Source organism: Rathayibacter tritici (assembly GCF_002932875.1).
GTDB classification, from domain to species: Bacteria; Actinomycetota; Actinomycetes; order Actinomycetales; family Microbacteriaceae; genus Rathayibacter; species Rathayibacter tritici.
The window spans coordinates 227,200-284,870 of the sequence record NZ_PSWS01000058.1 but is presented as its reverse complement, the minus strand read 5'-3'; the positions used below and the strand labels follow the sequence as shown (position 1 = coordinate 284,870).

Here is a 57,671-nt window from a genome sequence, read left to right as displayed (position 1 = left end):
CGGCAGGACGTGGCGAACTCGGCGAGCCAGCCGCGGACGGATGCGAGCGCGCCCCGCAGCTCCACGTTCGCGGTCCTCGACGAATCGGCGAACGAGCGGAGGTCCTCCGGACGGGCCGAGGTGGTGCCTCCGCCCCCTCCTCCTCCGCCGCCGGGGAGGGGGTTCTGCCGGCTCTTGATCGGGGACGGATCGACGCTGACGCACAGCGGTGTCGCCGGCGGACCCACGGGCGGCTCCTCCTCGCCGAACAGGCCGTCGTGCAGATGCTCGAGGAGGTTCCGCGCGTCCTGCTGGCGTTTCCACTCCCGCGCGACGAGGCGCCGCTTCTGCTCGGCGAGCGCCTCGCGGGCGAGCTGCTGCACCGCGTCCCCCACCTCGCGCAGGCGGCCGACGAGCTCGCCCGCATCCGCGGACGCCACCCGCGCATTCTCTGCGAAGAGCTCGGCGAACCAGCCGCGGAACTCGGCGCTCGCCGCGGTGACGAGGGCGGCCCGCGAGCCCGCCTGGCCCTCGATCGTGGCAGCGGCGGAGCGGACCGCGCCGGTCAGCTGTTCTGCCGTCGCATGACTGAAGACAACGTTCTCCTCGATCGCGCCCAGATCCGCCACAGTGACTCCTCTCGCCCCGGCGATGAACCCGGCGCTCGTCGCACCGGCGCCCGCTCCTGCCGCCCGCACATCGCGGTCCCGGTCGGCCGAGAAGCGCACCGAGGAAGGCTCGCGTATGGTAATCACGTGGGGTCGGACAGCGGCGGCGGCTGGCGCGTCCTCTGGCGTGGATCGTCGGTCGGAGGCGGTGCCGTCCGTTCTTCTCGCGGGAAAGGGCTCGTCGACTACACTCGACGGGTCAGCCGGACCGGCCGATATCGCCGCGCCCGCGCATCCGGGCTCGCCGGCGCAGACTTCCACCGAAACGGATTCCCCTTCGCATGGCCTCTACCACCGACATCAAGAACGGCACCGTCCTCAGCATCGACGGCCAGCTCTGGAACGTCATCGACTTCCAGCACGTCAAGCCGGGCAAGGGCGGCGCCTTCGTCCGCACCAAGATGAAGAATGTCCTCACCGGCAAGGTCGTCGACAAGACGTTCAACGCAGGCGCGAAGATCGACACGGCCAATGTCGACCGCCGCGACTTCCAGTACCTCTACCGCGACGGCGCGGACTTCGTCTTCATGGACACCAGCGACTACGACCAGATCACCGTCCCCGAGGCGGTCGTGGGCGACGCGGCGAATTTCATGCTCGAGAACCAGAACGTGACCCTCGCCCTGCACGATGGCGACCCGCTGTACATCGACCTCCCCGCCTCCGTCGTGCTCGAGATCACCTACACCGAGCCGGGCCTGCAGGGCGACCGCTCGACCGGCGGCACCAAGCCCGCGACGGTGGAGACCGGCTACCAGATCCAGGTCCCGCTCTTCCTGGAGCAGGGCACGAAGGTCAAGGTTGACACCCGCACGGGTGACTACCTCGGCCGCGTCAGCTGAGCCGGGTCTGCCGTGAGTGCTCGCACGAAGGCGCGGAAACGCGCTCTCGACATCCTCTACAACGCCGACGTCCGGCAGATCAGCTTCGCCCAGTCGCTGCGCGCCGAGGCAGAGCGGGCGGCGAACGAGCCGGCTCGCGAGGCGTCGTGGCTCTACGCCCGCGAAATCGTCGACGGGGTCATCGACCATGCGGACGAGATCGACGCGCTGATCGCGCAGCTCGCGCAAGGCTGGACGCTGTCGCGGATGCCGCTGGTCGACCGGGCCATCCTGCGGATCGGCGTGTGGGAGATCCTGCACAACGACGAGGTGCCCGACGGTGTCGCCATCGCGGAGGCGGTCGAGGCGGCGACGTTGCTGTCGACGGACGACTCCGCCGGCTTCATCAACGGCCTGCTCGCCTCGGTCGCGGAGTCGCGCGCGACCGCGTGAGGGCTGCTCGCCCGCTCCGGTTCGGATCACCTCCGGCTCGCAGAACCGGCTTCGGCTCGTCGAATCCCTTCGATTCTGCGAGCCGAACGTGTTTTCGCGAGCCGGAGGTGGGACAGGCGGGCGGGTCGGTGGCCCCTATACTCGTCACGGCTTTTCCTTTAACAGCCGTCCTGTGAGGCGGGGAAGGAGGTCGGTGTGACGGCACGAACTGTGCTGAACGGCGCTGACATCACGCGTGCGCTCACGCGCATCGCTCACGAGATTCTCGAGTCGAACCGCGGCCCCGAGTCGCTGGTCATCCTGGGGATCCCCACCCGCGGCGTCGCCCTCGCGCAGCGTATCGCCGAGACGATCGGCCGGATCGAGCCGCACGCGGTCCCCGTGTTCGCCGGATCCCTCGACGTGACGATGTACCGCGACGATCTCGCCCGGCACCCGGTGCGCACCCCGGCGCGGACCGCGGTCCCCGCGCGCATAGACGGCCGCACTGTGGTCCTCGTGGACGACGTCCTCTTCTCGGGCCGCACCATCCGCGCCGCACTCGACGCCCTCAGCGACATTGGCCGCCCGCGCGCCGTTCGGCTGGCCGCGCTGGTCGACCGCGGGCACCGCGAGCTTCCGATCCGGGCCGACTTCGTAGGAAAGAACCTGCCGAGCAGCCTGAGCGAGCGGATCAACGTGCGCCTCGTCGAGACGGACGGCGAGGACCTGGTCGCGATCGAGTCGAACGACGACGAGGAGGTCATGCGATGAAGCACCTGCTCTCGACCCGAGACCTCGACCGCGCGAGTGCGATCGCCCTCCTCGACATCGCCGAGGACATGGCGGACGTGCAGAACCGCGAGGTCAAGAAGCTGCCGACCCTGCGCGGGAAGACCGTGGTCAACCTCTTCTTCGAGGACTCCACCCGCACGCGGATCTCGTTCGAGGCGGCGGCGAAGCGGCTCTCCGCCGACGTGATCAATTTCAGCGCGAAGGGCTCCAGCGTCTCGAAGGGCGAGAGCCTGAAGGACACCGCGCAGACCCTCGCGGCGATGGGCGCGGACGGTGTCGTCATCCGCCACAGCGCCTCCGGTGCGCCTGCGGTGCTGGCGGCGAGCGGCTGGATCGACGCGTCGATCCTGAACGCCGGCGACGGCACGCACGAGCACCCGACCCAGGCGCTCCTGGACGCGTTCACCATCCGCCGGCGCCTGCACGGAGCGGCCGCGTCGCGCGGCAAGAGCCTCGACGGCGTCGCGGTCACGATCGTCGGCGACATCCTGCACTCACGGGTGGCGCGCTCGAACGTCTGGCTGCTGACGGCCCTGGGCGCTGAGGTGACGCTGATCGCGCCGCCGACCCTGGTGCCGGTCGACACCCGCGACTGGCCCGCGACAATCCGTTTCGACCTCGACGAGGCGATCGATGCGGGCCTACCCGACGTGGTGATGCTCCTGCGCATCCAGCTGGAGCGGATGTCGAGCGGGTTCTTCCCCAACGGGCGGGAGTACGCGCGGATCTGGGGGCTCGACGATGAACGACTCGCTCGCCTGGGTCCCGATACCATCGTGATGCACCCCGGCCCCATGAACAGGGGCGTCGAGATCTCCTCGGCCGCCGCCGATTCGAGCCGCTCCACGGTGCTCGAACAGGTCACGAACGGCGTGTCCGTCAGGATGGCCGCGCTCTACCTGCTGCTGTCCGGCGAACGGGAGGTCCACCGATGAGCACTGCGCCGCCACCGAGGAGCACTGCGCCGCTCCCCACGAGCACTGCGCCGACCGAGCGGATCCTGATCTCCGGGGCGACGTTCGCCGACGAGTCGACCGCCGACCTCCTGATCGACGGGGGCGTGATCGTCGAGATCGGCGCCGCTCTCGATTCGAGTGGCGCGCGCGTGATCGACGCCGACGGCCTGCTGGCGCTGCCCGGCCTGGTCGACCTGCACACCCACCTTCGTGAGCCCGGCTTCGAGCAGAGCGAGACCATCCTGACCGGTACCCGTGCCGCGGCCGCCGGCGGCTTCACCGCTGTCTTCGCGATGGCGAACACCTCGCCGGTGCAGGACACCGCGGGCGTGGTCGAGCAGGTACAGAGTCTGGGCGAGGACGCCGGCTACGCGACGGTCCGCCCGATCGGCGCGGTCACCGTGGGCCTGGCGGGGGAGTCGCTCGCCGAGCTCGGCGCGATGGCCCGTAGCCGCGCCGCCGTGCGCGTCTTCTCGGACGACGGCAGGTGCGTGTCGGACGCCTTGCTGATGCGCCGAGCGCTCGAGTACGTCAAGGCGTTCGACGGGGTCGTCGCCCAGCACGCGCAGGAGCCGCGCCTGACGGTCGGCGCGCAGATGAATGAGGGAGCCGTGTCTAGCGCTCTCGGGCTCCAGGGCTGGCCGGCCGTCGCGGAGGAGGCGATCATCGCCCGCGATGTGCTCCTCGCCGAGCACGTCGGCTCGCGCCTGCACGTCTGCCACGTCTCGACCGCGGGCTCAGTGGACGTCCTCCGCTGGGCGAAGGCGCGCGGGATCGACGTGACGGCGGAGGTCACGCCGCACCACCTCCTCCTCACCGAGCAGGCCGTCGCGGGTCAGGACGGCCCGAGCTACGACGCTCGCTTCAAGGTGAACCCGCCGCTGCGCCGCGACGAGGACGTGCTCGCGCTCCGCGAGGCCCTCGCCGACGGCACGATCGATATCGTCGCTACCGATCACGCCCCGCATCCGGTCGAGGCGAAGGACTGCGAGTGGGACGCCGCCGCGTTCGGCATGGTGGGTCTCGAGAGCGCACTGAGCGTCGTGCACGCCGCTGTCGTCGAGGACGGCCGGATGAGCTGGAGGGATGTTGCGCGGGTCCTCTCCTCCGCGCCCGCTCGCATCGGCAGGCTGAGCGGCTACGACCGCGGTCTGGTCATCGGTGCTGCCGCGAACGTGGTGCTCTACGACCCGGAGGCGCGCCGCCGGTTCTCGGCGGGAGATCTGCGCGGCCGCAGCCGCAACTCCCCGTACCTCGGCCGCGAGTTGCCGGGCCGGGTCGTCGCGACGCTGCACCGGGGCTTCCCGACCGTGCTCGACGGCGAGCTCGTCGACGCGGCCGTCGTCGCCGCCTCCGCGAAGGTCTCCCGTGGATAGGGCCGCGATCACGATCGTCATCGCCGCGGTCGTCGTCCTCGTCTTCGTCGGGATGCTGCTCTCGTGGCGCGCGCGCCGTCGCCGATCGGCCGATCTCGCGCCGGAGCCGGTTCCCCCCTCGTCGCTGGGCGCCGAGGTCGAGCGCGTCGAGCTGCCCTACGTCGCCACGACCCGGTTCGAGCAGCCGCTCGAGCGGGTCGTGCTGCCCGGGTTGGGCTTCCGGGGCAATGCCGTGCTGCGTCTGCACGAGCGCGGGGTCGTGATCGCCCCCGTCGGCGAGCGCGAGACCGTGATCCCGGCGGCGCTGCTGCGCGGAGCCGGTCAGGGCAGCTACGTGATCGACCGCGCCGTCGAGGAGGGCGGGCTTCTCGTGCTCTCGTGGTCGCCACGCGGCGAGGAGAGCGTCGACAGCTACCTCCGCGTCGCCGAGCCGGCCCTCCGCGAGCACCTGGTCGCCGAGTTGCAGCGCCTCGCCGGCCCCCGTTCCTCCCCCTCCCACCCCGGAGCCGCCGACGGCGGCCCCGACACGACCCAGAAGGGCTCCTAGTCCGTGCCAACGACACGCCTCAGCACCGAACCCACCGCCGTCCTCGTCCTCGAGGACGGACGACGATTCACGGGTCAGGCCTACGGCGCCCGAGGCCGCACCCTGGGTGAGATCGTCTTCGCGACCGGCATGACCGGCTACCAGGAGACGCTGACCGACCCGAGCTACGCCGGCCAGATCGTCGTGCAGACCGCCCCGCATATCGGCAACACCGGGACCAACGATGAGGACAGGGAGTCGCGCCGCATCTGGGTCGCGGGCTATGTCGTCCGCGATCCCTCCCGGGTCGTCTCCAACTTCCGCGCGCAGCGCTCGCTCGGCGACGACCTCGACTCCGACGGCATCGTGGGCATCTCGGCTGTCGACACCCGGGCGATCACTCGCCATATCCGCTCGGCAGGGTCGATGCGCGCCGGCGTGTTCTCGGGCGAGGACCTCGCTCTCCCGCAGGAGGAGCAGCTCGCGCTGGTCCTCGGCGGCCGTCAGATGCAGGGGCTGAACCTCTCCTCCGCTGTGTCGACCGACGAGCAGTACGTGGTGCCCGCCCGCGGCGAGCGCGTCGGCTCGGTCGCGGTGATCGACTTGGGCGTGAAGACCTCGACGGTGCACTACCTCGCGGAGCGCGGCTTCGACGTGCACGTGCTGCCCGAGTCGGCGTCGGCGGAGCAGGTGCTCGCGCTGGACCCGTCCGCGCTGTTCTTCTCGAACGGCCCCGGTGACCCCGAGGCCTCGGACCGCCACGTCGAGCTGCTGCGCACGACCCTGCGCGCCGACCTGCCGTTCTTCGGCATCTGCTTCGGCAACCAGTTGCTCGGCCGCGCACTCGGCTTCGGCACCTACAAGCTCCCGTTCGGCCACCGCGGGATCAATCAGCCCGTGCTCGACAAGCTCACCGGCCGCGTGGAGATCACCTCGCAGAACCACGGTTTCGCGGTGGACGCGCCGATCGAGGGCGAGCTCGACTCGCCGGAGGGCTTCGGTCGCGTCGAGGTGAGCCACTACTCCCTCAATGACTCGGTCGTGGAGGGGCTGCGCTGCCTCGACATCCCCGCCTTCTCGGTGCAGTACCACCCGGAGGCGGCGGCCGGCCCGCACGATGCCAATCACCTCTTCGATCGCTTCCGCGACATGGTCGTTGAGCGTTCGGTCGGGCGAGAGCGCTCCGCCGGGCGGCACGCCTCGGAGCCCACGGGCAGCCCCACGACCAGCAGCAGCCCCACGACCAGCAGCATCCCCACGAATAGCAGCATCGGAGAGCAGAAGTAATGCCGCGCAGGGAAGACATCCAGAGCGTTCTCGTCATCGGCTCCGGCCCGATCGTCATCGGGCAGGCTGTCGAGTTCGACTACTCCGGTACTCAGGCCTGCCGCGTGCTGCGCGCCGAGGGGGTGCGCGTGATCCTGGTCAACTCCAACCCGGCGACGATCATGACTGACCCCGACTTCGCCGACGCCACTTACGTCGAGCCGATCACCCCGAAAGCGATCGAGGCGATCATCGCCAAGGAGAAGCCGGACGCGATTCTGCCGACCCTCGGCGGCCAGACGGCACTGAACGCGGCGATTCAGCTGCACGACCTCGGAATCCTCGAGAAGTACGGCGTCGAGTTGATCGGAGCGAGCTTCGAGGCAATCAACCGCGGCGAGGACCGCCAGATCTTCAAGCAGCTGGTGCTCGACGCGGGCGCGGACGTTGCCAAGTCGTATATCGCGCACACCGTGGAGGAGGCGATCGACTACGCCGAGGACCTCGGTTACCCGCTCGTCATCCGCCCGTCGTTCACGATGGGTGGCCTCGGTTCCGGATTCGCGTACACCCGCGAGGAGCTGGTGCGGATGGTCGGCGACGGCCTGCACCAGAGCCCGACCACCGAGGTGCTCCTGGAGGAGTCGATCCTCGGCTGGAAGGAGTACGAGCTCGAGCTGATGCGCGACACGGCCGACAACACGGTCGTCGTCTGCTCGATCGAGAACGTCGACCCCGTCGGCGTGCACACCGGCGATTCGATCACCGTCGCTCCGGCGCTGACCCTGACCGACCGCGAGTACCAGAAGCTGCGCGATATCGGTATCCGGATCATCCGGGACGTGGGAGTGGACACCGGCGGCTGCAACATCCAGTTCGCGATCGATCCCGCCGACGGCCGGATCATCGTGATCGAGATGAACCCGCGCGTCTCCCGTTCCTCCGCCTTAGCGTCGAAGGCGACCGGCTTCCCGATCGCCAAGATCGCCGCGAAGCTCGCGATCGGGTACCGCCTCGATGAGATCCCGAACGACATCACGAAGGTCACACCGGCGAGTTTCGAGCCGACGCTGGACTATGTCGTCGTCAAGGTGCCGCGGTTCGCGTTCGAGAAGTTCCCGGCCGCGGACAAGACGCTGACCACCACCATGAAGTCGGTGGGTGAGGCGATGGCGATCGGCCGCAACTATGCGCAGGCGCTGCAGAAGGCCCTCCGCTCGCTCGAGAAGCGCGGCTCGTCGTTCCACTGGGGCAGCGAGGAGCGCTCGGTGGACGAATTGCTCGAGATCGCGAAGACCCCCACCGACGGTCGCATCGTCACCGTGCAGCAGGCGCTGCGCCGGGGAGCGAGCATCGAGCAGGCGTTCGAGGCCACGAAGATCGACCCCTGGTTCCTCGACCAGATCGTGATGATCAACGAGATCGCGGAGCTGGTGCGCGAGCACGACGGGCTCGACGCGGGGCTGCTCCGCCTGGCCAAGGACCACGGCTTCTCGGACGCGCAGATCGCCGAGCTCCGCGGACTCGATGAGGCGGAGGTGCGGCGCACCCGCCACGCGCTCGACGTGCGCCCGGTCTACAAGACCGTCGACACCTGCGCGGGCGAGTTCCCGGCGCTCACGCCCTACCACTACTCCTCCTACGACGAGGAGACGGAGGTCGTGGCCGCCGACCGCCGCAAGGTCGTCATCCTCGGCTCCGGCCCCAACCGCATCGGGCAGGGGGTCGAGTTCGACTACTCCTGCGTGCACGCCTCGTTCGCCCTCTCGGCCGCGGGCTTCGAGACGATCATGATCAACTGCAACCCCGAGACCGTCTCGACCGACTACGACACCTCCGACCGCCTCTACTTCGAGCCGCTGACGCTGGAGGACGTGCTGGAGGTGATCCACGCGGAGTCGCAGTCGGGCGAGCTCGTCGGCGTGGTCGTGCAGCTGGGCGGCCAGACCGCTCTGGGACTCGCGGCGGGCCTTGAGGCGGCCGGCGTGCCCATCCTCGGCACCACCCCCGCGAACATCGACCTGGCGGAGGAGCGCGGCGCCTTCTCGCGCATCCTCGACGAGGCGGGCCTGCTCGCTCCGCGCAACGGCACGGCGACCGACCTCGACGGCGCCCGTGAGGTCGCAGTCGAGATCGGCTACCCGGTCCTCGTCCGGCCCTCGTTCGTGCTCGGCGGGCGCGGCATGGAGATCGTGTACGGCACCCCGCAGCTCGAGGACTACTTCGAGCGGATGGCTGGCGAGGGGATCATCGACGAGGCGCATCCGCTCCTGGTCGACCGTTTCCTCGACGACGCGATCGAGATCGACGTCGACGCCCTCTTCGACGGCGAGCAGCTGTACATCGGTGGCGTCATGGAGCACATCGAGGAGGCCGGTATCCACTCCGGCGACTCGGCCTGCACCCTGCCGCCGGTGACGCTGGGCCGCCGCCAAATCGACCAGGTGCGGGAGGCGACCCTCGCCATCGCCCGCGGCGTCGGCGTCCGCGGCCTGCTCAATGTGCAGTTCGCCATCGGCCAGGGCGTGCTCTACGTGCTGGAGGCGAACCCGCGCGCCTCCCGCACGGTGCCGTTCGTCTCGAAGGCGCTCGGCATCCCGCTCGCCAAGGCCGCCTCGCGCCTGATGGTCGGCGAGACGATCGCGGCGCTGAAGGCCGAGGGGCTCCTCCCCAAGCGCGACGGGTCCGACGTGCCGATGGACTCGCCCATCGCCGTGAAGGAGGCGGTCCTGCCGTTCAAGCGCTTCCGCACCAAGGAGGGCCAGATCGTCGACTCGCTGCTCGGCCCCGAGATGCGCTCCACGGGTGAGGTGATGGGGATCGATCGCGACTTCCCGCGCGCGTTCGCCAAGAGTCAGGACGCGGCGTACGGCGGTATGCCCGCCAGCGGCACGGTCTTCATCTCGGTCGCCGACCGCGACAAGCGCTCGATCGTGCTGCCGGCGCTGCGGCTGCGCCAGCTCGGCTTCGAGCTTCTCGCGACCGAGGGCACGGCCGAGGTGCTGAACCGCAACGGCATCCAGGCCCGCGTGGTGCGCAAGTACAGCGAGAGCGCCGAGGGCGATGCGCCCTCGATCGTCGAGCTGATCAGCCGGGACGAGGTCGATGTGGTGATCAACACGCCCAGCGGAGGAGCGACCCGCGCCGACGGCTACGAGATTCGCGCCGCCGCGGTTGCCGCCGACAAGCCGCTGTTCACGACCATCGCCCAGCTCGCGGCCGCGGTCGCCTCGCTGGACGCGGCGAACGAGCCGTTCGAGGTGACCAGCCTGCAGGACTACGCGCGGCGCCGCGCGGAGCGGACGGCGTGAGCACCCGCGCGGTGGGCGCCGCCTCCTTCGGCTCACGCCTCGAGGCGGCGTTCGCCGCGCACGGACAGCTGTGCGTGGGGATCGATCCGCACTCCTTCCTCCTCGACGCCTGGGGGCTGGCCGATGACGCGGGCGGGCTCGAGCGCTTCGGCCGCACCGTCGTCGACGCCGCGGCCGGGCGGGCCGGCATCGTGAAGCCGCAGGTCGCCTTCTTCGAGCGGCACGGCTCCGCGGGGTACGCCGCCCTCGAGCGCGTGCTCGCCGACGCCCGAGCGGCCGGGCTACTGGTGATCGCCGACGTCAAGCGCGGCGACATCGGCACCAGTGCGACCGCCTACGCCGAGGCCTGGCTCCGGCCCGGCTCGCCGCTGGAGGCGGACGCGATGACCGCGGCCGCCTACCAGGGCCTCGGCTCGCTCGGGGGGATGCTGACGCTGGCGGAGGAGGCGGGCAAGGGCGTGTTCGTGCTCGCCGCCACGTCCAACCCGGAGGCACGGCTCGTGCAGCGCGCGCTCGTGCAGGACGGCGACCGGGCGGGAACGACGGTGGCACACGCGGTCGTGGCGGACGTGGCATCCTGGAACGACGCTCATGCTCGCGCGCCGATCGGCTCGGTCGGCGTGGTGCTCGGCGCCACCGTCGCCCTGAGCGACTTCGGCATCGGCACCGACGAGCCGCTGCACCCCGCACTCCCGGTGCTCGCGCCCGGCTTCGGCCACCAGGGCGCCGCTGTCGCGGACGCGCAGCGGTTGTTCGGCGCGTGGAGCGCCGCCACCATCGTCAGCGAGTCGCGCAGCGTGCTCGGCGCCGGCCCCTCCGGGATCGCTGCCGAGATCGCCCGACGCGCGACCGACATCCAGGAGACCCTTGTCCGCTGAAACCGTCAGCCCCGACCCCGGCGCCCCGTCGCGCCCGGAGGCCGTGCACCGTCCCTCTCCGCCCGAGGTCGACCGCCGCGCCGCTTCCGAGGCCGCCATCGCGGCGCGCCGTGCCCGCGCCGTCGTGAAGAAGGCGGTCGCCTCCGGTCGCCGCCCCGCGACCGCCGTGCTCGCCGCTGCGCAGGCCGAACCGCTCGGGGTCGAGGGGCGGATGCGGGTCAGTGAGCTGCTGCGCTCCGTCCCGGCTCTCGGCGTGGTCAAGACGCCACGGGTGATGGACCAGCTGCGGATCGCTGAGTCGAAGCGCCTCGGTGGCCTCGGGCGTCGTCAGGTCGAGGGCCTGGCGTCGTTCCTGGAGGAGCGGGAGGCGCGCCGGCGCCGCCCCTCCCGCAACCGGCTGCTCGTGCTCGCCGGTCCCACCGCGGTCGGCAAGGGCACCGTTTCGACCTACATCCGCGAGAACTACCCCGAGGTGCTGCTCTCGGTTTCGGCCACCACTCGGGCCCCGCGCCCCGGCGAGGTGGACGGCGTGAGCTACTACTTCGTCGACGACGCCGAGTTCGACCGGATGATCGCGGCAGGGGAGTTCCTCGAGTACGCGGTCGTGCACAACGCGCACCGTTACGGGACGCCGCGCGGGCCGATCGACGCCGCACTGGAGCAGGGTCGGCAGGTGATGCTCGAGATCGATATCCAGGGTGCGCGCCAGGTGCGCGAGCGGATGCCGGATGCCCGCCTGGTCTTCCTCCTGCCGCCCAGCTGGGACGAGCTGGTGCGCCGCCTGGTCGGCCGCGGCACCGAGAGTGCCGAGGAGCAGGAGCGCCGCCTGGCCACCGCGAAGGTGGAGCTGGCCGCGCAGGATGAGTTCGATGTCGCCGTCGTGAACAGCACCGTGCCCGAAGCGGCCCGCGAGGTCGTAGCATTGATGGCGCCTCGTGCCGACGACGCCCCCGCTGATCCGGGTCGCTGACACCGGGCCACCGACCACCTCCGGGCCGACGCCCGGGTTCCTTCGGGCTCGCGCCTCCGGGAGCCCGCGTCGTGCCGCTCCGGAGCCGCAGATCGGCGCTGATGCGCCCGCAAGGAGACACTCATGGCCAACAATCTCGGCATCATCGACCCGCCCATCGACGAGCTCCTCTCGAAGGTGGACTCGAAGTACGCGCTGGTGATTTTCGCCTCCAAGCGCGCCCGCCAGATCAACGACTACTACGCCGACCTCCACGAGGGCAGCCTGTTCGACAACGTCGGCCCGCTGGTCGACTCGACCATCGACGACAAGCCGCTCTCGGTCGCGCTGCACGAGATCAACGAGGACAAGCTGGTCGCCCAGCCCCTCGCCGAGTAGTCCTCGCCGGGTGGGCTCCTCTCACGAGACCGGTCGACGGCTCACGGTCGTCGTCGGCATCACCGGCGGCATCGCCGCGTACAAGGCAGTGGGAGTCGTGCGCGCGCTGGTCCTCTCGGGGCACGACGTCCACGTCATCGCGACCGAGGCGGCGTTGCGCTTCGTCGGCAAGCCCACCCTCGAGGCCATCTCGCGTAACCCCGTACACACCGAGTTGTATGAGGGCGTCGCGGAAGTGCGGCACGTGGCGATCGGTCAGACCGCGGACCTCATCGTCATCGCTCCGGCCACGGCGCACACGCTCGCCAAGCTCGCCGCCGGCCTGGCCGATGACCTGCTGGGCACCACCGTCCTCGCGAGTACTGCCCCGCTGGTCGTCGCCCCGGCGATGCACACCGAGATGTGGGCGAACGCCGCGACCGTCGCCAATACGGCGACCCTCCGCTCGCGCGGCGTGCACGTGATCGGCCCCGCCGTCGGGCGTCTTACCGGCGCCGACTCCGGACCCGGCCGCATGGAGGAGCCCGAGACGATCGTTGCCGAGGCTCTGGCCGTGCACGCCCGGGCCGTCGGCGCCCGCCGCGATCTGGAGGGGCTCCGCGTCCTGGTGACTGCGGGGGGCACCCGCGAGCCCCTCGATCCGGTGCGCTTTGTCGGCAACCGCTCCAGCGGTCGGCAGGGGGTCGCGCTCGCGCTGGCCGCTGCGGCCCGCGGCGCCGAGGTGACCCTCCTCGCCGCCAACCTCGACGTGTCGGTCCCGCAGGGCGTCACGGTGCGCCAGGTGGGCACCGCTCTCGAGTTGCGCGCGGCCGCCCTGGCCGCCGCTCCCGGAGCGGACGTCGTGATCATGGCCGCGGCCGTCGCCGACTATCGGCCGGCCGAGGTCGCCGACGCGAAGATCAAGAAGGAGCAGCAGGGCGAGCGGCTGGTCCTCGAGCTGATCAAGACCCCGGACGTTCTGGCCGAGATCGCTTCCGCGCGACACGAGGGGCAGATCGTTGTCGGGTTCGCCGCCGAGACCGAGCCGGACCGGGACGCGATGCTCGCGCTCGGGCGCGCCAAGATCGCCCGCAAGGGGTGCGATCTGCTTGTTGTCAACAGGGTCGGCTGGGCCGAGGGTTTCCAGAGCGAGCGCAACGCCGTCGTGGTCCTGGATCGAGCCGGCGATATAGTGGGCGAGGCCTCGGGAAGCAAGGCGGAGGTGGCCGACCGCGTCCTCGACGCGATCGCGCGCTAGCCCCACCGGTCTGCCCGCGGAGGCGCCGACCGCCTGCCCGCGCGGCCACTGTGCCCGCCCGGCCACGTCCGGTACGAACGACCCCGGTCCGCACGACACCGGGACGAGAAGAGAAGCATGACCTCCGGTCCCCTCCGCCTGTTCACCTCCGAGTCCGTCACCGAGGGCCACCCGGACAAGATCTGCGATCAGATCTCGGACCATATCCTCGACGCGCTGCTCCGCGAGGACCCGCACAGCCGCGTCGCCGTCGAAACGCTGGTCACGACGGGCCTCGTGCACGTCGCGGGCGAGGTGTCCACGAGCGGTTACGTCGAGATCCCCAAGATCGTCCGCGACACGATCGTCGAGATCGGGTACGACTCCTCCGAGAAGGGCTTCGACGGTCGCTCCTGCGGCGTCTCGGTGTCGATCGGCCAGCAGTCGCCCGAGATCGCGGCCGGCGTCGACACGGCCCTCGAGGTCCGCACTCTCACGGCGGGGGAGGACGCCTTCGACCGCCAGGGCGCGGGCGACCAGGGTCTGATGTTCGGCTTCGCGACCGACGAGACTCCCGAGTACATGCCGCTGCCCAGCTGGCTCTCGCACCGCCTCGCCGAGCGCCTGGCGGCCGTACGGAAGTCGGGCGAGCTCGACTACCTCCGTCCCGACGGCAAGACCCAGGTCACGATCGGCTACGACGGCACCACTCCGTCGACCATCGACACCGTCGTGCTCTCCACGCAGCACGCCGAGCACGTCAGCACCGAGACGATCCACGCGGACATCGAGGCGCACGTGATCCGCCCGGTGCTCGAGACGGTCGACCTCGACTCCTCGGCCGTCCGCCTGCTGATCAACCCGACCGGCCGTTTCGAGATCGGCGGCCCGCAGGGCGACGCCGGGCTCACCGGCCGCAAGATCATCGTCGACACCTACGGCGGAGCATCGCGCCACGGCGGCGGAGCGTTCTCGGGCAAGGACCCGTCCAAGGTGGACCGCTCGGCCGCGTACGCGATGCGCTGGGTCGCCAAGAATGCGGTCGCCGCGGGCCTCGCCTCACGGATGGAGGTGCAGGTCGCCTACGCGATCGGTAAGGCCGCTCCGGTCGGCCTCTACGTCGAGACCTTCGGCACCGGGACCGTCTCGGACGAGACGATCACCGAGGCGATCCGCTCCGTCTTCGACCTCCGCCCGGCCGCGATCATCCACGCCCTCGACCTGCTGCGCCCGATCTACGCGCAGACCGCGGCCTACGGTCACTTCGGCCGCGAACTTCCCGACTTCACCTGGGAGCGCCTCGACCGGGTCGAGGACCTGCGCTCCGCCGCGGGCCTCTCGTAGCGGGCCCCGCGGCGATGGCGACGAGCGGAGCCGTCGCGCGCGTGCTCCTGGACTCGCCACTCCCGCAGCTCGACCGGCTCCTGGACTATGCGGTGCCGGAGGCGCTGCGCGGGCAGGTGGTGCCCGGCGTCCGCGTGCGGGTGCCGCTGCGCACCGGCGGGCGGATCGCCGACGCCCTCGTCGTGGAGACGGGGGAGGGATCCGAGCACGTCGGCGCGCTGAGCGAGGTCGAGGAGCTGGTCTCGCCGCTCGTGGTGCTGACGCCCGAGGTCTGGGCCCTTGCACGCCGTGTCGCCGACCGCGCCTGCGGAGGAGCGAGCGACGTGCTGCGCCTTGCCGTACCGCGGCGCCACGTGCGGGTCGAGAAGGCGCGTCTCGCGGCGGGTCCGGCTCCGGCTGCTCCCTTGGTCGAGGCGGGCGGAGTGACGGGGTATCCCGTCGACTCCTTCGCCGGACTCGCCGAGGGTGCGCGTCTGGCAGTCGGTGCCGTGCCGACTCCCGTGCAGCTCGACTCCGGTGGGTGGGTCGGTGGCTGGGCCGTCACGCTGGCCGAGCTCGCCCGCGATACGCTCGCCGCGGGGCGCGACGCGATCCTGGCGGTGCCCGACTACCGCGATCAGGAGCAGCTGGAGCTCGCTCTCGCGGCCCACGTCCCGGCGGAGTCGCTTGTGCGGCTCGACGCGCGCCAGAAGGGCGCCGAGCGCTACGCCGCCTTCGTCCGCTGCCTCGATCCCGGGCCGCGGGTCGTCGTGGGCAACCGCTCCGTGCTCTACGCCCCCTCCTCCGCCCTCGGCCTGATCGCGCTCTGGGACGACGGGGACCCGCTCTTCGCCGAGCCCCTGGCGCCCTACGCGCATGCCCGTGACGTCGCCCTGATCCGTCAGGAGCAGAGTGGCGCGGGCCTCGTGCTGCTGGGCAACACCCGCACCGTCGAGGTCGAGCGTCTGGTCGAGATCGGCTTCGCGGCCGAGGTGGAACCGCGCCCGAGCCGCCGCCCGCACGTGGTGCCGACCGCGCAGCAGTGGGCGGCCGACGAGCATGACGCTGCCGCGCGCATCCCCTCCTCCGCCTGGCGAGAGGCACGGAAGGCCCTCGACTCCGGCCCCGTGCTGGTGCAGGTCGCGCGGCCCGGCTATGCGCCGGTGGTCGCCTGCGCCCGCTGCCGCACCGTCGCGCGCTGCAACCGCTGCCAGGGACCGCTCGGCGTGCACTCTGCGGGCGGGCGTCCGAGCTGTGGCTGGTGCGGCCTGATCGCGGCGGACTGGACCTGCTCGGTCTGCGAGGCCACGGCCCTCCGCCTGGTCACCCTCGGGGCCGGGCGCACCGCGGAGGAGTTGGGGCGCGCCTTCCCCGGCGCCAAGGTGATCGTCGCCGACGGCCAGCGGCCCGTGCTCACCCTCCCCGCCGAGCCCGCGCTCGTCGTGGCCACGCGAGGCGCAGAGCCGCGGGTCGACGGCGGTTACCACGCCGTCCTGCTCCTGGACGGCGAGCGGATGCTGGCGCGCGAGAGCCTGCGCGTCGCCGACGACGCACTTCGCACCTGGTCGAACGCCGCTGCCCTGGCCCGCCCGGGCGCTCCGGTACTGCTGGTCGGGGTCGGCGGTCGGCTCGCGACCGCCCTCGCGACCTGGCGTCAGGCCGAGTACCTCCGCGCCGAGCTGCTGGAGCGGCGCGCACTGCGGTTCCCGCCCGCGGTGCGGCTCGCAACGGTCAGCGGTGACGCGCACGCGGTGGCGGAGGCGCTGGACGCGCTCGACGAGGAGGACCGGCAGGAGGTGCTCGGCCCGGTCGGGCTCGAGGACGGCTCCGTCCGGGCCATCGTGCGCTTCGACTACGCTCGCGGTGCGGAGGTGGCCGCCCGCCTCCGCTCCGCCGTGATCCGCAATGCCACGCGCCGCCGTCGGCCGCCGACCACGCCCGGTCGCTTCCGGCCGGCCCCCAAGCTCCGGGTTCGCCTCGACGACCCCGACATCCTCTGACACCCCGGGAGAGCCCTGTGCGCCTCGTCTTCGCCGGTACGCCCGCCGCGGCCGTCCCGACCCTCCAGGGCCTCGCCGCCTCCGCGCATGAGGTCGTCGCCGTGGTCACCCGGGCGGATGCTCCGGTGGGCCGCAAGCGCGTGCTCACTCCGTCGCCGGTCGCCGTCGCGGCGGAGGAGCTGGGGCTCCCCGTGATCCGCACGAATCGGCTCGACGAGGAGGTGACCGACCACCTCGCCGAGCTCACCCCGGATCTGGGCGTGATCGTCGCCTACGGCGGGCTCGTGCGCGAGCGGCTGCTGGCGGTGCCGAGGCTCGGCTGGATCAACCTGCACTTCTCGCTGCTGCCGCGCTGGCGGGGAGCGGCTCCCCTCCAGCGCGCGCTGATGGCGGGGGAGACGCGGATCGGCGCGAGCGTCTTCCAGCTCGTCGCCGAACTCGATGCGGGCGACGTCTACGCCGAACTCCCCGTCGACGCGGGGGAGCGCACCGCGGGCGCGCTGCTGGCGGAGCTGGCCGAAAGCGGCGCGAACCTCACCCTCGACGTGGTCGACGCACTCGAACGGGGGACCGCCGTCGCCACCCCGCAGGTCGGCGAGGTGACCCTCGCGCCCAAGCTCGACGCGACCGACGGCCGGATCGACTGGACGCTGCCGACCGCGCGGATCCTGGCGCTGGTGCGCGGAACGACCCCCGAGCCCGGCGCTTCCACCGCGGTGGGCTGCGCGCGCCTGAAGGTGCTGGCCGTGCGCGCCGCGGAGGGGGATCTCGCTCCGGGCAGCGTGCGCCTTCACTCCGGACGCGCGCTCGTCGGCACCGGGGACGGAGCGATCGAGCTGGTCACCGTCCAGCCCGCCGGCAAGACTCCGATGCCGGGCGCCGCCTGGGCGCGGGGCCTGCGCGACAGCACGGTGCTCGGATGAGCGCCCGTCGCGGCGCCGCCCCCGCCCGCCGGGTCGCCTACGAGGTCCTGCTCGCGGTGAGCGGATCGGACGCCTACGCGAACCTCGTCCTGCCGGCGCGGATCAGCGCGGCCGGTCTCTCGCCCGCCGACGCGGGGCTGGCCACCGAGCTGTGCTACGGCACCCTGCGGATGTCCGGCTACTACGACAGGGTGATCGCCCTGGCCGCGCGCCGACCTGCGGACAGCCTCGACCCGCCGGTCCTGGACGCGCTGCGCCTGGGTGCGCACCAGCTGCTCGCGACCCGCGTGGCTCCGCACGCCGCGGTGAATGAGAGCGTCGCGCTCGTTGCCGCCGGCTCCTCGCGCGGGGCGGTCGCCTTCGCCAACGCGGTGCTGCGCACGGTCTCGCGCTCGAGCGCGGACGAGTGGCGCGAACGGGTGTCCGCCGCCGCCGTCTCCGCAGACGACCGGATCGCCGCACTGAACTCCCACCCCGTCTGGATCGTCCGCGCCCTGCGGCGGGCGCTGGCGGCGGAGGGCGCGGCCGACGAGCTGGACGCGCTACTCGCCTCCGACAACGCGGCACCGCGCGTCAACCTGGTCGCCCTGCCCGGGTCAGCGGCTCCCGGCGAGATTGCCGACGCCGAGCCCGACCGGTTCTCGCCGGTCGGCATGACCAGCACCGGCGGCGACCCGGAGGCGTTCCCCGCCGTGCGCGAGGGCCGGGTGCGTGTCCAGGACGAGGGCTCGCAGTTGGCCGCGCTGGCCCTCTCCCGAGCGCGCCCGGTCCGTTCGGGTGAGCGCTGGCTCGATCTCTGCGCCGGCCCCGGCGGCAAGGCGGCTCTGCTCGCAGCGGAGGCGCGGGCCGGCGGGGCGACACTGCTCGCGAACGAGGTGGTGCCCGGCCGCGCGGGACTCGTGCGGCAGGCGCTGGCGGCTGTCGATCCCACGGTCGAGGTGCGCACCGGGGACGGGCGCGAGCTCGGTGACGAGCGGCCGGGAGCGTTCGACCGGATCCTGCTCGACGCGCCCTGCACCGGCCTGGGGGCGTTGCGACGCCGGCCGGAGGCGCGCTGGCGCAAGTCGGCGGCCGACGTCGAGCCGCTAGCCGCTCTGCAGGGCGAGCTGCTCGACTCCGCCGTGAAAGCTCTCGCGCCGGAGGGACTGCTCGCGTACGTGACCTGCTCGCCGCACCTCGGCGAGACGCGGCGCGTACTCGCTCTCGCCCAGGAGCGGCACGCGCTCGAGCTCGTGGACACCCCCGCCGTGCTCCGCGGAGTGAGCGCCGCACCGCTTGCGCTTCCCGACGGAGCGACCCATGTGCAGCTGTGGCCCCACCGGCACGGCACCGACGCCATGTTCATTCAGCTCCTGCGCCGCCGGTCGTGACGCCTGCCGCGGGAGCGGGCCCGCTCTAGGCTGGAGGCATGTCCGCACGGATCAACCCCAGCATCCTCTCCGCCGACTTCGTGAACTTCGAGGCCGAGCTGCAGCGGATCGCCGGAGCCGACTTCGTGCACGTCGACGTGATGGACAACCATTTCGTGCCAAATCTGACCTTCGGCCTGACGATGGTCCAGCGCCTGCAGGACGTGTCGCCCCGTCCGCTCGACCTGCACCTGATGATCGAAGACCCGGACCGCTGGGCGCCCGACTACGCCGAGACCGGCGCCTATTCGGTCACCTTCCACGCCGAGGCCGCACGCGACGCCGTGGCTCTCGCGCGGCGCCTGCGCGAGATCGGCTCGCGCGCCGGCATCGCGCTCAAACCGGGGACGATGGTGGATGAGTACCTCGACCTGCTGCCGGAGTTCGACCAGGTCCTCGTGATGACGGTCGAGCCCGGATTCGGCGGCCAGTCGTTCCTGGCGGAGACGATGCCCAAGCTGCGCACCCTGCGGAACGTCGTGGACCGCACCGGACTTGACGTCTGGCTTCAGGTCGACGGCGGCATCGCGCCGGGCACGATCGAGATCGCGGCGGAGGCGGGGGCCGACACGTTCGTCGCCGGCTCCGCGGTTTTCGGCGCCGACGACCCGGAGCAGGCCATCGCGGCCCTGCGCGCTACGGCTACCGCGCACCTGCACCGGCACTGAGGCGGCGGACGCCGTCCGATCTGCAGGATCCCGTGCGGTGTGCAGGCCTTCGTGCGGTGTGCAGGCTTCCGTGCGGTGTGCAGGCTTCCGTGCGGTGTGCAGGAGATCCGTGCGAGATGCCCGGTTCTGCCGCATGACGAACGCGTGACGGCGACCTTCTCCTGCGAATCGGACGGTCTCCTGCGAATCGGACGGGCTCCTGCGAATCGGACGGGCTCCTGCGAATCGGACGGGCTCCTGCGAATCGGACGGGCTCCTGCACATCGCACGCCTCGCACGCCGCTCACAGCGCCCACGCGGCCCCGTCCCGCCCGCCGTATAGACTTCCCCGGTGAAAACTTTCGACGACCTCTTCGCGGAGCTGGGCGAGAAGGCCGCCATCCGGCCCGAGGGATCGGGTACCGTCCGTGAGCTCGACGCCGGCGTGCACTTCATCGGCAAGAAGATCGTCGAGGAGGCCGCCGAGGTGTGGATGGCCGCCGAGTACGAGGGCGACGAGCGCACCGCCGAGGAGATCTCGCAGCTGCTCTACCACCTCCAGGTGCTGATGCTCGCGAAGGGTCTGACGACGGCCGACGTCTACCGGCATCTGTGAGCACCGCCCCGCTCGCCGGGGTGCGCCGTCGATCCGCGCCGTCGCGTCCGCACGCTCCCCGAGGAACCGTGCCGCCCATCGAACAGCCGTCGAGTCATGAAGGACCTCCCGTGACCACCACCCCCGCCCCGGCGCTGCTGCGCGTCGCCGTTCCCAACAAGGGCTCCCTGTCGGAGACCGCCGGCCAGATGCTCGCGGAGGCGGGCTACACCGGTCGCCGCGACCCGAAGGAGTTGCACGTCGTCGATGAGCGCAACGGTGTCGAGTTCTTCTACCTCCGTCCACGCGACATCGCGACCTACGTCGGCTCCGGCGCCCTCGATGTCGGAGTGACGGGGCGCGATCTCCTGATCGACTCCGGCTCCCAGGCGCGCGAGATCGCAAGCCTCGGCTTCGCGAACTCCACCTTCCGTTTCGCCGGACCGGCCGGCCGCTACGACGACCTCGCGCAGATCGACGGCCTCCGGGTCGCGACCAGCTACCCGGGTCTGGTCGGTCGCTTCCTCCGCGAGCACGGCGTCGACGTGGCTCTGATCCGTCTCGACGGCGCCGTCGAGTCCGCGATCCAGCTGGGTGTCGCCGATGTGATCGCCGATGTCGTTGAAACCGGCACCACGCTCCGCAAGGCGGGGCTCGAGATTTTCGGCCCGGTCATCCTCGACTCGACCGCTGTGCTCGTCTCGGCCGAGGGGGAGCCGGAGGGCATTCCCGTGCTGCTGCGGCGCCTGCAGGGCGTTCTGGTCGCTCGCGAGTACGTGCTGCTCGACTACGACTGCCCCGTGTCCCTGCTCGAGAGCGCCACTGCAATCGCACCGGGTTTCGAGTCGCCGACCGTCTCGCCGCTGCACGACGCCGAGTGGGTCGCCGTTCGCGTGATGGTGCCCCGGGCGGACATGAACCAGGTGATGGACCGCCTGTACGACCTGGGCGCTCGCGCGATCCTGGTCACCTCGATCCACGCCGCGCGCCTGTAGAAGGGGGAGCCGATGAGTCTCGCCGTCCGCGTCATCCCCTGCCTCGACGTTGCCGCCGGCCGCGTCGTCAAGGGCGTCAACTTCCAGAACCTGCGCGATGCGGGCGACCCCGTCGAGCTCGCACGCCTCTACTTCGAGCAGGGTGCCGACGAGCTGACCTTCCTCGACGTCACCGCCACGGTCGATGACCGCTCGACCACCTACGACGTGGTGCGGGCGACGGCCGAGCAGGTCTTCATCCCGCTCACCGTCGGTGGGGGCGTGCGCAGCGCCGATGACGTGTCGCGCCTGCTCGCGCACGGCGCGGACAAGGTCGGCGTCAACTCCGCCGCAATCGCCCGGCCGGAGCTCCTGGGCGAGATCGCCGACGTCTTCGGCGCGCAGGTGCTCGTGCTCTCGCTCGATGTCAAGCGGAGTGACGCCACGGCGTCCGGCTTCGTCGTCACCACCCACGGCGGTCGCCACGAGACCGACCTGGACGCCCTGGCGTGGGCGGCCGAGGCCGTCGAGCGCGGCGCCGGGGAGCTGCTGGTCAACTCCATCGACGCCGACGGCACCAAGCAGGGTTTCGACCTCGAGCTGATCGCCGCGATGCGCGAGCGCAGTAGCGTCCCTGTCATCGCCTCCGGGGGCGCCGGCGCCGCCCGACACTTCGCCCCCGCGATCGACGCGGGAGCCGACGCCGTCCTCGCCGCCTCCGTCTTCCACAACCGCGAGCTGACGATCGGGGACGTCAAACGCGCGCTCGCCGACTCCGGGATCGAGGTCCGATGACCCCCGCCGAGCTCGACGCCGTCCTCGAGCGCGCCGCCTTCGATCCGACCGGGCTGCTGCCCGCGATCATCCAGCAGCACGACACCCGCGAGGTGCTGATGATGGGGTGGATGGACCGCGAGGCGCTCCGCAGAACCCTCAGCGAGGGCCGCGTCACCTTCTGGTCGCGCTCGCGGCAGGAGTACTGGCGCAAGGGCGACACCTCCGGCCACGCCCAGTTCGTGCGGGCAGCCGCGCTCGACTGCGATGCCGACACGCTGCTGGTGCAGGTCGAGCAGATCGGAGCCGCGTGCCACACCGGCGAGCACGCCTGCTTCGACGTCGATCCGCTCGCGCCGTTCACCGGCCTCGGCCCGGGGGAGTGAGCGTGAGCGGCCGGCGGCTGAAGTACTCCGCGATCCTCGGGGTCGTGCTGCTCGCCGCGCTCGAGCTGACCTCCTCCACGCAGTCGTGGTTCACGCTGACGCTCGCGGCAACCGAGGGCGAGGGCCAGCGGATCGACGTGGCGGGCACGGTCGCCGCTCCGGCACTCTCGGCGCTCGCGCTCGCGGGCCTGGCCCTCGCGGCGGCGCTCGCGATCGCCGGTCCCGTCTTCCGGATCCTGCTAGGACTGCTTCAGGTGCTTCTCGGCGCGTCGGTCGTGCTGGCGGCTGCGACCGCCCTGGGCGACCCCGTGCGCGCCGGGGCCTCGCTGGTCACCGGGGCGACCGCCATCGCCGGTGAGCAGTCCGTCGCGGCCCTGGTCGCCTCCTCCGCCGTCACGGCCTGGCCGGTCGTGGCCCTGGCGTGCGGTGTGCTCGCAGCGGTGCTCGGGATCGGCGTGCTCGCGACCTCGCGCCGGTGGCCCGGGGTGGCGAAGAAGCGGACGTCCCGCTTCGAGCCGGCCGACGGCTACGGCCACGGTGCCTCGACGGTCCACACCGACGACGGCGACATCGATCCGGTCGTCTCCTGGGACGAGCTCTCGCGCGGTGACGACCCCACGTCCTCCCGCTGACCCGGGCCGGCTACCCGCTCGAAGACGGCCCGAGTCCGGCCCCTGACGGGGGCCCGCGGCAGGTGCGTCCCGGCCAGGGTCCCCAGGTGCCTCGCGCTAGACTGCTCGGGTTCCGATGCACTACAAGGAGGAGACCCATGAGCAGCGAGCACGACGACGACAACCACGGCCACTCGCCCGCGGCCTGGACGGCCGTCGTCATCATGTTGGTCGGATTCACGATTGGCACGATCGCGTTCTGGTTCGACGTGCCGCTCGTCGTCTGGCTCTCGGCCGGCCTGGTCGTGGTGGGCCTGCTCGTGGGCGTGGGGATGGCCAGAGCGGGCTACGGCGTCGACGGCCCGAAGGCGAACTCGAAGGTGGGTGCCTGATGCTCACAGACCTGACCGCCGGAGCCCTGGCCGATGCGGCTCGCCGCCGCGAGAGCGCCCCGATCGAGGTCGTTGAGCGTCGTGCGCTCGCTCAGACCCCCGCCCTGGACGCCCTGGCCGCGCTGGCTCCCGCCGAGCGCGTCAAGATCATTGCCGAGGTCAAGCGCGCGAGCCCGTCGCGCGGGGCCCTCGCCGACATCCCCGTTCCCGCCGATCTGGCCGGGCAGTACGAGCTCGGGGGAGCGAGCGCGATCAGCGTCCTCACCGAGGAGCGCCGCTTCAAGGGGTCGCTCGCCGACCTGGAGGCGGTCCGCGAGCGCGTCTCGATCCCCGTCCTGCGCAAGGACTTCATCGCCGAGCCGTACCAGGTCCTCGAGGCCCGAGCGGCCGGTGCCGACCTGGTCCTGCTCATCGTCGCCGCGCTCGAACAGCCCCTGCTCACCGAGCTGCACGCCCTGGTCCTCGAGCTCGGGATGACCCCGCTCGTCGAGACCCACTCGGCCGACGAGCTCGAGCGCGCGATCGACCTCGGCGCCCACCTCATCGGCGTGAACGCGCGCAACCTGACGACCTTCGAACTCGACCGCGACCTCTTCGGCCGACTCTCCGATCGCATCCCCGCCACTGCGGTCAAGGTCGCCGAGTCCGCGGTCAAGACGGCGGACGATGTCGCCCACTACCGCCGTTCTGGTGCCGATGTCGTCCTCGTGGGCGAGGCGCTCGTCACCGGAGGCGACCCCGTCTCCACTCTCGCCAGGTTCCTGGCGTCCTGATCACCGTAAGGCGGAACCGCATGGCACTCCGGGATGAACTCGGCCCCTACTTCGGCGAGTTCGGCGGACGCTACGTCCCCGAGTCGCTCGTCGAGGCACTCGATGAGCTGAGCGCCGAGTACGAGCGCACCAAGGTCGACCCCGCGTTCGCGGCCGAGCTGATGGAGCTGCACCGCAGCTATACCGGCCGGCCGTCGATCATCACGGAGGTACCCCGGTTCGCCGAGCACGCCGGCGGTGCGCGGATCATCCTCAAGCGCGAGGACCTCAACCACACCGGCTCGCACAAGATCAACAATGTGCTGGGGCAGGCGCTGCTGACCAAGCGGATCGGCAAGACGAGGGTCATCGCGGAGACGGGCGCCGGCCAGCACGGAGTCGCGACCGCCACGGCCGCCGCGCTCTTCGGCCTCGACTGCGTGGTCTACATGGGCGAGGTCGACACCGAACGCCAGGCGCTCAACGTCGCCCGGATGCGGCTCCTGGGCGCCGAGGTGATCCCCGTGACGACCGGTTCGCGCACCCTCAAGGATGCGATCAACGACGCGATGCGCGACTGGGTCACGAACGTCGGCACGACCAACTACATCTTCGGGACCGTCGCGGGGCCGCATCCGTTCCCCGCGCTGGTGCGCGACTTCCAGAAGATCATCGGCGAGGAGGCGCGTGAGCAGGTCCTCGAGCTCACCGGCTCGCTGCCGACCGCGGTCACGGCCTGCGTTGGCGGCGGATCGAACGCGATGGGCATCTTCCACGCCTTCCTCGACGACCCCGAGGTCCGCCTCGTCGGCTTCGAGGCGGGGGGCGACGGGATCGAGACCCCGCGCCACGCGGCGACCATCAGCAAGGGCCGGCCGGGCGTCCTGCACGGTGCGCGCAGCTTCCTCCTTCAGGACGAGGATGGCCAGACGGTCGAATCGCACTCGATCTCGGCCGGCCTGGACTACCCCGGGATCGGCCCGGAGCACGCCTGGCTCTCGAGCATCGGCCGCGCCGACTACCGAGCGGTCACCGACTCCGCCGCGATGGATGCTCTGATGCTGCTGAGCCGCACCGAGGGCATCATCCCGGCCATCGAGTCCGCGCACGCCCTCGTCGGCACGCTCGAGCTGGGTCGCGAACTCGGCCCGGACGCGACGATCCTCGTCAACCTCTCCGGCCGCGGCGACAAGGACATGACAACGGCCGCGCACTACTTCGGTCTGATGGACCAGGGCGCGGTGCAGTCGTGAGTGGTCGGGGGCCGAGCGTCGCCGAGACCGTCCGGCGCCGCAACGAGGAGGCCGCGGGCGCCCTGATCGGCTACCTGCCCGTCGGCTTCCCCGACCTGCCGACGAGTATCGACGCCGCGGTCGCGATGGCCGAGAACGGCGTGGACGCGATCGAACTGGGCCTGCCCTACTCCGACCCTGTGATGGACGGACCGGTCATTCAGGAGGCGACGCAGGCCGCCATCGCCGGCGGGTTCCGCCTGCGGCACGGCTTCGAAGCGGTGCGCAGCATCCGCGCGCGCGTCGACGTGCCGGTTCTGGTGATGACCTACTACAACCCCGTGCTGCAGTACGGCGTGGAGCGCTTCGCGAGCGACCTCGCGGAGGCGGGCGGCTCCGGCCTGATCACGCCCGACCTGATCCCGGACGAGGGAGCCGAGTGGCTCGCCGTGTCCGAGCGCCTCGGCCTCGACCGGGTGTTCCTGGCCGCGCCGTCCTCGACGGACACGCGGCTGCGCCAGGCGGTCGACTCCAGCCGCGGCTTCGTCTACGCGGTCTCGACGATGGGTATTACCGGGGCCCGCACCGACGTCGACTCCGCAGCGCGCACACTGATCGACCGGCTCCGCGTCGCCGGCTCCGAGAGCGCCTGCGTCGGCCTGGGCATCTCGACCGGCGAGCAGGTCGCCGAGATCCTCGCGTACGCGGACGGCGCTATCGTCGGTTCCGCGCTGGTGCGCGCCCTGGCATCCGGAGGGGTGGCCGCTGTCGCCGAGACGTCCCGCGGCCTCGCTGAGGGCACGCGCGCCGAGCGCTGACGCCCTCCCGCTACAATCGGGATGCCCACCGGGGCGCAGCCGAGCTGCGCCCGGGGGACCCCCTCCTTCGAAAGGTCGAGTACCGGTGTCCGTACCGCTGAGCATTCCGAGCCCCCCCGACGCGTGGAGTCAGTACGACCTCACGATCGGCAACTGGACCCTCGCGATCCACACCTACGCGCTGTGCATCCTCGCGGGGATCATCGTGGCGACGATCATGACCGACCAGCGCCTCAGGCGTCGCGGCGTCGAGCCGTGGGTCGTGCTCGACATCATCATCTGGGCGGTCCCGCTGGGCATCGTCGGCGCTCGGGCTTATCACGTGCTGACGCACCCCGGCGACTACTTCTTCGCCGGCGCCGACCCGTGGGAGGTCGTCCGCATCTGGAACGGCGGTAACGCGATTTTCGGCGGCCTGATCGGTGGCGCGGTCGGCGCGTTCATCGGTTGCCGCTGGACCGGCGTCCGCTTCTGGAGCTTCGCCGACGCCCTCGCTCCCGGCCTGCTGGCCGCGCAGGCGCTCGGACGTCTGGGCAACTGGTTCAATCACGAGCTCTTCGGCCTGCCCACCACCCTGCCCTGGGGCCTGGAAATCGAAACCACGAACCCGGCTTTCCCGGTCGGCCTGCAGGCGGGCACCCTCTTCCACCCGACCTTCCTGTACGAGATCCTCTGGAACGTCGTCGGCATCGCCGTCGTTCTGGTGCTCGAGCGCCGCCTCCGACTGCAGTGGGGCACCGTCTTCGCCGCCTATCTGATCTGGTACGGCGTCGGCCGAGTCTGGTTCGAGTCCATCCGCATCGACCCGAGTGAGTTCTTCTGGGGCATCCGCACCAATGTCTGGGCTGCCCTCGCTGCCGTCGTCATCGGCCTGGTGATCGTGGTGATTCAGAAGCGCGAACATCCCGGTGGCGAGCCCTCGGCGTACCGGCCGGGTCGGGAGTGGACTCCGGCTTCCGCTGAGATAGAGTTCGAGGACGTCGAGTCCCACCCCGACGACACCACCACCCCTGCTTCCGGCACCGACGCCGAGAAGCCGACGGTCTCCCGCACCTGACGGGGTCGCGGAGCCTCCGCGATCGCCGCCCAGGTGCCCGACACCTCCACGACCGCCCCTCACGGCGCAGCCACGAGCGCTGCCGCGGGTGGGAGGTCGTGCTGGCACCGCCGGCGGCGCACGACGCTCGCACTGCGCAGAACTCTGCGGCTCTCCTGACCGGGAAGCCGTCCCTCCTCCACCCCCGCGGGCCAGCGACGCCCCGATCAGCCATCACCCCCGTGAGGACGGTTCACATGGCCTCCGCCCAGCCCTCGCCCCAGGCTCCCGTCGTGCCCTTTATCGGCACGCCGTCGGCCCAGGGGATGTACGACCCGGCCGCAGAGAAGGACGCATGCGGTCTCGCGATGGTCGCCACCCTGCGCGGCACCCCCGGCCACGACATCATCGACGCGGCACTCAATGCGCTGCGCAACCTCGAGCACCGCGGAGCCGTCGGCTCCGATGCCGGGACCGGTGACGGCGCGGGCATCATCACGCAGATCCCCGACGAGTTCTTACGCGCGGTCGCTCCGGTCGAACTGCCGCCCGTGGGGCAGTACGCCGTCGGTAACGCCTTCTTGCCCGTGGACGTCTTCGCCCGCGAGCGGGTGAAGACATCGATCGCTGAGATCGCCCGCGAGGAGAACCTGACCGTGCTCGGCTGGCGGTCCGTGCCGGTGCAGCCCGACGAGATCGGTACCCTCGCTCGCGCTGCGATGCCGGCGATCGAGCAGGTCTATGTCTCCAGCGAGCTGACCGACGAGGACGGGGTCCCCCTGGCCTCCCTCCGCCTGGACCGGCAGACCTTCCGCCTGCGCAAGCGGGTCGAGCGCGAGCTCGAGGCGTACTTCATGTCGCTGTCGAGCCGCACAGTCGTCTACAAGGGGATGGTGACGACCCTCCAGTTGGAGCCGTTCTACCCCGATCTCTCGGACGAGCGCTTCGCGTCCAAGCTCGCCGTCGTGCACTCCCGCTACTCGACCAACACCTTCCCGTCCTGGCCGCTCGCGCAGCCGTTCCGGATGATCGCGCACAACGGCGAGATCAACACTGTGCAGGGCAACCGCAACTGGATGCGCGCCCGCCAGTCGCAGCTGAAGAGTCGCGAACTGGGTGACCTCGCGCCGCTGCTCCCGATCGTCTCGCCGGGCCGAAGCGACTCCGCGTCCTTCGACGAGGCCGTCGAGCTGCTCACCCTGGCCGGCCGCTCGCTCCCGCACGCCGTGATGATGATGGTGCCCGAGGCCTGGGAGAACCAGGGTGGCGCCCTCGATGCGAAGCGCCGCGCCTTCTACGAGTACCACTCGATGCTCATGGAGCCGTGGGACGGTCCGGCCGCGATCGGCTTCACCGACGGCGTGCTCGTGGGCGCCACGCTCGACCGCAACGGGCTTCGCCCCGGCCGCTTCATGGTCACGGACGATGGACTCGTGGTGCTCGCGAGCGAGATCGGCGTGCTCGACATCGACCCGGCGACGGTGGTCCGCAAGGGACGCCTTCAGCCCGGTCGCATGTTCCTGGTCGACACGGAGCAGGGCCGCATCGTCGAGGACGAGGAGATCAAGGCGCAGCTCGCTGCTTCCGGTCCCTTCGAGGAGTGGCTGGAGAACGGCCGCATCAACCTCAGGGACCTCCCCGAGCGCGAGCACATCGTGCACACCCCCGCTTCGGTCAACCGCCGCCAGCGCACCTTCGGCTACACGGAGGAGGAGGTCCGCCTCCTTCTGCTGCCCATGGCGCGCGCCGGTGCGGAGCCGCTCGGCGCGATGGGGTCGGACACTCCGGTGGCGGTGCTCTCCCAGCGCCCGCGCCTGCTGTTCGACTACTTCACCCAGGCGTTCGCGCAGGTCACCAATCCGCCGCTGGACTCCATTCGGGAGGAGGTGGTCACCTCGCTCCGCCTCGGCCTCGGGCCATCGCGCAACCTGCTGAGCGCCGGTCCCGAGCACGCGCGGCAAGTGGTCCTCGACTTCCCGGTGATCGACAATGACGAACTCGCGAAGATCCAGCACATCGCGCCGCGTCCGCTCAGCCACATCACCACGACGATCCGCGGTCTCTACCGTGTCGACGCCGGACCGCGCGCCATGCAGGAGCGGATCGACGCCATGTGCGACGAGGCCGACGAGGCGATCGCCGCCGGAGCGCAGTTCCTCGTACTCTCGGACCGCGACTCCACCAAGGATCTCGCGCCCATTCCGTCGTTGCTGATGCTCGCGGCGGTGCACCACCACCTCATCCGCACCGAGAACCGGATGCGCGTGGGGCTCGTCGTCGAGGCCGGTGACGTCCGAGAGGTGCACCACGTCGCGACGTTGATCGGTTACGGCGCCTCCGCGGTGAACCCGTACCTGGCAATGGAGACGTGCGAGCAGCTGGTGCGCAGTGGGATGATCTCGGATCTCTCGCCGGAGAAGGCCGTCAAGAATGTGATCAAGGCCCTCGGCAAGGGCGTGCTGAAGATCATGTCGAAGATGGGCATCTCGACCGTCTCGAGCTACGCCGGAGCGCAGACGTTCGAGGCGGTGGGACTCAGCCAGAAATTCGTCGACCAGTATTTCACCGGCACCGTCTCCAAGCTCGGCGGCATCGGTATGGAGGTCGTCGCTGAGGAGAACGCGGCCCGTCACCGCGCTGCCTACCCGGAGGACGGCGCCGTCATCGCACACGAGCGCCTCGCGGTTGGGGGCGAATACCAGTGGCGCCGCGACGGTGCGCCGCACCTGTTCAACCCGGACACGGTGTTCCGCCTACAGCACTCGACCCGCAACCGCCGCTACGACATCTTCCGCGAGTACACCTCGATGGTAGATGACCAGTCGAGTGCCCTGATGACCCTCCGTGGCATGTTCGCGTTCGCCGGCGGACGCACGCCCGTCCCGCTCGACGAGGTCGAGCCGGTCGAGGCCATCGTCAAGCGATTCTCCACCGGAGCGATGAGCTACGGCTCCATCTCGCCCGAGGCCCACGAGACGCTCGCCATTGCGATGAACCGGCTCGGCGCCAAGTCGAACACCGGCGAGGGCGGTGAGGACACCGAGCGGCTACTCGACCCCGAGCGCCGGTCCGCGATCAAGCAGGTCGCGTCTGGTCGTTTCGGCGTCACGAGCATGTACCTCACCCACGCGGACGACATCCAGATCAAGCTCGCCCAGGGCGCCAAGCCCGGCGAGGGCGGTCAGCTGCCGCCGACGAAGGTGTACCCGTGGATCGCGCGCACCCGGCACGCGACCGCCGGAGTCGGGCTGATCTCGCCGCCCCCGCACCACGACATCTACTCGATCGAGGACCTCAAGCAGCTGATCTTCGACCTCAAGCGCGCTAACCCGTCGGCCCGCATCCACGCGAAGCTGGTCAGCCAGTCGGGTATCGGAGCGGTCGCGGCGGGCACGGCGAAGGCCCTGGCCGACGTCATCCTCGTCTCGGGCCATGACGGCGGCACGGGCGCGAGCCCGGTCAACTCGCTGAAGCACGCGGGGACTCCCTGGGAGCTCGGCCTCGCCGAGACCCAGCAGACCCTCATGCTCAACGGCATGCGGGACCGCGTGGTCGTGCAGGTCGACGGGCAGATGAAGACAGGCCGCGACGTCGTCATCGGCGCGCTGCTCGGGGCCGAGGAGTTCGGCTTCGCGACGGCTCCGCTGATTGTCGAGGGCTGCATCATGATGCGCGTCTGCCATCTCGACACCTGCCCCGTCGGAGTCGCCACGCAGAACCCGGAGCTGCGCAAGCGCTTCACCGGCAAGCCCGAGTTCGTCGTCAATTTCTTCGAGTTCATCGCTCAGGAGGTGCGCGAGTACCTTGCGCACCTTGGCTACCGGAGCATCGACGAGATCGTCGGCCGCCGCGAGCTGCTCGACGTGAATCGCGCCGTGGAGCATTGGAAGGCGAGCGGCCTCGACCTGACGCCGATCCTGGTCGGCCCCGAGTTCGCCGACGACGAGCCGCGCCGGAATGCGCGCCGCCAGAAGCACGAGCTCGAGCAGCACTTCGACAACGAGCTGATTCGTCGTGCGGCGAACGTCCTCGATCATCGCGGCACCGTCTCGATCGAGCGCGAGATCAAGAACACTGAGCGCGCGGTCGGCACGATGCTCGGCCACGAGGTCACCGTCCGCTACGGCGAGAACGGCTTGCCGGCCGACTCGATCGTGGTCTCGCTGCGCGGCTCGGCCGGGCAATCGTTCGGGGCGTTCCTCCCGGCGGGCATCACGCTGCGCCTTGAGGGCGACTCCAACGATTACGTCGGCAAGGGGCTCTCGGGCGGCCAGATCGTGATGCGGCCCGACCGCCGTAGCACGTTCGACGCCTCCGCCAACGTGATCGCAGGCAACGTGATCGGCTACGGGGCGACTCAGGGCACGATGTTCCTCCGCGGGATGGTCGGCGAGCGTTTCCTCGTGCGCAATTCCGGTGCCACCGCGGTGGTCGAGGGCGTGGGAGACCACGCGCTCGAATACATGACCGGCGGTTTGGCGGTGATCCTCGGCGAGACCGGACGGAACCTCGGTGCAGGCATGTCCGGCGGCACCGCCTACATCCACGGCCTGCGCCGGGAGCTCGTCAACCGCGACGCCCTCGCGTCCGGTGAGCTCACCCTCTCCGAGCTCGGCAGTGCCGATGCAGAAATGCTGCGCGACCTGCTCGAACGGCATGTCGTCGAGACCGAGTCACCCCTGGCCCAGGGGATGCTCGATGATTGGGACGGAACGGTCTCGCGTTTCGTCAAGGTACTGCCCCGCGATTTCGCTGCGGTGCTCGCGACGCGGGCATCCGCCGTCGAGGAGGGGCTCGACCCCGACGGCGATGTCGTCTGGGGACGGATTCTGGAGGTGACCGGTGGCTGATCCCAAGGGGTTCCTGAAGGTGCAGGACCGGGAGCTGCCCCATCGGCGCCCGGTGTCCGTGCGCCTGATGGACTGGAAAGAGGTCTACGAGCAGGGCGACTCCGCCGTGCTGCGCCGTCAGGCGGGCCGCTGCATGGACTGCGGCATCCCGTTCTGTCACAAGGGCTGCCCGCTGGGGAACCTGATCCCCGAGTGGAACGACCTGATGTGGCGCGGCGAGGGCCGCCAGGCCATCGAGCGTCTGCACGCGACGAACAACTTCCCGGAGTTCACGGGTCGGCTCTGCCCGGCGCCATGCGAGTCGTCCTGCGTGCTCGGGATCAACCAGCCGGCGGTCACGATCAAGCAGATCGAGGTCTCGATCATCGATCAGGCGTTCGGCAACGACTGGGTGCAGCCGCACCCGCCGGAGCGTCTGACCGGCAAGACCGTCGCGGTGGTCGGCTCCGGCCCCGCGGGGCTCGCCGCCGCGCAGCAGCTCACTCGCGCCGGGCACACGGTTGCGGTCTACGAGCGCGACGACCGCATCGGCGGACTCCTGCGCTACGGCATCCCCGACTTCAAAATGGAGAAGAAGCACCTCGAACTGCGCCTGAACCAGATGAAGGCGGAGGGCACCCGCTTCCGCGCCGGAGTCGACATCGGCTCCGACATCACCTGGGACGACCTGCGCGCGCGCTACGACGCGGTCGTGGTCGCCACCGGCGCTCTCGTTCCGCGGGATCTGCCCGTTCCGGGCCGCGACCTCGACGGCGTGCACTTCGCGATGGAGTACCTGGTGCAGTCGAACCGCGCGATCGCGGGCGACCGCGTTTTCGAGCAGATCTCGGCGGAGGGCAAGCACGTCGTGGTCCTCGGCGGAGGCGACACCGGAGCCGACTGCATCGGCACCGCACACCGCCAGAAGGCCGCCTCGGTCACCACTCTGGCGATCGGGCAGCAGCCGCCGTCCGAGCGCCCGGACACTCAGCCCTGGCCGATGGATCCGACCGTGTTCGAGGTCTCGAGCGCTCACGAAGAGGGTGGGGAGCGCGTGTTCCTCGCCTCGACCGTGGAGTTCCTGGCCAACGAGGGCGGCGAGGTCCGGGCGGTGCGCGTGGCCGAAACCGAGTATCTCGACGGGCGTCGCGTGCCCAAGGCGGGCACCGAACGCGAGATCCCGGCCGACCTGGTCCTGCTCGCCCTCGGCTTCACGGGTCCGGAGGCGGACCACCTCGCTCGCCAGCTCGAGGTCCCCTTCACCGAGCGAGGCAATGTCGCGCGCGGCGCCTCCTTCGAGACCAGTGCCCCCGGCGTCTTTGTGGCCGGCGATGCCGGGCGCGGACAGTCCTTGATCGTCTGGGCTATCGCCGAGGGTCGCTCCGTCGCGGCCGAGGTCGACCGCTACCTCGAGGGCACCACACAGCTGCCGGCGCCGGTCGGCCCGAACGACCGGGGCTTCACGCTCTAGTCTTCGGGACGCGATAGTCTCGGCCCGCCAGCAATCAGCTCACTTCCCCCGCTAACGACGCGCCTCTGAGCGCAGAACAACGGAGCACCCCCTCAATGAGACGAGCGAAAATCGTCGCCACCCTCGGCCCGGCAACGTCGTCGTACGAGACCATTCGTGCGATCATCGACGCCGGCGTGGACGTGGCCCGCATGAACCTCAGTCACGGAAGCTACGACGTCCACGAAGGCATCTATCGCATCGTGCGGAAGGCCGCTGACGACGCCGGCCGCGCTGTCGCGATCCTCGTCGACCTGCAGGGGCCGAAGATCCGCCTCGGCAAGTTCGAGGGCGGTCCGTACGCCCTCGCCGAGGGTGATGTCTTCACCATCACCACCGAGGACGTCATCGGCACGCGCGAGCTCTCGGGCACCACGTTCAAGGGCCTCCCCGACGACGTGAACCCGGGCGACATGCTCCTGATCGACGACGGTAAGGTCGCGGTCCGCGTCACCGCCGTCGAGGGGCCGCGCGTGGTCACCGAGGTTGTCGTCCCCGGCAACGTCTCGAACAACAAGGGCATCAACCTGCCCGGGGTCGCAGTCAACGTTCCGGCCCTCTCGCAGAAGGATGAGGACGATCTGCGCTGGGCGATCCGCCTCGGCGCCGACATCATCGCGCTCTCCTTCGTGCGCAACGCCAGCGACATCGAGCGGGTGCACGAGATCATGGCGGAAGAGGGCCGCAAGGCTCCTGTCATCGCGAAGATCGAGAAGCCGCAGGCGGTCGATAACCTCCAGGAGATCATCGACGTCTTCGACGGCATCATGGTCGCCCGCGGCGACCTCGGCGTCGAGCTGCCCCTCGAGGCCGTGCCGATCGTGCAGAAGCACGCCGTCGAGCTCGCCCGCCGGTGGGCGAAGCCGGTCATCGTCGCGACCCAGATGCTCGAGTCGATGATCGAAAGCCCGCGCCCCACCCGAGCCGAGGCCTCGGACGTCGCCAACGCGATCCTCGACGGCGCGGACGCGGTCATGCTCTCGGGCGAGACCAGCGTCGGAGCGTGGCCGGTCGTCACCGTGCAGACCATGGCGCGCATCGTCGAGTCCACCGAGGAGCACGGCCTGGAGCGGATCCCGCCGCTCGGAAGCAAGCCCCGTACCCAGGGCGGATCGGTCACGCTGGCCGCCGCCGAGGTCGCAGAGTTCGTCGAGGCCAAGTTCCTCTGTGTGTTCACGGAGTCGGGTGACTCGGTGCGCCGCATGACGCGCCTGCGCCACGGCATCCCGATCATCGGTTTCACCCCCGAGCCCGCCGTCCGTCGCCGCATGGCGCTGAACTGGGGAGTCCAGTCGTTCGTCACGCCGAGGGTCAACCACACTGACGCGATGTTCGCGCAGGTGGATGCTGTGCTGCTGCGCGAGGGTCTCGCCCAGCCCGGCGAGACCGTCGTCGTCGTCTCCGGGTCACCTCCCGGGCGCGCCGGAACGACGAACGACATGCGGGTGCACATCGTCGGCTCGTCCAGCTCGGACGACAGGGCCGAGAACTGGGATCACTGAGTCCAGCACTCCCCGGAGGGCCCGGTCGCGCAGGCGGCCGGGCCCTCCGTCGTCCCGCCGAGATCGGCGCCCCTGGCCGGATGCGGCTGCGCAGGCGGATACCGTGGACCCATGCGACTCGGCGTGCTCGACATCGGCTCCAACACGGTCCATCTGCTCCTCGTCGACGCGCACCCCGGCGCCCGTCCGGTGTCCTACCGCTCGCACAAGCGCAGTCTCGCGCTCGTGGCGCACCTCGACGCGGCGGGTGACATCACCGAGCAGGGGCAGCGCGAGCTGATCGCGTTCGTCGCCGAGGCAGCCGAGGTCGCCCGCGAGCACCGGGCGGAGGACCTGCTCGCCTTCGCCACCTCCGCGATCCGCGAGGCCGGGAACGGCGCCACGGTCCTCGACCGGGTCCGCGCCGAGACGGGCGTACATCTGCAGGAACTCGGCGGCGAGGCGGAGGCGTCGGCCACCTTTCTCGCCGTGCGCCGCTGGTTCGGCTGGGGTGCCGGCTCGATCCTCGACCTCGACATCGGCGGCGGCTCGTTCGAGCTCTCGATGGGTATCGACGAGGTGCCGGAGCTGGCGGTGTCCGTCCCGTTGGGGGCGGGCCGGGTGACGCGCGATCTGCTGGTCGGCGATCCCGCCTCCGCCACGAGCGTGAAGGCCGCCCGCCGTCACGCTAGGGAGCTGCTTGCGAAGCCCGCCCGCGCCTTCGTCGCCCTCGGTCGCCCCGACCTCGTGGCGGGCACCTCGAAGACCTTCCGCTCGCTCGCGCGGATCACCGGCGCCGCTTCGAGCGCGGCCGGCCCCCTCGTGCGCCGCGAGCTGCACCTGGTCGACCTGCGGCTCTGGACCTCGCGTCTCGCCGCGATCAGCGCGGCCGACCGCTCAGCGCTCCCGGGCGTCTCCGCTCTGCGGGCCCCGCAGCTCCTCGCCGGAGCCCTCGTCGCGGAGGCTGCGATGGAGGCCCTCGGCGTCCAGACGCTGGTGATCTGCCCCTGGGCCACGCGCGAGGGCCTGATCATCCGCCGCTTCGAGCGGCTCGACGCACAGATCCAACGGGAGGACGTTCAGCTCAGCGCGATGCGGTAGGACAGTGCGCGCTGCTCGCCCGGCCCGAGGACGATCTGGCGCGGCTTGTCGACGATGTCGCCGTCCCAGCCCTCCGGCGTCGGCACGCTGCGCCACGGTTCCAGGCAGACGAACGGCGCGCCGACCGGCTTCCACACGCCGACCACGTCGAAGTCCCCGGTGTCGACCTCGATCGAGCGGGCCGCTCCGTCGGCCTCGAGCCGAAGCGTGCGTCGGCGCGACTCATCGAAGATCATCACGCCCGCTTCGAAGTGCGCGTCGTCCACCGCCAGCACGCCGTCCTCGAGCGGCGCGGGGTGGCGTTGCGCCAGCAGCAGATTCTCGGGCGCGCGGCGGTACCCCTCCGGCTCGGGCTGCGCGAAGCGGATGCGGTGTGCACCACGGCCGCCGGGCAGCGGTAGCGCGAAGGCCGGGTGGTTGCCGAGCGAGTAGCCCAGCGGGGTCGAGCCGCGGTTCTCGACGGTCTGGGTGATCCGCAGTGTCGCGTCGGTCACGGCGTACGCGATGAGCAGCGTCCAGTCGAAGGGGAACATCGCGCGTGTGGCGTTGTCGCTCCGGAGCCGGAACACAGCCTCGTCGGCCGAGACGCCGGCGAGATCGAAGACCCGGTCGCGCGCGAAGCCGTGCTGCCCCATCCGGTGCTCGGCGCCATCGTGCTGCAGGGTGTCGCCCGGGAGGCGCCCGATGATCGGGAACAGCACGGGAGCGTGCCGACGCCACTGGGGCCCGGCCTGCCAGAGGTACTCGCGGCCCTCGCCGTCGCGGAGCGAGGTCATCTCGGCCCCGGCGGTGGTCAGGGCGACGCGCAGGCTCTCGCTGCCGAGGGTGAGGACGGTGGGCGCCGGGGAGTCGCTGCTACTCATGCTCCGATTCTGCCCGCCTGGCGGGCCTTGTGGGCATGTCGGAGGTGCGTGGCAGCATGGGGCGATGCCTCCCGAGTCGACCCCCTCCTCCTGGCGCGCTCGCGTGGGCGAGCTCAGCGGCTCCACGGAGGCGGAGGCGTCGCCGGTCCTCACACCGATCGGCCTGCAGTTCGAATTGCGCCGGCTGGTGCGCCGTGCCGACGATCCGTGGCGGGCGCCTGCGAGCGAGCGCGTCACGGCGAAGGGCTACGACCCGGCCGAGCGCCGCGACCATCGGCTCGCTACCCGGCCCGTCGTGCGCGGACGCGGCGGCGCCTGGAACCGCACCACGCTCACCTGGAAGTCGCTCAACTTCCAGACTCATCGGCTCTCGCTCGACCCCGCCCATCAGCGCTGGTTCGCCGAATTCGCCGCGCTCCATCGGGCCACCCGCACGGTGCACCTCGGGCAGGACCCCGACTGGATCCACCTCGACGACTACGAGAGTCCGCTGCTCTGGCGGCTGCTCGAGCAGGCTCAGGCGGCGGCCGTACCACTGCTCGCCCCCGAGAAGGGGGCGGTGCGCCTCGGCGGTCCCGCCCACGTGGCGGTGACGGTCTCGGCGGAGGAGGGCGCGCTGCGGCTGCGGCCCGTCCTGCGGATCGACGGGGCGGAGTATCCGCTGGAGTCGGCGCGTCCCGTCGCCCGGCACGGTGTCTACGCGGTCGAGGGCGGCGATCCGTCCTCGATCCTCCTCGCCCCCGCGCCGCTGCCCTTCGACGACGAGGAGCTGCGGCTCCTCGAGCACCCCGAGCAGACGAACGTCCCGGCCGAGGACGTGTCCGAGTTCGTCCGCGAGCACCTCCCGGCCCTTCGTGGCCGCATCGCGCTTCGCGAAGAGGGGGTCGACCTCGTGCTCGACGAGCCAGAGCCGCCCCGCCTCGTCTGTACCGTGGCGTTCGAGCCCCGGCGCACGGTCAGGGTCGGCTGGCACTGGCGCCGCACGCCCGACCGTGCGACCGAGCTCGACGGCACGCCCGACGACGTCCTCGAGCGGGCCGTGCTCCGCCGGGTGCGCTCAGTGCTCGGAGAGGCCGGATCCACCGTGGTCCCGGAGCCGGGGACGAGCGCGGTCCTGCGCGGGGCCGAGGCCGCGGTTTTCGTGGTGGAGCAGCTGCCGCAGCTGGAGGGAGTCGGCGGTGTGCGGGTGGAGCGCGAGGGCGCCGCTCCGGATTACCGCCTGCTGAACGGACCGCTCACCCTCACGATCACGGCCGTCGACACCGAGAGCGCCGACTGGTTCGACCTCGGTGTCGTCGTCACGATCGGCGACGCGACCGTGCCGTTCCTGCCCCTCTTCCGCTCCCTGGCGGCGGGTGGCGACCGCATCCGCCTGGTCGACCATTCCTACCTCTCGCTCGCGCACCCCGGCCTCGACCGGCTCCGCGAGCTGCTGACCCGGGCCGACGAGCTCGACGAGTGGGAGACGGGGCCGCGGCTCGGCCGGCACCAGACCGAGCTCTGGAGCGAGCTGGCAGAGCTGGCCGACGAGAACATCGCCTCCGACGCCTGGCGCGACGTGCTCGCCTCCGCCCTGGCCGCCGGCTCGCCGGATGAGGTGGAGGCGCCCGCCGGCCTCACCGCGCAGCTGCGCCCCTACCAGCGGGCGGGCTACGCCTGGCTCGTACACCGCCTCGGTCATGGACTCGGCGGAATCCTCGCCGACGACATGGGCCTCGGTAAGACACTGCAGGCGCTGGCGATGATGGTGTGGGCAGTGGAGGAGGGGCGCCGCGTCGGAGTCCGTCGCGCGCCGTTCCTCGTGGTCGCCCCGACCTCGGTCGTGCCCGGCTGGCGCTCCGAGGCCGAGCGGTTCGCGCCGGGGCTGCGCGTCCACGTCGTCGCGAGCTCGCGGGAGAGCGCCTTCGACGCGATCCCGGCGGACGTGGACGTGGTGCTCACCAGCTACGCGGTTCTGCGCCTCGCGGGCGAGCGCTGGGCGGCACGGGAGTGGTCGGCCCTGGTGCTCGACGAGGCGCAGTTCGTCAAGAACCCCGCCTCGCAGACGCACCGGGCCGCGGGCGGTGTGGGAGCACCCGTCGTGCTCGCGCTCACCGGCACGCCGCTGGAGAACTCGCTCGATGAGCTGTGGGCGGTCCTGGCCCTGGTCGCGCCCGGCTTGCTGCCGCCGCTGCGCCGGTTCCGCGAGGAGTACACCCGGCCGATCCTGCATGCGGAGGCGCCGATCGGCATCGCTTCGCCGGATCTGTCCGAGGGGCGGACGGTCGGCCACACCGAAGGTGCGCGCCGTCGCCTCGAGCGTCTGCGGCGACGGCTCCGGCCGTTCCTGCTCCGCCGCACCAAGGAGGCGGTCGCGCCGGAGCTGCCCGAGAAGCAGGAGCAGACGCTCGAGATCGTGCTGACACCTGCTCACCGGGTGCTCTACGACAGCTACCTCCAGCGCGAGCGGCGCAAGCTCCTGGGGATGGTCGACGACCTCGACCGCCAGCGCTTCACCGTATTCCGCTCGCTCACCCTGCTCCGCCTGCTCGCGCTGGACGCCTCTCTGGTCGATCCGGCCTACCGGCATGTCCCGTCCGCCAAGCTCGACGTGCTGGTCGAGCAGCTCGACGACGTGCTCGCCGAGGGCCGCCGGGCCCTCGTCTTCAGTACGTTCACGTCCTATCTGGAGCGGGCGGGGGAGCGGCTGCGTCAGCGCGGGATCCCCTTCGTGCAGCTCGACGGGTCCACGCGGGACCGCGCCGGAGTCATCGAGGAGTTCCGCTCCGGTGCCGCCCCCGTCTTCCTGATCAGCCTCAAGGCGGGCGGCACCGGACTCACGCTCACCGAGGCCGACCACGTGTTCGTCCTCGATCCGTGGTGGAACCCTGCCGCCGAGGCGCAGGCTGTGGATCGGGCCCACCGCATCGGCCAGCAGCGGCGGGTGAACGTGTACCGCATGGTCGCGACGGACACGATCGAGGAGAAGATCGTGCGTCTCCAAGAGCGCAAGGGCCGCCTCAGTACGGCGGTGCTCGACGAGGGCGAGCTCTTCGCCCGGGCCCTGACCGCCGACGACGTCCGCGAGCTGCTCGCCGACTGACGACCCCACGAAGGGTGACAAAACAGCCAGCCGCGACCCAGGGACCGGGCGCACACTGGGCGGGTGAGCCGACGCCCCCGCCCCCGCGCCGACTGGATCGTCGCCCTCGAGCAGGGAGCCGACGCCGGGCTCTTCGGACCGGGCAGTGCCGTCTGGGCGGTCAACGGCGGGCTGCCTACGATGATCGCTGGAGTCCGCGCCCTGCTGATGCAGACCCTGCACGCCGGAGCGATGGCGGGCGTGCACGACCACTCGCGCTACCGCGAAGATCCGATGGGCCGACTCGACAACACTGTCCGCTGGGTCCTGACGACCAGCTTCGGCGACACCGCGGCGGCGAGCGGAGCAGCGCGCTGGGTCACCGGTGTTCATGAGCGGATCGTGGGCTCCTACGAGGACGCCGGCGGCCTCGAGCGACCGTACTCCGCTCAGGATCCGCGGCTGCTGCTGTGGGTGCACGACGCCTTCACCGAGGCGTTCCTCGGTGCCCACGAGGTGTGGGGCGGCCGGATCCCCGGCGGCCCCGACGCCTACGTGCGCGAGTGGGCGGCCTCCGGTCGACTGCTCGGGGTGGAGCACCCGCCCGAGAGCGTCGCGGAGCTCCGCGAACAGCTCGCCGGATTCGCGGGCGAGCTGAAGCCGGACGCGCGCGTGCGAGAGGCAGTTGGCTTTCTCCGCGACATCCGCTTGCCCGGCGAGGCCGGCGCCGTCTATCCGCTGCTGTTCGCCGGAGCCGTGGCCTCGCTCAGGCCGGACGTGCGCCGGTTGCTGGGTCTGCGCCGCCCCTGGTGGCCCGCAATCACGGCGAATCGGCTGCTGTTCGTGTTCCTGCGCCGCTACCTCGGTCCGGTCTCGCCGAGCGAGCAGGCAGCGATCGACCGGATCGCGCGTCTTGCGCAGGTGTCCAGCGGGGCCTGACCCGCTTCCCGTACACCTGTCCGGGAAGTGGTAGACTCACCACCAATGACGTCCGTGCGCCTTGCTTCCGTGCCCGCGGCGGAGTCCCCCTCGGCGCCCGGCTCCGCCGATCCGCGGGCTCGACGCACTCGCGGCCGAGTCTTCGATGCGGTCGAGCGCCTCGTGATGCAGAGCGACGGCGAGCGAGCAGAGGGGATCGCCGTGAGCGACATCGTGCGCGAGGCAGGCATCAGCCGCAGCGCGTTCTACGCCCATTTCGACGACGCCGCGGGAGTCGCCTCGGCCCTCCTCCGGCAGGACCTCGTGGTCGCCGACGTCGCCGAGAGTTCCCCGGCAGATCGCTCAGGAGGGGATGCCCTGCAGCGCGGCTACTCGCGCCTGATCGAGCGCCTGGTCGACCGCCACGCCTTCCACGCCCGCCTCCGGGCCCGCGCCTCCGCCCGGGTCGCGTCGGACGATGCCGTGCTCGACACGGCACTGGCCCTGCACCACGCAGTGCTCGCCCGCGTCGACGTCCCCCCTGCGGTCGACCCCGAGCTCACCGCGGTCTTCGCGGCCGGCGGCGTGCTCGCCGTGGTCGGCGCCTGGCTCGCCGGCTCGCTCGACGGCACCGACGAGGAGCTCGTCGAGCATCTCGTCGCGCTGCTGCCGCTGTGGCTCGCCGAGGCGACCCTGCAACCCCTCGACTCCTCACTCCCACCACGCCCCACGACGAAAGGCACGACATGATGACATTCGAGGTCGGCGAGACCCTGGTCTACCCGCACCACGGAGCGGTGACGATCACCGGGCTCGAGAAGCGCTCGGTGAAGGGCGTCGAGAAGACGTTCATGACTATGAACGTGCACACCAGCGAGCTCACCATCACCCTCCCCGTCGAGAACGCCGAACTTGTCGGCGTACGCGAGATCATCGACGACGCCGGCGTCCAGGCCGTCTACGACGTCCTGCGCAGCGATGTCGCGGAGGAGGCCAGCAACTGGTCGCGCCGCTTCAAGGCCAACCAGGAGAAGATGGCCAGCGGCAGCGTCTACCGCGTCAGCGAGGTCGTCCGCGACCTGTGGCGTCGGGAGCAGGCGGGCGGCGTCTCGGCCGGAGAGAAGCGGATGCTGCTCAAGGCCCGTCAGATCCTCGTCTCCGAACTCTCGCTCGCCCTGAAGGGCACGGATGAGGAGGCGTCCGCCAAGCTCGACGAAGTCCTCGCCTCGGCGATCTGATGCCCGTCGCGGCGGGTCGGCTCACTCGGGCCGGCACGCCGCGATGATCCTGGCCGCCACCTCGCCCTGTGAGGCTGAGCCGTCGATGCGCACCAGCAGACCGCGCTCCTCGTAGACCTTCGCCAGGGGAGCGGTCTCGCGCTCGTAGACCTCGATCCGGTTCCGCACCACCTCGGGGTCGTCGTCGGCCCGTCCCTGCTCCTGCGCCCGTGCGTGCAGTCGCGCGAGGACCACGTCAGCGCCGGCCGTCAGAAGAACGACGCACGACAGGGGCGTCCCGCGCTCGTCGAGCAACTCGGTGAGAGCGTCGACCTGCGCGAGAGTGCGCGGATAACCGTCCAGGATGAAGCCGTCGCGAGCGTCGTCCTCGTCGATCCGTTCCGCAACGAGCGCGTTCGTGAGCTGGTCCGGCACGTACTCGCCCGCCTCGACGAGCGCCCGCAGCCGTCGGCCGAGGTCGGTGCCATCGGCAACGTGGGCGCGGAACAGCTCGCCGGTGGAGATTGCCGGCACCCCCAGCTCGCGCGAGAGCGCGTCTGCCTGGGTGCCCTTGCCCACGCCTGGCGGGCCCATCATGATGACGCGCATCGCTCGTCCTCCTCAGTGTTGTCAGGCGATGCTAGCGGTGCGCGGCGGCGAGGCCGGTGCGGAGGGCGGGAGCCCGGCGCCGGTGCCGCCCGTAGGCTGGCGGCACGCAACGAGGAGGAGCGATGCCCGCAGCACCCGGGGCCGAGCAGGCTGTCGCCGCCCTGACCGCGCTACTCGGGGAGGTGTGCGCCGAGCTCGAGGCGCGCAGCGTCGCCGATCAGGCCCTCGCACAGCTGCGCATCCCGCGGGCGATCCTCGGTTTCCGACGCAAGCCCGTGATGGCTCCGGTGACTCGGGCCTGGCGACTGGGCGTGCTCCTTCTCGGGCGCCAGGGCGAGCTGTTCGCCACCGGATCGGTCACGCGGGCCGTCGCTCCGCTGCACGCCAACAATCAGTCGGAGTCGCAGGAGGCGCGGCGCGAGATCCGCCGTGCCGCCTTCGACGGCCCGTTCCAGGAGGGCGAGATCGTCAACTACGGCTGGCGTCCCCTCGCGCTCGACGCCGCCGCCCTCGAGGCGGGAGAGGAGCCGCTGGTCCTGCGCGGCTCCGAGGTGCTGGTGCGCTGGGCGCCCGGTCTCGGCGACCAGGGTTTGATGCCGCTGCGTCGCTACCTTGCCGACCGCCTCGACCTGCTCGAAGCCGACTAGGCCCGGATCACTCCTCCGCGGCCACCGGGTGGAACCACGGCGGGTAGACGGCCACGCGGGGCGAGGCGTCGACGCCCTCGAACAGCGCCTTGACGCGGTTGCGCGCGGCGACCGAGGCCACTCCGACCGTGGCGACGCCGTCGAGCGGGAAGCGCTCGGGAACGAGCGCCTCGGCGCTGCGCAGCGCCGGCTCGTCGACCAGGAGGCGGGCCATAGTGCGCACCAGGGCGTCGCCCTCGGTGAAGCGGGTCAGTACGTGGGAGGCGTCTCCGTCGCTGAGCACGGGAGCCGAGGCGAGCGAGCCCACCAGCACGACGTACTGCGAGGCCATGGTCTCGTGGGCGCTGGGCGACCAGTGCGGAGCGACGCGCTCGCCGCGCAGGTCGGCCCAGAGCGCGGCGTCGGGCGAGAGGAAGAAGGGGACGAAGCCGGCGACGCTCACGCCGTCCTTCACTTGCACGGCACGGCGGTGCTCGCGGGTCGTTTCGGCGCTGACGTCGACCGCGGGGCGCTCAACGAGCTGCTGGTCGGCCAGGATCGCACCGGCGGCGACGATCGCCTCGATGTTGTCGAGGTGGGTGACGTGGTAGATCCGCTGCGCGGCGATGTCCACCTCGGGCAGGGGCTTCTCGCGCACCGTACCGCGAGCGGCGGCGCGGGCGGTAGCCGCTCGGGAGGTGCCCGGCACGCGCGCGGGGGCACGGCTGGCGCGTCCCACGGGCTCGGGGAGCTTGGCGGGGGAGCAGACGTCGCAGAGCGCGATGTCGAGGCCGTGGATGCATTCGGTGGGCACTCTGGATTCCTTCTGCGCGCGGTCTCGGGGTTCCGGCGCAAGGACGACGTTACGCGACCAGGGCGTCCGCGCGTTCTGGCGGCGGCGATCAGCGGAGCGACGGCGCCCGCCCGGGCATCCTCTGGGAGGCGGCGGACGGCTGCTTGGTGCCGCGTAGCGTGAGCGGGATGAAGCGTGTGCCGCCCGCAGAGGGCCAAGAATCCGTCTGGGACTACCCGCGACCGCCCAGGGTCGAAGCCACCTCGGAGCACGTCGTCGTCACGCTGGGCGGAGTCGTCGTCGCCGAGACCACCGACGCCCTCCGCGTTCTCGAGACGAGCCACCCGCCCGTCTACTACCTCCCCGTGTCCTCGTTCGCGCCGGGAGCGCTCGAACCGGCGCCCGGCCGCAGCATTTGCGAGTTCAAGGGCGCCGCGTCCTACCTCACGGTCAGGGGCGGAGGAGGAGCGATCGCCGAGGCGGCGGGCTGGACCTACCTCGAGCCGATGGCCGGGTTCGAGGCGCTCGTCGACACGGTCGCCCTGTACCCCGGCCGGATGGACTCCTGCACCGTCGCCGGCGAGACGGTCCAGCCGCAGCCGGGCGACTTCTACGGCGGCTGGATTACTGCGCGCGTGGTGGGCCCGTTCAAGGGCTCGCCGGGCACCATGTTCTGGTGACCAGCGCTCGGGAGCGCCGTTCCCGGGACGCCGGCGCGACGTCGCGGTGTGAGGCCGGGGAGCTCAAGCGGCACGCGACTACGACTCCTCTACCGCGGCGATGGCGAACGCCCGGACGGAGGAGCACGGCGCCGTGGGCGTCGTCCTCGCCGGGGCGAAGCGGCAGGTCGCATGGCTGGCGGGCAGCCTGCCGCTGTCCCGCTGACCGCTACTCGGGCGGCGCCGCAGAGGTCGGCGCGCCCGTCACGCGCCACGGTATCGCCAGGCACGCCGTCTGGGTACCGGTGGTGGGACTCGAACCCACACGCCCTCTCGGGCAGAGCATTTTGAGTGCCCCGCGTCTGCCATTCCGCCACACCGGCTCATCACCAGCTCGTCGAGAATACCGTAGGCTCATCGGCGTGACTGACCAGGAACCCTCGTCGACCGCGCCCCGTCGGGTCGTCGTCGCCGAAGACGAATCCCTCATCCGCCTCGACATCGTGGAGATTCTCCGCGACAACGGCTTCGAGGTGGTCGGTGAGGCGGGCGACGGCGAGACCGCTGTGGCTCTCGCCACCGAGCTGCGCCCCGATCTCGTCATCATGGACGTCAAGATGCCCCAGCTCGACGGCATCTCGGCGGCCGAGCGCCTGTCGAAGGCCCACATCGCGCCGGTCGTCCTGCTCACGGCCTTCAGCCAGAAGGAGCTCGTGGAGCGCGCGAGCGAGGCCGGAGCGCTCGCCTATGTGGTGAAGCCGTTCACTCCGAACGACCTGCTGCCCGCGATCGAGATCGCTCTCTCGCGCTACGCCCAGATCCTCACTCTCGAGGCCGAGGTCGCCGACATGGTCGAGCGCTTCGAGACTCGCAAGCTCGTCGACCGCGCCAAGGGCCTGCTGAACGAGAAGATGGGCCTCACCGAGCCCGAGGCGTTCCGGTGGATCCAGAAGGCATCGATGGACCGCCGCCTCACCATGCACGACGTCGCCCAGGCGATCATCGAGCAGCTCAGCATCAAGAAGGCGTAGCTCTCGGCCTCAGGGCCACAGGCGGGTGCGCTCCCAGCGGGAGCCGCCCGCCTCCGTCGTTCCCGGGCGGTACTCGAGGCGGGTGTGGTCCTGCTCGGGGGCGGCCGAGCCCTGCCAGAACTCGATCCGCTCGGGAATCACCCGGTAGACGGCCCAGTCGCGGTCGAGCGTGGCGGGGGAGCAGCTCACGGCGACGCTGGTCTGCAGCGTGACGAGACCGAAGTCCTCAGCGCTGCGCATCGGCTCGCTCTGGCGTCCGACGAGGAGCGCCGTGCGCGCAGCCTCGGAGCGGCGGCGGAAGTCGTCGGCCGACTCCTGCGCACTGGCGCGCTGGACGCGGCCCTCCACGCGGACCTGCCGGCCCTGCACCGGCCAGAAGAAGGTCAGCGCGGCGTGCGGGTTCTCCTCCATGTCTCGCCCCTTCGGGCTGGACGCGTGTGTCGAGAAGGCCCACCCGGCCTCGTCGATCTCGCGCAGCACCAACACGCGTGCCGAGACGGTGCCGTCGGCGGCGGCGGTGGACACCGTGGCGCCGTGGGGGAGGAGCTGCCCCGCGTCCTTCGCCTCCTCGAGCCACTGCCCGAAAAGCTGGATCGGATCGGCCGGGGCCGCCTCGGCATCGAACGAAGGCAACTCGGAGGGCATGGACGGAAGGCTCTTGAGGAGTAGGCGAAGGCTCATCCGCCCAGTGTCGCCCCTTGGACGGGGACGGGCACAGTCGTCGGCTGTCGCTTGACAGCGCCGAGTGCCCCGGCCGTCTCGCTGTCGACGGCGGGCGTCGTCGCCGTCCTTGGCGTGCTCCTCACCCTCCGCTCCCGCGCTACGGGCTGACTGTGCTCCGTCACCGGGCGTCGCGGATGATGGTGGTGATTCGGACAGTGGAGAGGCGGCGCCCCTCCTGATCGCGGACGACGATCTCGTGCGTGGCGAGGGTGGAGCCGAGGTGGAGCGCGTCGCAGGTGGCAATCACGAAGCCCGACCGGACGGAGCGGCTGTGGCTCGCGTTCAGCTCGATGCCCATCGCAAGCCGCCCCTCGCCCGCATGCACATTCGCCGCGATCGAGCCCATCGACTCCGCCAGCACCACGTGCGCGCCGCCATGCAGGATGCCGAACGGCTGCCGGTTGCCCTCGACCGGCATCGAGGCGACCGAGTGCTGCGGAGTGAGCTCGTGCCAGAGGATGCCCATCCGCTCGGCGAGCTCGCCCATGCCGCGGCCGATCCCGGCATCCAGGTCGAGTCCTGGCGGGCGGATCCAGGCGGTCGTGCTGGGGGTCGGCTCGGTCACGTCGCTCCTCGTGCTGGAGCCTCGGAGCGGCCCTGATCGGCGGGCGCGAGCGGGCCGATCCGGTGTCGGAGGCGCTGTGTAGTCTGGCCGTGTGTCAGATCCGGAACAGCCTACCCTCCTGCTCGTCGACGGCCATTCCCTGGCGTTCCGGGCGTTCTACGCTCTCCCGGTCGACAGCTTCCAGACCCGCGAGGGCCAGCACACGAATGCCATCCACGGTTTCCTGTCGATGCTGATCCTGCTGCTCAAGAACGAGAAGCCGACCCACCTCGGCGTCGCGTTCGACATCTCCCGCTACTCGTTCCGCACCCGGGAGTACCCCGAGTACAAGGGCACCCGCGGCGAGACTCCGCCCGAGTTCACGGGCCAGGTCCCCCTCCTCGAGGAGGCGCTGCACGCGATGAACATCCGCACCGTCTCGAAGGAGGACTTCGAGGCCGACGATATCCTCGCCACCCTCGCGCGCCAGGGCGCCGAGGCCGGCTTCCGGGTGCTGGTCGTCTCGGGCGACCGCGACACCATCCAGCTGGTGACCCCCGAGGTCACCCTGCTCTACCCCTCCACTCAGGGCGTCTCGCAGCTCACGCGCTACGACCGTGACAAGGTGTTCGAGAAGTACGGTGTCGAGCCGCACCAGTACCCCGAGATCGCGGCTCTCGTTGGTGAGACGAGCGACAACCTGCCCGGAGTCGACAAGGTCGGCCCCAAGACGGCCGCCAAGTGGGTCACTCAGTACGGCACGGTGGCCGACATCATCGCCCACGCCGACGACATCAAGGGCGTCGTCGGCGAGAAGCTCCGCGAGCAGAAGGAGAACGCACTCCGCAACCGCCGCCTCAATCGCCTCGTGACCGATGTCGAGCTGCCGCTCGGTCCGCACGACCTCACTCGGCGGCCGATCGATCCGGACGCGGTGCGCGAGATCTTCAGCCGCCTGGAGTTCAAGACGCTCCAGGAGCGGGTGCTGACGATCGCCGCGGAGGAGGGCGTCGACGGCGCCGCCGCGGCTCTGGCGGGCGACGTGGTCACGACCTCCGCCCCCGCCGTCCGCACCCTGGTCGACGAGGAGCTCGCGCACTGGCTCGACCGCGTCTCGTCGCAGGGCACCGCGCCCGTCGCCGTTCAGGTGCAGCTCGGAGCGGACGGACTCGAGGGCGTCGGTCTCGCGGTCGAGAAGGAGACGGCGTTCGTGCCGTGGGCCGCTGAGCGGCCCGACTACACCGCGCTCGAAGAATGGCTGGCCGGCCCCGCACCCAAGTACTTCGCCGACGCCAAGCCCCAGATCAAGGCGCTGCGCCGCGCAGCCCTCCCCGTCGCGGGCCTCGAGTTCGACACCCGCGTCGCCTCCTGGCTCCTGCAGCCGACCGGCCACCCGGCCACCCTCTCGGCCCAGGTCGCGCAGCACCTCGACGAGACGATGGCGCAGGGAGACCCGAACCAGCTCGTCCCCACCGTCGAGCCGATGGGCCCGGCGACCGAGGCCTGGTACGCCTACCGGCTCGTCGCGCCGCTCCGCGAGCGTCTGGGCGAGGGGATGCTGTCGGTGCTCGTCGACATCGAGCTGCCGATCGTGCAGGTGCTCGCGACGATGGAGCTCACCGGCGTTGCGATCGACGCCGAGGTGCTCGCGCGCCTCCGGGGCGAGCTGACCACCTCGGCCGCCGACCTCGCGAGCCGCGCCTTCGCCGAGATCGGTCACGAAATGAACCTCGGCTCGCCGAAGCAGTTGCAGCAGGTCCTCTTCGAGGAGCTCGACATGCCCCGGACCCGGGCGACGAAGACGGGCTACACCACCGACGCGTCCGCCCTGGCCGACCTCCAGGAGTCCCATCCGCACCCGTTCCTCGGCCTGCTGCTCGAGCACCGCGACGCGACAAAGCTCAAGCAGATCATCGAGACCCTCGAGAAGTCGGTCACCACCGACGGCCGGATCCATACCAGCTACGACCAGACCGGCACCGCCACCGGACGCATCTCCTCCAACGACCCGAACCTGCAGAACATCCCCGTCCGCAGCGAGGTCGGCCGCCGCATCCGCACCGCCTTCGTGCACGGAGCGGAGGCGAGTACCCTGCTCACCGCCGACTACTCGCAGATCGAGATGCGGATCATGGCGCACCTCTCCGGCGACGCAGGGCTGATCGAGGCCTTCCACTCCGGCGAGGACCTGCACCGGTTCGTCGGCTCGCGGATCTTCGGCGTCGAGCCGGGCGAGGTCACGTCCGCCATGCGCAACAAGGTGAAGGCGATGTCCTACGGTCTCGCCTACGGCCTGAGCGCCTTCGGCCTGTCCAAGCAGCTGCGGATCTCGAGCGCCGAGGCCAAGCAGCTGATGACCGACTACTTCGTCCGCTTCGGCGCCGTGCGCGACTACCTCCGCAGCGTCGTCGAGCAGGCCCGCGAGACGGGCTACACCGAGACGATCTTCGGGCGCCGCCGCCCGTTCCCCGAGCTACAGAGCGCGAACCGCGTGCTCCGCGACAACGCCGAGCGCGCGGCGCTGAACTCGCCCATCCAGGGCTCGGCCGCCGACATCATGAAGCGCGCGATGATCGGCGTGCAGTCCGACCTCGACGAGCGCGGCCTCGGCTCGCGCATGCTCCTCCAGGTGCACGACGAGCTGATCTTCGACGTCGCTCCCGGCGAGGAGGAGCCGCTGGAGGCGATCGTCCGCAACCGGATGGCGGGGGCCGCCGACCTGAGCGTCCCGCTCGAGGTACAGGTGGGCCACGGAGCCGACTGGGATGTCGCGGCGCACTGAGCCGGCTGCGCGGCCTGGCTAGGCTCGGAGGCATGAGCACCGACATCCCCCGCGAGCCCACCGCCGTCGACGCCGTCGCCGAGCGCTGGGTCGACACGCTCGTCGACCTCGACCCCACCCTCGGCACCGCCATCGGCCGCGCCGAGGCGAACGGGCTCCTGGGTGACTATTCGCCGATCGGCCTCGAGCGCGCGCGGGCCGCGACGGCGTCCGCACTCGCCGAGCTGGAGGCAGTCGAGCCCGCCGACGAGGTCGACCGTGTCACCGTCGCCGACCTGAGCGCCGAGTTCCGTCTCGCCCTCGAGGGGCACGATGCGGGCCTGCCGCTGCGCGACATCAACGTGATCGCGTCCCCTGCCCAGGAGCTGCGCGACGTCTTCGACCTGATGCCGACCGACGAGGTCGCCGACTGGGACGCGATCGCCGAGCGGCTGCTGGCCGTGCCGACGGCGCTCGAGGGCTACGCCGAGACCCTTCGCGCGGGGGTCCGTACCGGAGTGGTTCCCGCTCTCCGCCAGGTCGAGCTCGTCGCGGAGCAGGCCCGCACGATCGCCGCGCCCCGCGGATTCTTCGCCCAGCTGGCCGCCGAGGCCGCTCCCGCTGCCGGTTCGCTGCCCGCCTCACTCGCGCAGCGGCTCGAGGACGGCGCCCGGCGCGCCTCGGCCGCGTACGGCTCCCTCGCGCAATTCCTCCGCAGCGAGCTCGCTCCCGCCGCGACCGAGCAGGATGCCGTCGGCCGCGAGCTGTACGCGCTGCACTCGCGCCGCTTCCTCGGGGCCGTCGTCGACCTCGACGAGACCTACGAGTGGGGGATCGAGGAGCTGGCGCGGATGACGGCCGAGCAGGAGGCCATCGCTCGCGAGATCCTGCCCGGTGCCTCCGTCGCCGAGGCGATCGCCCACCTCGAGGCCGATCCGGCGCGGACGCTGCACGGTGTCAACGCGTTGCAGGCCTGGATGCAGGAGACGAGCGACCGCTCCGTCCGCGAGCTCGCCGGCACTGCCTTCGACATCCCGGAGGAGGTGCGCCGCCTCGAGTGCCGCATCGCGCCGACCCAGGAGGGCGGCATTTATTACACCGGACCGAGCGACGACTTCTCGCGTCCGGGCCGGATGTGGTGGTCGGTGCCCGCGGGCGTCACCGAGTTCGCCACCTGGCGCGAGCTGACCACCGTCTACCACGAGGGCGTCCCCGGGCATCACCTGCAGATCGGGCAGGCGGTGCACAACCGCGCCCGCCTGAACACCTGGCGCCGCCAACTCGCAGGCACGTCGGGTCACGCCGAGGGGTGGGCCCTCTACGCGGAGCGGCTGATGGAGAGTTTCGGCTACCTCGACGACCCGGCCGACCGCCTGGGCATGCTCGATGGCCAGCGGATGCGCGCGGCGCGCGTCGTCCTCGACATCGGAGTACACCTGCAGAAGCCGATGCCCGGCTCCGGCCGGGGCTGGACCGCCGACTCCGCCCTCGACTTCTTGCGCGCCAACGTGACTATGGACGACGCCTTCGTTCGCTTCGAGGTGAACCGCTACCTCGGCTGGCCGGGGCAGGCTCCGTCCTACAAGATCGGCCAGCGGATCTGGGAGCAGCTGCGCGACCAGGCCCAGATCCGTGAGGGCGCGAGCTTCTCGCTCGCGGGCTTCCACCGGCGGGCGCTCGACCTCGGCGGCGTCGGACTCGACACGCTCCGCGCCAGTCTCGCGGGCTGAGCTCGGATCCCGAGGCCGAGACGGGCGCGTCGAGATTGCTGTGCGCCCGGCCGGGTTGGTAAACTCAGTTGTCACATGTGTGGCGCCGCCGCGCCCGCGGCGCGTGAGGAGGACCGGTTCCCGGTCCAACAAGCGCCGCTCCGGGGTCGGAGGCACATCCTCACCACCGCAGTGGTCACCACTCCGCCGAGCCGCGAGGCTCGCAGGGGGCCGCCGCCCGAGACCCATCCATCCTGGAGCATCCCTTAATGACAACCGCAACGACCGACAAGGCAACCAAGCAGGTCGCGATCAACGACATCGGGTCTGCTGAAGACTTTCTTGCCGCGGTCGAAAAGACTCTGAAGTTCTTCAACGACGGAGACCTCATCGAAGGCACCGTCGTGAAGATCGACCGCGACGAGGTCCTCCTCGACGTCGGGTACAAGACCGAGGGCGTCATCCCCTCGCGCGAACTCTCCATCAAGCACGACGTCGACCCCTCCGAGGTCGTCAACGTGGGCGACAGTGTCGAGGCCCTCGTCCTCCAGAAGGAGGACAAGGAGGGGCGACTGATCCTCTCCAAGAAGCGCGCGCAGTACGAGCGTGCGTGGGGCGACGTCGAGAAGATCAAGGAGTCGGACGGCGTCGTCACCGGCTCGGTCATCGAGGTCGTCAAGGGCGGTCTCATCGTCGACATCGGCCTCCGCGGCTTCCTTCCGGCGTCGCTCATCGAGCTGCGCCGTGTCCGCGATCTCACGCCGTACCTCGGCCAGGAGATCGAGGCGAAGATCCTCGAACTCGACAAGAACCGCAACAACGTGGTTCTGTCGCGTCGCGCGCTCCTCGAGCAGACGCAGTCCGAGAGCCGCACCACGTTCCTGAACAACCTGCACAAGGGTCAGGTCCGCAAGGGCGTCGTGTCGTCGATCGTCAACTTCGGTGCGTTCGTCGACCTCGGCGGCGTCGACGGTCTCGTCCACGTCTCCGAGCTCTCCTGGAAGCACATCGAGCACGCCTCCGAGGTCGTCGAGGTGGGCCAGGAGGTCACCGTCGAGATTCTCGAGGTCGACCTCGACCGCGAGCGCGTATCGCTCTCGCTCAAGGCGACGCAGGAGGACCCGTGGCAGGTCTTCGCCCGCACCCACGCGATCGGACAGGTCGCGCCGGGCAAGGTCACGAAGCTTGTTCCGTTCGGTGCCTTCGTCCGCGTTGCGGACGGCATCGAGGGCCTCGTCCACATCTCCGAGCTGTCGGGCAAGCACGTCGAGCTCGCCGAGCAGGTCGTGTCGGTCGGCGAAGAGGTGTTCGTCAAGGTCATCGACATCGACCTCGACCGTCGCCGCATCTCCCTCTCGCTCAAGCAGGCGAACGAGGGCGTCGACCCCGAGGGCACCGAGTTCGACCCGGCGCTCTACGGCATGGCCACGGAGTACGACGACCAGGGGAACTACAAGTACCCCGAGGGCTTCGACCCCGAGACCAACGAGTGGCGCGAGGGCTTCGAGTCTCAGCGTGAGGCCTGGGAGCTGGAGTACGCCGCTGCTCAGGCGCGCTGGGAGGCCCACAAGGCCCAGGTCGTCAAGTCGCAGGAGGAGGCGGCGACCGTCTCCGAGGGTGTCTCGGTCGGCGCTGGCTTCACCAGCGAGGCGACCACCGGCGGCACTCTCGCCGATGACGAGTCCCTCGCCGCGTTGCGCGAAAAGCTGTCCTCCAGCAACTGATCGCGAGCAACTGATCGCGAGCACGTCGCATCGAACGGCCGGTTCCCTCGGGGGCCGGCCGTTCGGCGTCTCCAGGGTCACGGCTCGGCTGGGTAGGGTGGCCGGGTGCATCTCGTCGCCCTCACCGGAGGCATCGCCTCGGGCAAGTCCACCGTCGCCCGCCGTCTCGCCGAGCACGGAGCCGTGATCGTCGATGCTGACGTCCTCGCCCGGCAGGTCGTCGAGCCGGGGGAGCCCGCACTAGCGGCAATCATCGAGCGGTTCGGCCCGGCTGTGATCCGCTCCGACGGCGCCCTCAACCGCGCAGCCCTCGGCGCAATCGTCTTCTCGGACGCAGTCGCGCGCGCCGATCTGAACGCCATCACCCATCCGGCGGTGACACTCCGCTCGCAGCGCCTCTTCGCGGAGGCGGCCGCGGCGGATCCGGACGTCGTGGTCGTCTACGATGTCCCGCTGCTGGCCGAGGGCCGCGGTGCGCGGGAGTTCGACGAGGTTGTCGTCGTGCAGGCACCGCAGCGGACCCGGATCGAGCGGCTGGTCGCGGTGCGCGGTATGACGGAGGAGCAGGCGCGCGCCCGCGTCTCCTCGCAGGCGAGCGACGAGGAGCGCCTGGCTCTCGCCGACGTCGTGATCGACGCCTCCGGAACCCTTGACGAGACGCTCGCCCAGGCCGACGCACTCTGGGAGCGCCTGACGCGCTGACCCGCACCGCTCGCCGGGCCGCCGTCCGCTCGCCGGGCCGTCGTCCGATCTGCAGGAAGGCGTGCGATGTGCAGGTCTTCCCGCGCGTGGAGCGCTCTCCTCCGCTTGTGCGCCGTCGCGGAGCCTGTATCCCCTGCAAATCGAACTGGCGGCGTCCCGGACGCGCGCACTCGCGTTCGCCCCCAGCGCAGGACGAGCCCGGTGTCGGTGGTCACGGCTACGCTTCGGATCATGGAGCCAACCCGTGCCGTGCACCCGTTCGAGGTCGTCAGCGAGTACAAGCCGAGCGGTGATCAGCCCGCCGCCATCGCCGACCTGAGCGCTCGGATCAACGCCGGCGAGACCGATGTCGTGCTGCTCGGCGCCACCGGAACCGGCAAGTCGGCCACCACCGCGTGGCTCGTCGAGGCCGTGCAGCGTCCCACTCTCGTTCTCGCGCACAATAAAACGCTCGCCGCGCAGCTGGCCAACGAGTTCCGCGAACTCTTCCCGAACAATGCGGTCGAGTATTTCGTCTCGTATTACGACTATTACCAGCCCGAGGCCTACGTCCCGCAGACCGACACCTTCATCGAGAAGGACAGCTCGGTCAACGCCGAGGTCGAGCGGTTGCGGCACTCCACCACCAATTCGCTCCTGAGCCGCCGGGACGTGATCGTCGTCTCCACCGTCTCCTGCATTTACGGCCTTGGCCAGCCCGAGCAGTACCTCGAGGCGATGGTGGCGCTCCAGGTGGGCCAGCGCGTGGACCGCGACCGCCTCATCCGCAAGTTTGTCTCGATGCAGTACGCCAGGAACGACGTCGACTTCGCCAGGGGAACCTTCCGGGTGCGGGGCGACACGATCGAGATCATCCCCATGTACGAGGAACTCGCGATCCGGATCGAGATGTTCGGCGACGAGATCGAGGCTCTGTACACACTGCATCCGCTCACCGGCGACATCGTCCGTAAGCTCGAGTCGGTCTCGGTGTTCCCCGGCTCGCACTATGTCGCCAGCCAGGACGTCATGCATCGGGCGATCGACACTATTCAGCAGGAGCTCGAGGTACGTCTGGCCGACCTCGAGAAGCAGAACAAGCTCCTCGAGGCTCAGAGGCTGCGGATGCGCACCACCTTCGACCTCGAGATGATGCAGCAGATCGGCTTCTGCTCGGGCATCGAGAACTACTCCCGGCACATCGACGGCCGCGAGTCGGGCGAGGCCCCGCACTGTCTGCTCGACTACTTCCCGGACGACTTCCTTGTCGTGATCGACGAGTCGCACGTCACTGTGCCGCAGATCGGCGCGATGTACGAGGGCGACGCCTCTCGCAAGCGCACCCTCGTCGAGCACGGCTTCCGTCTGCCCTCGGCGATGGACAACCGCCCGCTGAAGTGGGAGGAGTTCACGTCTCGCGTCGGCCAGACGGTCTACCTCTCGGCGACCCCCGGTCGCTACGAGATGGGGATCGCCGACGGCATCGTCGAGCAGATCATCCGCCCCACCGGACTGATCGATCCCGAGATCGTTGTCAAGCCGACCAAGGGCCAGATCGACGACCTGCTCGAGGAGATCACGCGTCGCACCGAGCGCGATGAGCGGGTGCTCGTCACGACGCTGACCAAGCGCATGGCGGAGGAGCTGACCGACTTCCTCACCGAGGCCGGCGTTCGCGTGCGGTACCTGCACTCGGACGTCGACACGTTGCGCCGAGTCGAGCTCCTCTCGGAGTTGCGCGCCGGGGTGTACGACGTCCTCGTCGGCATCAATCTGCTGCGCGAGGGTCTCGACCTTCCCGAGGTGTCGCTCGTGGCGATCCTCGACGCCGACAAGGAGGGCTTCCTCCGCTCGTCGACGTCGCTCATCCAGACCATCGGCCGCGCTGCCCGCAACGTCTCGGGCGAGGTGCACATGTACGCCGATAAGGTGACCGACTCGATGCGACTCGCGATCGACGAGACCGACCGCCGGCGCGAGAAGCAGGTCGCCTACAACCTCGACCACGGCATCGACCCGACGCCGCTGCGCAAGAAGATCGCCGACATCACCGACGCCCTCGCCCGTGAGGGGGCCGATACCGCCAAGCTGCTCGCCGGCCGCGACTCCAAGAAGAAGAGTCCTACGCCCAACCTGCGCCGGCAGGGACTCGCGGCCAACGGCGGCAACGACCTGGAGGCGATCATTGCGGACCTCAATGGTCAGATGCTCCAGGCGGCGGGCGAGCTCAAGTTCGAGCTTGCGGCCCGGCTGCGCGACGAGGTCCAGGAGCTCAAGCGCGAGCTGCGGCAGATGGAGAAGGCCGGCCACCTGTCGTGATCGAGAGCGCTGATCGGCAAGGGGAGGGACCGGCGGATCAGCGCCCAGCGAACGCCTCGGGCGATGTCGGTGGCTCCGCATACACTTTCGGAGTGTCGATCCTGAACGCCGTTACGGACCCCTCCTCCACCCCCTCTCCCTCCTTCCACCGCTTCGTCTCCTCGCTCGACGAGTCGACGTCGAAGCTGGTGGTGAGCGGCGCGCGGGTGCACAACCTGCAGAACGTCGACCTCGAGATCCCCCGCGACTCGATGGTGGTGTTCACCGGTCTGTCGGGCTCCGGCAAGTCGTCCCTCGCCTTCGACACGATCTTCGCCGAGGGCCAGCGGCGCTACGTCGAGTCGCTCTCCGCCTACGCCCGCCAGTTCCTCGGACAGGTGGACCGACCAGACGTCGATTTCATCGAGGGCCTCAGCCCCGCCGTCTCGATCGACCAGAAGTCGACGAACCGCAACCCGCGCTCGACCGTCGGCACGATCACCGAGATCTTCGACTACATGCGTCTGCTCTGGGCCCGCATCGGAATTCCGCACTGCCCGATCTGCAGCGAGCGGATCTCGGCGCAGACTGTTCAGCAGATCGCCGACCAGCTGATGGAACTCGAGTCCGGCACTCGCTACCAGATCCTCAGCCCGGTCGTCTCGCAGAAGAAGGGCGAGTTCGTCGACCTCTTCAAGGAGCTGACCGCGGGCGGCTATTCGCGTGCGATGGTCGACGGGAAGCTCATCCAGCTGAGTGAGCCGCCCGTGCTCAAGAAGCAGTACAAGCACGACATCTCGGTCGTCGTCGACCGGCTCGTCGCCGGCCCCGACATCCTCGGACGCCTCACCGACTCTCTCGAGACGGCTCTGCGGCTCACCGACGGCATCGTCCAGATCAACTTCGTCGACGGTGAGGGCGAGGGCGCGTGGACCACCTACTCCGAGAAGCTGTCCTGCCCGAACAATCACCCGATCTCGCTCACCGAGATCGAGCCGCGCACCTTTTCCTTCAACGCGCCGTTCGGAGCCTGCCCCGAGTGCTCCGGCCTCGGCACGCGGATGTCGGTCGACGACGAACTGCTCCTCG

Annotated in this window: 50 protein-coding genes, 1 tRNA gene and 1 pseudogene (2 of these 52 only partly in view); 45 read left to right on the top strand and 7 right to left on the bottom strand. The window is 70.7% G+C overall.

Features of this window, described 5'->3' with window-relative positions; translation table 11 throughout:
* Positions 1-608, bottom strand: part of the annotated coding region (locus C5D07_RS11720) for a DUF6531 domain-containing protein (protein ID WP_170063544.1) (this coding region is incomplete at its 3' end). 3,544 nt of the annotated region lie to the left of the window's left edge; 608 of its 4,152 annotated nt are in view.
* A 320-nt stretch (positions 609-928) separates the two neighbouring features.
* Here C5D07_RS11720 and efp point away from each other — a divergent pair.
* The 31 genes from efp to C5D07_RS11565 all read left to right on the top strand — a co-directional run bounded on the left by efp (position 929) and on the right by C5D07_RS11565 (position 36,365).
* Complete coding sequence (gene efp / locus C5D07_RS11715; RefSeq protein WP_068210208.1) at positions 929-1,489, top strand: elongation factor P; 561 nt, start codon at positions 929-931, stop codon at positions 1,487-1,489.
* 12 nt (positions 1,490-1,501) lie between these two features.
* Entirely contained in the window at positions 1,502-1,921 is a 420-nt protein-coding gene (gene nusB, locus C5D07_RS11710) for a transcription antitermination factor NusB (protein WP_068252820.1), read from the top strand.
* Positions 1,922-2,116: 195 nt separating this feature from the next.
* Positions 2,117-2,674, top strand: coding sequence for a bifunctional pyr operon transcriptional regulator/uracil phosphoribosyltransferase PyrR (gene pyrR, locus C5D07_RS11705; protein WP_104259400.1), 558 nt, complete (start codon positions 2,117-2,119; stop codon positions 2,672-2,674).
* Positions 2,671-3,630, top strand: a complete 960-nt coding sequence (locus C5D07_RS11700) for an aspartate carbamoyltransferase catalytic subunit (RefSeq protein ID WP_068252829.1) — start codon at positions 2,671-2,673, stop codon at positions 3,628-3,630. Before pyrR ends, C5D07_RS11700 begins: the two co-directional genes overlap by 4 nt.
* Positions 3,627-5,027 carry a dihydroorotase gene (locus C5D07_RS11695; protein ID WP_104259399.1) on the top strand — a complete coding sequence of 467 codons (1,401 nt, stop codon included), beginning with the start codon at positions 3,627-3,629 and terminating at the stop codon, positions 5,025-5,027. The genes C5D07_RS11700 and C5D07_RS11695 overlap by 4 nt, the downstream gene beginning before the upstream one ends.
* Entirely contained in the window at positions 5,020-5,574 is a 555-nt protein-coding gene (locus C5D07_RS11690) for a PH-like domain-containing protein (RefSeq protein WP_068252834.1), read from the top strand. The genes C5D07_RS11695 and C5D07_RS11690 overlap by 8 nt, the downstream gene beginning before the upstream one ends.
* Positions 5,575-5,577: 3 nt before the next feature.
* Positions 5,578-6,840 (top strand): glutamine-hydrolyzing carbamoyl-phosphate synthase small subunit, encoded by a 1,263-nt coding sequence (gene carA / locus C5D07_RS11685; protein ID WP_104259398.1) that lies wholly within the window; start codon positions 5,578-5,580, stop codon positions 6,838-6,840.
* On the top strand, positions 6,840-10,130 hold the full coding sequence (carB, locus tag C5D07_RS11680; RefSeq protein WP_104259397.1) for a carbamoyl-phosphate synthase large subunit: 3,291 nt from the start codon (positions 6,840-6,842) through the stop codon (positions 10,128-10,130). The genes carA and carB overlap by 1 nt, the downstream gene beginning before the upstream one ends.
* Positions 10,127-11,008 (top strand): orotidine-5'-phosphate decarboxylase, encoded by an 882-nt coding sequence (gene pyrF / locus C5D07_RS11675; protein ID WP_249028229.1) that lies wholly within the window; start codon positions 10,127-10,129, stop codon positions 11,006-11,008. Before carB ends, pyrF begins: the two co-directional genes overlap by 4 nt.
* A gap of 43 nt (positions 11,009-11,051) precedes the next feature.
* A complete protein-coding gene (gmk, locus tag C5D07_RS11670) occupies positions 11,052-11,978 on the top strand; it encodes a guanylate kinase (RefSeq protein WP_104259414.1) in 927 nt (308 codons plus the stop codon).
* 123 nt (positions 11,979-12,101) lie between these two features.
* Complete coding sequence (gene rpoZ, locus C5D07_RS11665) at positions 12,102-12,356, top strand: DNA-directed RNA polymerase subunit omega (protein WP_055791825.1); 255 nt, start codon at positions 12,102-12,104, stop codon at positions 12,354-12,356.
* A 10-nt stretch (positions 12,357-12,366) separates the two neighbouring features.
* Positions 12,367-13,593, top strand: coding sequence for a bifunctional phosphopantothenoylcysteine decarboxylase/phosphopantothenate--cysteine ligase CoaBC (coaBC, locus tag C5D07_RS11660; RefSeq protein ID WP_068252839.1), 1,227 nt, complete (start codon positions 12,367-12,369; stop codon positions 13,591-13,593).
* Between the two features lie 117 nt (positions 13,594-13,710).
* The gene (gene metK, locus C5D07_RS11655; protein ID WP_068252842.1) at positions 13,711-14,916 is read left to right on the top strand and encodes a methionine adenosyltransferase; all 1,206 of its coding nucleotides are present in this window, start codon (positions 13,711-13,713) and stop codon (positions 14,914-14,916) included.
* 14 nt (positions 14,917-14,930) lie between these two features.
* Positions 14,931-16,895, top strand: coding sequence for a primosomal protein N' family DNA-binding protein (locus C5D07_RS11650; RefSeq protein ID WP_068252845.1), 1,965 nt, complete (start codon positions 14,931-14,933; stop codon positions 16,893-16,895).
* 17 nt (positions 16,896-16,912) lie between these two features.
* Entirely contained in the window at positions 16,913-17,818 is a 906-nt protein-coding gene (gene fmt / locus C5D07_RS11645; RefSeq protein ID WP_104259396.1) for a methionyl-tRNA formyltransferase, read from the top strand.
* Complete coding sequence (locus C5D07_RS11640) at positions 17,815-19,188, top strand: RsmB/NOP family class I SAM-dependent RNA methyltransferase (protein ID WP_068252849.1); 1,374 nt, start codon at positions 17,815-17,817, stop codon at positions 19,186-19,188. The genes fmt and C5D07_RS11640 overlap by 4 nt, the downstream gene beginning before the upstream one ends.
* A gap of 38 nt (positions 19,189-19,226) precedes the next feature.
* A complete protein-coding gene (gene rpe / locus C5D07_RS11635; protein WP_104259395.1) occupies positions 19,227-19,895 on the top strand; it encodes a ribulose-phosphate 3-epimerase in 669 nt (222 codons plus the stop codon).
* Positions 19,896-20,226: 331 nt separating this feature from the next.
* Positions 20,227-20,490, top strand: a complete 264-nt coding sequence (locus C5D07_RS11630) for a phosphoribosyl-ATP diphosphatase (protein WP_068252855.1) — start codon at positions 20,227-20,229, stop codon at positions 20,488-20,490.
* Between the two features lie 134 nt (positions 20,491-20,624).
* The gene (gene hisG, locus C5D07_RS11625) at positions 20,625-21,464 is read left to right on the top strand and encodes an ATP phosphoribosyltransferase (RefSeq protein WP_068257176.1); all 840 of its coding nucleotides are present in this window, start codon (positions 20,625-20,627) and stop codon (positions 21,462-21,464) included.
* A 12-nt stretch (positions 21,465-21,476) separates the two neighbouring features.
* A complete protein-coding gene (gene hisF, locus C5D07_RS11620) occupies positions 21,477-22,238 on the top strand; it encodes an imidazole glycerol phosphate synthase subunit HisF (RefSeq protein WP_068252858.1) in 762 nt (253 codons plus the stop codon).
* Positions 22,235-22,603: a phosphoribosyl-AMP cyclohydrolase gene (hisI, locus tag C5D07_RS11615; protein WP_068252861.1), complete on the top strand. Its 369-nt coding sequence runs from the start codon at positions 22,235-22,237 to the stop codon at positions 22,601-22,603. Before hisF ends, hisI begins: the two co-directional genes overlap by 4 nt.
* 2 nt (positions 22,604-22,605) lie before the next feature.
* The gene (locus tag C5D07_RS11610; protein ID WP_249028228.1) at positions 22,606-23,235 is read left to right on the top strand and encodes a Trp biosynthesis-associated membrane protein; all 630 of its coding nucleotides are present in this window, start codon (positions 22,606-22,608) and stop codon (positions 23,233-23,235) included.
* Positions 23,236-23,372: 137 nt separating this feature from the next.
* Positions 23,373-23,606, top strand: a complete 234-nt coding sequence (locus C5D07_RS11605) for a DUF6704 family protein (RefSeq protein ID WP_068252870.1) — start codon at positions 23,373-23,375, stop codon at positions 23,604-23,606.
* The gene (gene trpC / locus C5D07_RS11600; protein ID WP_068252873.1) at positions 23,606-24,379 is read left to right on the top strand and encodes an indole-3-glycerol phosphate synthase TrpC; all 774 of its coding nucleotides are present in this window, start codon (positions 23,606-23,608) and stop codon (positions 24,377-24,379) included. The genes C5D07_RS11605 and trpC overlap by 1 nt, the downstream gene beginning before the upstream one ends.
* Positions 24,380-24,399: 20 nt before the next feature.
* The gene (gene trpB / locus C5D07_RS11595; RefSeq protein WP_104259393.1) at positions 24,400-25,611 is read left to right on the top strand and encodes a tryptophan synthase subunit beta; all 1,212 of its coding nucleotides are present in this window, start codon (positions 24,400-24,402) and stop codon (positions 25,609-25,611) included.
* The gene (gene trpA, locus C5D07_RS11590) at positions 25,608-26,408 is read left to right on the top strand and encodes a tryptophan synthase subunit alpha (protein WP_104259392.1); all 801 of its coding nucleotides are present in this window, start codon (positions 25,608-25,610) and stop codon (positions 26,406-26,408) included. Before trpB ends, trpA begins: the two co-directional genes overlap by 4 nt.
* Before the next feature lie 85 nt (positions 26,409-26,493).
* Positions 26,494-27,465, top strand: a complete 972-nt coding sequence (lgt, locus tag C5D07_RS11585; protein ID WP_373408344.1) for a prolipoprotein diacylglyceryl transferase — start codon at positions 26,494-26,496, stop codon at positions 27,463-27,465.
* A 236-nt stretch (positions 27,466-27,701) separates the two neighbouring features.
* Entirely contained in the window at positions 27,702-32,294 is a 4,593-nt protein-coding gene (gene gltB / locus C5D07_RS11580; RefSeq protein WP_104259391.1) for a glutamate synthase large subunit, read from the top strand.
* Positions 32,287-33,744 (top strand): glutamate synthase subunit beta, encoded by a 1,458-nt coding sequence (locus C5D07_RS11575; protein WP_104259390.1) that lies wholly within the window; start codon positions 32,287-32,289, stop codon positions 33,742-33,744. Before gltB ends, C5D07_RS11575 begins: the two co-directional genes overlap by 8 nt.
* Before the next feature lie 95 nt (positions 33,745-33,839).
* A complete protein-coding gene (gene pyk, locus C5D07_RS11570) occupies positions 33,840-35,285 on the top strand; it encodes a pyruvate kinase (RefSeq protein ID WP_068252884.1) in 1,446 nt (481 codons plus the stop codon).
* 111 nt (positions 35,286-35,396) lie between these two features.
* Positions 35,397-36,365, top strand: coding sequence for a Ppx/GppA family phosphatase (locus C5D07_RS11565; RefSeq protein WP_068252889.1), 969 nt, complete (start codon positions 35,397-35,399; stop codon positions 36,363-36,365).
* Here C5D07_RS11565 and C5D07_RS11560 read toward each other — a convergent pair.
* Positions 36,344-37,228 (bottom strand): aldose 1-epimerase family protein, encoded by an 885-nt coding sequence (locus C5D07_RS11560; protein WP_068252891.1) that lies wholly within the window; start codon positions 37,226-37,228, stop codon positions 36,344-36,346. The two genes, C5D07_RS11565 and C5D07_RS11560, sit on opposite strands and share 22 nt — an antisense overlap.
* 64 nt (positions 37,229-37,292) lie before the next feature.
* Here C5D07_RS11560 and C5D07_RS11555 point away from each other — a divergent pair, with 64 nt between their 5' ends.
* The 4 genes from C5D07_RS11555 to C5D07_RS11540 all read left to right on the top strand — a co-directional run bounded on the left by C5D07_RS11555 (position 37,293) and on the right by C5D07_RS11540 (position 42,445).
* Entirely contained in the window at positions 37,293-40,310 is a 3,018-nt protein-coding gene (locus C5D07_RS11555) for a DEAD/DEAH box helicase (RefSeq protein WP_084415854.1), read from the top strand.
* Between the two features lie 63 nt (positions 40,311-40,373).
* Positions 40,374-41,228 carry an oxygenase MpaB family protein gene (locus tag C5D07_RS11550; protein ID WP_068252893.1) on the top strand — a complete coding sequence of 285 codons (855 nt, stop codon included), beginning with the start codon at positions 40,374-40,376 and terminating at the stop codon, positions 41,226-41,228.
* Between the two features lie 45 nt (positions 41,229-41,273).
* Complete coding sequence (locus tag C5D07_RS15970; protein ID WP_068252896.1) at positions 41,274-41,957, top strand: TetR/AcrR family transcriptional regulator; 684 nt, start codon at positions 41,274-41,276, stop codon at positions 41,955-41,957.
* Positions 41,957-42,445 carry a CarD family transcriptional regulator gene (locus C5D07_RS11540; protein WP_068257183.1) on the top strand — a complete coding sequence of 163 codons (489 nt, stop codon included), beginning with the start codon at positions 41,957-41,959 and terminating at the stop codon, positions 42,443-42,445. Before C5D07_RS15970 ends, C5D07_RS11540 begins: the two co-directional genes overlap by 1 nt.
* 21 nt (positions 42,446-42,466) lie before the next feature.
* On the opposite strand, the gene C5D07_RS11535 is transcribed toward C5D07_RS11540, so the two are convergent.
* Complete coding sequence (locus C5D07_RS11535) at positions 42,467-43,033, bottom strand: adenylate kinase (protein ID WP_104259389.1); 567 nt, start codon at positions 43,031-43,033, stop codon at positions 42,467-42,469.
* Between the two features lie 122 nt (positions 43,034-43,155).
* Between C5D07_RS11535 and C5D07_RS11530 the strand changes: the two genes are divergently transcribed.
* Positions 43,156-43,680, top strand: a complete 525-nt coding sequence (locus C5D07_RS11530) for a hypothetical protein (protein WP_084415855.1) — start codon at positions 43,156-43,158, stop codon at positions 43,678-43,680.
* 7 nt (positions 43,681-43,687) lie between these two features.
* Here the strand turns inward: C5D07_RS11530 and C5D07_RS11525 are convergent, their stop codons facing one another.
* The gene (locus C5D07_RS11525; protein WP_170063543.1) at positions 43,688-44,473 is read right to left on the bottom strand and encodes a DarT ssDNA thymidine ADP-ribosyltransferase family protein; all 786 of its coding nucleotides are present in this window, start codon (positions 44,471-44,473) and stop codon (positions 43,688-43,690) included.
* Positions 44,474-44,640: 167 nt separating this feature from the next.
* Between C5D07_RS11525 and C5D07_RS11520 the strand changes: the two genes are divergently transcribed.
* Together C5D07_RS11520 and C5D07_RS15425 are read left to right on the top strand one after the other, a co-directional pair.
* Positions 44,641-45,132, top strand: a complete 492-nt coding sequence (locus tag C5D07_RS11520) for a DUF427 domain-containing protein (RefSeq protein ID WP_104259387.1) — start codon at positions 44,641-44,643, stop codon at positions 45,130-45,132.
* 73 nt (positions 45,133-45,205) lie between these two features.
* Positions 45,206-45,337 (top strand): annotated as a pseudogene (locus C5D07_RS15425) (hypothetical protein); the annotation flags it as partial.
* Between the two features lie 74 nt (positions 45,338-45,411).
* Here the strand turns inward: C5D07_RS15425 and C5D07_RS11515 are convergent.
* Positions 45,412-45,494, bottom strand: a tRNA-Leu gene (locus C5D07_RS11515).
* 39 nt (positions 45,495-45,533) lie between these two features.
* Here C5D07_RS11515 and C5D07_RS15805 point away from each other — a divergent pair.
* Positions 45,534-46,142 (top strand): ANTAR domain-containing response regulator, encoded by a 609-nt coding sequence (locus tag C5D07_RS15805; RefSeq protein ID WP_068252905.1) that lies wholly within the window; start codon positions 45,534-45,536, stop codon positions 46,140-46,142.
* A 9-nt stretch (positions 46,143-46,151) separates the two neighbouring features.
* Here the strand turns inward: C5D07_RS15805 and C5D07_RS11505 are convergent, their stop codons facing one another.
* On the bottom strand, positions 46,152-46,823 hold the full coding sequence (locus C5D07_RS11505) for a pyridoxine/pyridoxamine 5'-phosphate oxidase (RefSeq protein WP_104259386.1): 672 nt from the start codon (positions 46,821-46,823) through the stop codon (positions 46,152-46,154).
* A gap of 160 nt (positions 46,824-46,983) precedes the next feature.
* Positions 46,984-47,430, bottom strand: coding sequence for a PaaI family thioesterase (locus C5D07_RS11500; RefSeq protein WP_373408345.1), 447 nt, complete (start codon positions 47,428-47,430; stop codon positions 46,984-46,986).
* 91 nt (positions 47,431-47,521) lie between these two features.
* Here C5D07_RS11500 and polA point away from each other — a divergent pair, with 91 nt between their 5' ends.
* The 6 genes from polA to uvrA all read left to right on the top strand — a co-directional run.
* Complete coding sequence (polA, locus tag C5D07_RS11495; RefSeq protein ID WP_068252911.1) at positions 47,522-50,191, top strand: DNA polymerase I; 2,670 nt, start codon at positions 47,522-47,524, stop codon at positions 50,189-50,191.
* Between the two features lie 32 nt (positions 50,192-50,223).
* Entirely contained in the window at positions 50,224-51,900 is a 1,677-nt protein-coding gene (locus tag C5D07_RS11490; RefSeq protein ID WP_104259385.1) for a DUF885 domain-containing protein, read from the top strand.
* 248 nt (positions 51,901-52,148) lie between these two features.
* A complete protein-coding gene (gene rpsA / locus C5D07_RS11485) occupies positions 52,149-53,603 on the top strand; it encodes a 30S ribosomal protein S1 (RefSeq protein WP_068252919.1) in 1,455 nt (484 codons plus the stop codon).
* 105 nt (positions 53,604-53,708) lie between these two features.
* On the top strand, positions 53,709-54,305 hold the full coding sequence (gene coaE / locus C5D07_RS11480; protein WP_068252922.1) for a dephospho-CoA kinase: 597 nt from the start codon (positions 53,709-53,711) through the stop codon (positions 54,303-54,305).
* Between the two features lie 231 nt (positions 54,306-54,536).
* Positions 54,537-56,603 carry an excinuclease ABC subunit UvrB gene (gene uvrB, locus C5D07_RS11475; RefSeq protein WP_068257194.1) on the top strand — a complete coding sequence of 689 codons (2,067 nt, stop codon included), beginning with the start codon at positions 54,537-54,539 and terminating at the stop codon, positions 56,601-56,603.
* A gap of 188 nt (positions 56,604-56,791) precedes the next feature.
* On the top strand, positions 56,792-57,671 hold the 5' end (the start) of the coding sequence (gene uvrA / locus C5D07_RS11470; RefSeq protein ID WP_249028230.1) for an excinuclease ABC subunit UvrA. Its footprint extends 1,946 nt past the window's final position; 880 of the gene's 2,826 nt are visible here — the first part of the coding sequence; the start codon lies at positions 56,792-56,794; the stop codon falls past the right edge of the window.

Bases quoted from the DNA above. Each gene is read 5' to 3' on its own strand.
- efp (WP_068210208.1), top strand. From the start codon at position 929: ATGGCCTCTACCACCGACATCAAGAACGGCACCGTCCTCAGCATCGAC.
- C5D07_RS11700 (WP_068252829.1), top strand. From the start codon at position 2,671: ATGAAGCACCTGCTCTCGACCCGAGACCTCGACCGCGCGAGTGCGATC.
- C5D07_RS11695 (WP_104259399.1), top strand. From the start codon at position 3,627: ATGAGCACTGCGCCGCCACCGAGGAGCACTGCGCCGCTCCCCACGAGC.
- carB (WP_104259397.1), top strand. From the start codon at position 6,840: ATGCCGCGCAGGGAAGACATCCAGAGCGTTCTCGTCATCGGCTCCGGC.
- rpoZ (WP_055791825.1), top strand. From the start codon at position 12,102: ATGGCCAACAATCTCGGCATCATCGACCCGCCCATCGACGAGCTCCTC.
- metK (WP_068252842.1), top strand. From the start codon at position 13,711: ATGACCTCCGGTCCCCTCCGCCTGTTCACCTCCGAGTCCGTCACCGAG.
- C5D07_RS11650 (WP_068252845.1), top strand. From the start codon at position 14,931: ATGGCGACGAGCGGAGCCGTCGCGCGCGTGCTCCTGGACTCGCCACTC.
- C5D07_RS11640 (WP_068252849.1), top strand. From the start codon at position 17,815: ATGAGCGCCCGTCGCGGCGCCGCCCCCGCCCGCCGGGTCGCCTACGAG.
- rpe (WP_104259395.1), top strand. From the start codon at position 19,227: ATGTCCGCACGGATCAACCCCAGCATCCTCTCCGCCGACTTCGTGAAC.
- hisF (WP_068252858.1), top strand. From the start codon at position 21,477: ATGAGTCTCGCCGTCCGCGTCATCCCCTGCCTCGACGTTGCCGCCGGC.
- hisI (WP_068252861.1), top strand. From the start codon at position 22,235: ATGACCCCCGCCGAGCTCGACGCCGTCCTCGAGCGCGCCGCCTTCGAT.
- C5D07_RS11605 (WP_068252870.1), top strand. From the start codon at position 23,373: ATGAGCAGCGAGCACGACGACGACAACCACGGCCACTCGCCCGCGGCC.
- trpC (WP_068252873.1), top strand. From the start codon at position 23,606: ATGCTCACAGACCTGACCGCCGGAGCCCTGGCCGATGCGGCTCGCCGC.
- trpB (WP_104259393.1), top strand. From the start codon at position 24,400: ATGGCACTCCGGGATGAACTCGGCCCCTACTTCGGCGAGTTCGGCGGA.
- gltB (WP_104259391.1), top strand. From the start codon at position 27,702: ATGGCCTCCGCCCAGCCCTCGCCCCAGGCTCCCGTCGTGCCCTTTATC.
- pyk (WP_068252884.1), top strand. From the start codon at position 33,840: ATGAGACGAGCGAAAATCGTCGCCACCCTCGGCCCGGCAACGTCGTCG.
- C5D07_RS11565 (WP_068252889.1), top strand. From the start codon at position 35,397: ATGCGACTCGGCGTGCTCGACATCGGCTCCAACACGGTCCATCTGCTC.
- C5D07_RS11560 (WP_068252891.1), bottom strand. From the start codon at position 37,228: ATGAGTAGCAGCGACTCCCCGGCGCCCACCGTCCTCACCCTCGGCAGC.
- C5D07_RS11555 (WP_084415854.1), top strand. From the start codon at position 37,293: ATGCCTCCCGAGTCGACCCCCTCCTCCTGGCGCGCTCGCGTGGGCGAG.
- C5D07_RS15970 (WP_068252896.1), top strand. From the start codon at position 41,274: ATGACGTCCGTGCGCCTTGCTTCCGTGCCCGCGGCGGAGTCCCCCTCG.
- C5D07_RS11540 (WP_068257183.1), top strand. From the start codon at position 41,957: ATGACATTCGAGGTCGGCGAGACCCTGGTCTACCCGCACCACGGAGCG.
- C5D07_RS11535 (WP_104259389.1), bottom strand. From the start codon at position 43,033: ATGCGCGTCATCATGATGGGCCCGCCAGGCGTGGGCAAGGGCACCCAG.
- C5D07_RS11530 (WP_084415855.1), top strand. From the start codon at position 43,156: ATGCCCGCAGCACCCGGGGCCGAGCAGGCTGTCGCCGCCCTGACCGCG.
- C5D07_RS11520 (WP_104259387.1), top strand. From the start codon at position 44,641: ATGAAGCGTGTGCCGCCCGCAGAGGGCCAAGAATCCGTCTGGGACTAC.
- C5D07_RS11505 (WP_104259386.1), bottom strand. From the start codon at position 46,823: ATGAGCCTTCGCCTACTCCTCAAGAGCCTTCCGTCCATGCCCTCCGAG.
- C5D07_RS11490 (WP_104259385.1), top strand. From the start codon at position 50,224: ATGAGCACCGACATCCCCCGCGAGCCCACCGCCGTCGACGCCGTCGCC.
- rpsA (WP_068252919.1), top strand. From the start codon at position 52,149: ATGACAACCGCAACGACCGACAAGGCAACCAAGCAGGTCGCGATCAAC.
- uvrB (WP_068257194.1), top strand. From the start codon at position 54,537: ATGGAGCCAACCCGTGCCGTGCACCCGTTCGAGGTCGTCAGCGAGTAC.